We start from the raw sequence: 57,671 nt of genomic DNA on the forward strand, positions 1-57,671 counted from the left end.
ATTTTATGGAATGGGATCCGCTTATACCGAGAAACTCTCGCCACAGGCACATGTACGGCTTGCATTTGGATTATGGAATTCAAATCCTTTTCCGTCCAACCCATCGGAGTAATCAAGTTCCGTTCCCGCTAAATAGAGGAATGATTTGATATCCAAACAGATTTTAACTCCTTTATCTTCGAAAAACTGGTCTCCCTTTTTTTCCTCATTATCGAAATTCAGTTTATAGCTTAAGCCTGAGCAACCACCACTTTCTACAGCAACACGCACAAAGTAATTGTCGTCATATTGCTCATCCTTCATGATTGCCTCGATACGAGTTTTTGCTTTATCAGTAACTGTAATCATAGTTGTATCTTTGTCTACAACAAAGATACATACAATATCGCTATATTTCGTCTGCTCTTAAGTTTTTAGAATGTCATAAATTAACTGATCAATCCAGCCTTATAAAGTTGCCATATGGGCGATTGATCTCTTATTTTTTGTACAGCCTCTTTGATTAATTGTGCGCATTGTAGGATTTCTTCATCTGTGGTCAATATACTTAGACTAAATCTGATTGCAGAAAGTGCATCTTCTTTGGATATACCCATGGCGAGCAGTACATGTGAGGGTTCCCTTGATCCGGTAACACAGGCGGAGCCGGAGGATAGGGCCAAAGTAGGACAGGCGGTCATAATCTCGCTTGCGAGCACATGCTTGAAACTGATATAGCTTGTCGTCGGTAGGCGGAGGGTATTTTGCCCATGTATAATAATTTCAGGAATATCAGCCAGTTCGGCTTCCAATAGATCCCGATATGCCCGAACGATTGTATAGGCTTGTGGGTTTAGCATAGAGATCGCCTTTCCAAAGCCGACGATGGCCGGAACATTGTAGGTGCCCCCCCGAAAACCATTCTCCTGACCACCACCTAAAATTAATGAAGTAAGCTGAATGGGCTTTGATTTGCGTCGGATATAAAGTGCACCAATTCCTTTTGGGCCATGAATTTTATGTGCACTCAGACATAAAAGATCAATAGGAAGCTGCTGGAGGTCGATCGCAACTTTTCCGATTGCTTGTGTGGCGTCGCAAAAAAATAGAATATCTTCTTTATTGCAGATGGAGGCCACCTGTTCGATCTCAGTCAGTACACCAGTCTCATTATTCGCAGCCATCAGACAGATTAATATGGTTTTGGCGGTAATGGCATTTTTAAGATCATCCAAGACTATGTGCCCCTGACTGTCAACGGGAAGATAGGTGATTTGAGCCCCTTGTTTGCTCAGTTGTTCACAGCAGCTTAATACTGCTTTATGCTCTGTAGTGGCTGTAATGATATGATTTCCTTGAGACCGGTATTTATCAAATACACCCTGCAGTACGGTATTGATGCTTTCGGTAGCTCCGGAATTGAAAAAAATTTCCTTTGGCGTACAATGTAAAGCCTCGGCGACTTGCGCTCTGCTCTGTTGAATCGCTGCATTTGCGGCTCTACCCATCTGGTGATAAACACTGGACGCATTTGCATAATTTTGGATGAAATATGGGATCATCTCCTGCCATACTTCATCCAAAATTCGGGTGGTTGCATTGTTGTCCAAATATAGGATATCCTTCATCAGCATAAAGATAAGGATAATGATGTTTATGCAGAAGCTTTCACATCAACTTCCTTCTTTTTGACATTGGGATCATAGCGCAATCCCGGCGTCAGCCAATACATCAAAATGACACGTGAATATCGGTAATTGAAAGGAGACATTAATACAACACTTAATATAGCAACAGTCGCATAAAGAATGAAGGACGAATCATTGCCGGTAAGGATGTAAGTTGCCATACAGGCCGTCACCATCTCTGCGATAGCAAATGCATAGGTGACATACATCGCACCATAGAAATAACCCGGCTCACGCTCATAACGGAGACCACAGTATTCACAATGACTGTTCATCTTTTGTACCTTTAGGCCATAGGCAGGGCCTTTGTAGACATGACCGACTCTACATCTTGGACATTTTGCTTGCCATGCGGCTTTGAATTCCGATAGTTCGTATTTAACTTCTTCCATAGTTATAGTTGTTTTCTGAACTCCTCGGGTGTGAGATCAGTGGATTTTTTAAAAAATTTGGTGAAATAAGAGTTGTCCTTAAACTGCAATTCATTTGCAATTTCAGTGATATTTAAATTTCGATTAATTAACAGTCGCTTTGCTTCCAGGACAATCCGGTTGCGGATGATCTCTCCAGCGGACTGACCGATATAGGATTTACAGATCGCATTCAGGTGATTTGGGGTGATAAATAGTTGATCCGCATATACACTCGGTAATTTGGTAGATTTAAACTGTTGTTCAACCAATTGCTGAAAGCTATTGAATATTTTATGATTATAGGGGTTGCTTCCGTCTTTTTGTTCCTTTTCTGAACAAATGGAGACATATAATAGAAATTGGAGTAGCAGTGTACGGATATAATCTTCGGATAGGCCGCTAGACTTCGCCGATAAGATTTCATCCAGAATATTCGTTGCCTGAGCACGACAAGGTCCTTCCAGTTCAAAAATTAAATGCTCAATTTTGCCCTGTAGGAAACTGAAACGCTCCAGATAATCTGTACGTAATAAAAACGATTGGAAATAGTCGACCGAAAAATTGACGACATAGCCTCCTTCATCGCCGACAAAATTCCAGGTATGCACTTGACCCGGAGCCATGAAGTAGATTTGAAAGGGTTTAATTTTATAATGATTGAAATCGATGATGTGATCACCTGAACCTTTCGTAAATAATACAAAATGAAAAAAATTGTGCTTGTGAGGAAACACCATATTCGCATGTTTGATGACGTATTCACTTAAGTCATCAATATGGATAGTTGTTTTATTGTTGAGATCGAGACTGCAACTATCTATAATAGGAATGGTGTTTTTTCTATTCATACTACAAAGTTAGCTCAAATATTCTTTTTATAGTGGTGTTAATTTGGTCTTTTGTGGTATTTTTCAACGATTTTAATATTTTGAAAGGTAAGTTTGGATGTTGGAACAATCCTTGTTTCAAAAAGCATGGAAATATATTTAATAAACATGGAAAGTAATTTAAATAGTCTAGGGACTAGATTTGGACGATTGACCGATATCGTCATTGATTCAATACCAGGTATTATAGGTGGTATTATTTTATTGATTATTGGCAAATATGTTATCGATCTGGTCAACCGATTATTGCACAAGCGTTTTGAGAAGAGAAATGTTGATCCTTCAATACGTGCATTTATCTCCAGTATCGTAAGGATTGTGATGTGGGTGATGTTGATGTTGACCGTTGCCAGTCAGATTGGCATACAGACGACCTCCTTTATAGCGGCATTGTCTGCCTTTGGTTTGGCTGTCGGTATGGCACTTCAGGGAAGCCTAAGCAACTTTGCCGGTGGGGTGTTGATCCTGATGTTTAGACCTTTCGAAGTAGGAGACTACATCTCAAGTGCGAATGGTACAGCAGGAACTGTCGAGCGGATTGATATTTTATATTCAACATTGATTGGTGACGATGGCGTGCGAATCTTTAGTCCGAATGGTCCATTAGCTAATTCGGTGATCAAGAATTATACAAAAATCGTTCAACGGATGTTTGAATATACTGTAAGCATATCGTACGATAAGAACATAAAGGACGCAAAGGATATTATCCTTCGGGTGCTTCGCTCGAATGAGACCGTTTTGACTACACCCGAACCGACAGTATTTGTGAAAGAACTGGGAACGAGCGCTATTGTGTTGACCGTAAGAGCATGGACAAAGCGCGAGCATTATTGGCCGGCAAGGAATTCAATGCAGGAAAAAATTATGCTTGAACTGGAACGAAATGATATGAGTGTAGCTCCGAATCCAACACAGATCAGCATTATTTCTAATGGGAACGATCAGGGAAAACAAGTCAAAACAGATATTTAATCATCTGCCAGGGCACGAATAAGAATAAAGTACCGGTAGGCTAATATGGCCTGTTGGTACTTTTTTAGTTTCAAGGGATCCTGCTTCCCATATTTGGGAAGGATTGCTTTATTGAGCTTATTCAGGAACTGAAAGAAATGTCGTTTCATGAATATACTTCTGGATTTATAGTTTGTGGCATCTTTTCACCTTTGATCGCTGCCAATAAATTGCTTGCCGCCATTAGGGCCATATTGTCTCTGGTTTCCACAGTTGCAGATCCGATATGCGGTAGAATACATACATTTTCAAGATTCAGTAGTGGGTTGTCTGCTGCCATGGGTTCAGGGTTTGTGACATCGAGTCCCGCTCCCCATAATTCACCTGTGCGTAAAGCATTGGCGAGGTCTTCCTCCTGCACTAATCCGCCACGTGCCGTATTGACCAGAATCGCGGAGTTTTTCATGCGCTTAAATGTATCCCGATTAAATCTATTGGATGTCTCCGCTGTGAGTGCAGCGTGAATGGAAAGCACGTCACTTTGGGTTAACAGATCATCAAAGTTGACATATCTCGCCCCCAAGATCCGTTCAGCCTCCAAGTTACGCCCACGGTTATAATAAATGATTTCCATATTATAAGCAGCCCTTGCTTTACGGGCAAATTCAAGACCGATCCGTCCAAGCCCATAGATACCCAATGTTTTATTATTGAGTTCAATACCCAGATGTGCTGTGGGGTCGAAACCTTTCCATTGGCCTTGCAAAATCTGTTTGTGATTGAAGAAAGCTTTCCTGGAAACGGCCAGCATCAATAGGAAAGCAACATCAGCTGTAGCGCCAGAAAGCACACCTGGTGTATTGCTCACAGGGATACCATATTTCGTTGCTGCAAGGATGTCAACGTTATCGTAACCAACACTCATAAGGGATAACGCTTTAAGATTGGGACAGTTTTGGAAAAATTCTTCGTCAAACTTTTGCATACCACCATTTAGTACATAATCGACCTGTTGTCCTGCCCAGATAAGTTCGGTAGGGGAAAGCGGGGTAGCGGAATCATGTATTGCTACCTCATGTCCAGTTGTCGTTAATAGATCGATACCTTTTTGTGGGATTCGTTTTGTGATAAATATCTTCATGTAAATGTAATGCTATCGTGGAGCCTGTTGTAAAATAAAATTATAAGTGCCCAGTTTATTTGGGCTGTTAATCAAAGTTAATGGTTAACAGTTTGTGTAACAACAAAAAAATAACCCTTTTTATGACAACAAAAAAAGCTATATCGTTGTTTCGATATAGCTCTGATAATAATATTTTGTTTTTTTAAAATGTCTTTTTTCTTGATTCGTATTCGTTTTTTAAGGTATCAATGAGCTGACTACACTTAGTCTATTTGCCTGAAACAACCTGCAGTGAATTTTCATCGCAGTTAATGCAAAAGGCAGGAAGATCTTATTTTGTATGAAGCAGATTGTCTAAAATGCTTTTTCCCTTATCGTCGACAGAGATTGCAGTATTGGACAAGATGACGACGGCACTTTTTTTATCTGGAGACAAGGCGAGGTAGGAGCTGCTTCCTGCTGTACCGCCATTGTGCCAATAAAAAGTAAGATCATCAAGTAGGTTCATGTGCCATGCCAATCCCAAGTCCGTATCAGGAGGGAGAAAGAAAGTAAATAATTTCGTGTTGGCCATCGCATTTTCTAGCGGGCTCTGTGGCATCTTAAACTGTGCATTTACAAATTTAAGCAGATCTTCCACAGTTGATTTTAATCCACCTGCAGCGCTAAAAGTGTCGAAAGACCAAGAGGTTACTTCTTGTCCTTCTTTATTGTATACTTTAAAGGTATCTTTTCTTTTAGGATCTAATACCTGAAAGGTATTATTCATGTCGAGCGGTTTGCAGATGATTTCACGAACAATCTGGTCATATGGCTTTTTATAGATACTACAGATGATATCGCCTAATATTGCATAACCCAAATTGCTGTACTCGTATTCTTCTCCGGGTGTTTTTTTGTTTTTGAAACTGGATAAATAACTATAGAGTGCTTTTTTATCGTATCCTTTGTAGGGATCATTTTGGTTGTATCCTTTTACTTTATCAAAATTGTCGGGAAGTCGTGGGAATCCCGAGGTATGGTTGGCTAACATCTGAAAAGTTATCTTCGCCAGGTCCTCATTCTTTTTTAGTGTATCTGGAAGGAATAATGATATAGGTTGATCCAAGGTAATTGTTCCTTCCTCAACAAGATTTGATAATAGGATAGCTGTAAAGACTTTGCTGAGTGAACCAATTTCATAGGGCGAGGTTTTTGTCGGTAATGTTTGGTTACCTTTTGCGGTCTCGCCGTAAAAATAGGTTTTCGACTGCCCATTTTTAATAATACCTATCGCAAGCGACTGTGTGTTTTGTTGTTTTAGGTAAGAATTTGCAACAGAATCGATGAAAAAATCCTCTTTGTCGACGGCTTTCGTTGCGATCGCAGTCTCAATCGGTTTCTCGGTAATATTTTTGTCTGCTGTAGGTTCATTCAGCTGACTAAAGTGCAGGGTGTTAAACTTGAGTGTCGAATCTGTCGCAAACAATACTTCATAAGTCTGACCGTCAAAATCCAGACGATAGGTTGCTGTACCTTTTTCGAAATTAGTGATATCTGAACTTTTGATCCTTCCCAAAGGGTAGATCTGTCGCAGTATCTGTGTAAACTTTGGAAGACTATATTGTTGTTTATAAGAATTGCTCGCTAGATTATAGGCAGAGTCTGTCATCTGGGAATTGATGAAGAATTCCAATCTATTGTAAACTCCTTTGTTGACCTGTTCTGCTTGATTTGTCTGAGCAAAGGAGTAAGATGTGATGCCCAACAAGATTGCTGTATAAAAATGTTTCATAACCATTGTTAGGCACAAATCTACGGAATGTTTAAATTCCAATCAATTGTTTTAATCGGGCATAGCCTGATTTACTGATATTGAGCTTCTCTCCAGAGATCAGCGCAGCAATATAAGAGTCTTTTTCATAGGGCTCCAATTTAGCCAATTGATCGACTTTGATGATAAACGAACGATGTATACGTACAAACTGGTTTGGATCTAGGGATTTTTCGAAAAACGCCATGGTCTTATTCTTGAGATACATGCCATCTTTGGTATGAATTTTTACGTAGTCATCATAAGACTCTAGGTATTTGACGGTATCAATTGGGATTATTTTGATTTGTGTACCTGTTTTGACAACAATACGGTCGATCTTTGTTTCGTCTTGTGCAGCGAGTACCTCATAGTTAGGTTGGACCTTCTTCTCGGGTGCAGAATAGCTCGACCTAAATTTCTCCAAGGCTTTTTTGAAACGCATCGGGGAGACCGGTTTTAGCAGATAATCCAGTGCATTCTTTTCGAAGGCCTTTAACGCATATTCGTCAAATGCTGTGGTGAAAATAACGGCAGGAGGGTTGTCCACCAATTCGAGCATTTCAAAACCGGTCAATTTAGGCATTTGGACATCCAAAAAAACCAGATCAGGTTCATGTGTCTGGATCGCTTTAACGCCTTCAAAACCATCTCCACATTCAGCCATAATGGTTACATCGGCTTCATTTTTTAAATAGCCCGAAATAATGGAGCGTGCTAAGGGTTCATCATCAATGATAACGACTTTAATCATATTGAGGTATTTTTAGGGTGCTAGTAAATATATTGTCCTGAATCTGTGTCTCCATAAGATCATTTCTTCCATATAAAAGATATAATCTGCGTTGAATACTGGAAAGCCCAAATCCGGTACCTTTTTTAGGACTTGATTGCTCCTCGACATCAAATGGATTGGTAATTTGAATTAGGAGTTGTCCCTCATTCGAGGTGCATTTAATTTGTATTTCGACTTGGTCGGTTATATTGTACAGTCCATGCTTAATGGCATTCTCTACCAAAGGCTGGATGATCATTGCTGGCAATTTATTACTAAATATCTCCTCAGAGGAGGAGATGGAAGTGTTTAGACGATGGCCAAAACGTACTTTTTCAATATCAAGATAAAGTTGTAGATGGTCCAGTTCTTCTTCCAGTGTGATAATCTGATTGTTTTCCTTTCTCATCGTGCCCCGTAAAAAATCAGATAGTTGAAATGTCATATTACGCGCTTCATCCGGATTCGCGCCAATTAGAGCGATGATCGAATTTAAGCTGTTAAATAAAAAGTGTGGCTGCAGCTGCTGCCGTAAATTATAGAGCTCCGCCTCGCGAAGCAGATTTTCGGACTCTTGTTTCCGTTTGATGTTATTGATATTATCTTCCTGGATATTCCAGACGATATTGATAATAGCAACAGAAGTGAGGATAAGGAAGTTAACGATACCACGAAATGGTAGTGTTAAATCCAGTAGCGTGATAAAGTTGGGCTGAATAAAATAGCTCATTATAAAACGGCTCAACCCAGTACTAATGGCGGCCATAATCAGGCCTATAATCAGCACCTTCCATATCTCGCGGGGTTGTGGTGTGTAGAAGTTTAACGCAGAGGACATGCCATAGCAGCAAAACATCATCACAGCACTATTGATCAATGAATCTTTAAATGCCAGCTCGGAATCAAATCCTGAACGTAGCATCAGTAAATATTGTAATGCAAGATATCCGATAAATACGGATATACAAATAATGCCTATTAATCGACTTTTAACACTGAGAGACAGTTTGTTTTTCATCTATTAAGCATTTTTTATCGTTAAATTGCCCAATATACATGTTCCAGTGATATAGATCTTTTTATCGGTGTCAGGATTGTATATCGTCTGAAATCTCCGGTCATCGACAGATCCTAAAATGGAGGCTACATTGCTGAATACCGTCCAATGTGGTGGGATAATAATACGTGCGCTGCCAAATAATTGAAATGTATCGATGACAATTGCCTGTTGGATATCTGCCTTTGTTAGATCCAATTCAATACTTCCGAAGACGTTGGTCAAATTGCCACCTCTAAATTGTTTGGAATAAATGACTTTCTTTTGGCCTGCAAAAATCGTATTCAGATTAAGGCTGTCCTCAAAAGACTGATGAAATGAACTATTATCTTTGTTGCCAAAAGCCTGCGCGTTAGGCGAGGCTTGTTGGCTTGGTCCGTATTGTTCGTTAAAAGGTTTTGCCTCTGCATCGGGGGCTGTGGCGTCCGCCGGAGTATCTGTAGGACTATTGACGCGCTTATCCCAATCGTAAGGATTCTGTGGTGGATTAGGGTAAGCAGGCGGAACCATCGGCGGTTTCCGTTTACTCATGATAAAATAAATCCCAAGCGAAATGATGATAATAGGGACGGTTACTGATCCAAAGTCCGTACGCATCATTCGGGAAATCAGGCTGGCACCACCGATAATCAATAAGATGATTGCCGATTTTTTCTGAAATTGAGAGTTTACGCCAATCACTAAACCAATAATGATCAATATTGTTGGCCAGCTAAATAACCAGTCCGGAAACCAGTCTCCTAAATTCAGGTTATTCAATAATAAGAATATACCTACGATGATGACAATGGCCCCCACGATATTGCGGCTGTTATTGCTGTTTGGTATGATAGGTTCTTTTTCCATAATGTTTTTACTATTTATGACTCAAAGATAGAGGCACAAATAAACTATGCATATTCGCTTTAGGTAATACAACTTATATTTTCGGTAAATGTACTGATTTCGTCGGTAAAAAATCTTGTTGTTTAATTTTTATCGACCGTCGATGGAATGGATATGCCATTTTTACGGTTTATTGTCTTTTTTTTTAATATTATTTGGTGTATTAAAATGAATTATTATATATTTATCAAAGATTAAGATTACTTTAAACTTAAATAACAACCAATGGGAGATTTTGAAAACAAAGAGCGTGAAGAGGTTTTTTCAAAAAAGGTGAGAGCAGGTAAGCGAACTTATTTTTTTGATGTAAAAGCAACTCGATCGAACGATTACTACATTACTATCACAGAAAGCAAGAAGCGCTTTGAGGATGGCCAGTTTATTAAGCATAAGATTTTCTTATACAAAGAAGATTTTGAGAAGTTTGCGGAGGGTTTGACAGATGTTGTAAATTACATTAAGTCTAACCAAGAAGTAATCGAAAAACGTTATGAGCCTAACTTTGACGATGCGTACGCAGAAGAAGCCGATAGTCGTTCAAAAGATGATTTTTCGTTCTAACGTACCCAGGATGAAATCTCAATGAAAAAAGAAATAAAGCCACTCGTGTGGCTTTTTTTATATTCGGACTTTCCTGAGTTTTTGGTTTTATGATCCCCTCATGATAGCTTCGCAATAACGAGGATCTTATATACTGGCTAAAAATTCATTCAATACCCTATTGAACTTTTCGGGTTCTTCAAGATTCGGCAGATGCCCTGATTCTTCAAATTCCATAAATCTAACATCAGGGATATTTTCGATAAGAATGCTCGTCTGCTCTTCGCTCATCAATTTATCGTGTTTGCCTTTAATGACTAGTGTGGGGATAATAATCGTTTTCAGGGAATGTGTCGTGTCTGTCCGGGAAGCCAGGGCGAGTTGTGTTGAACATATACTGGAAAGCTCATTTCTACGGATACAGCTCTTGATGAGTTCAACGGCTTCAGGGTTTTCTCGGATTGTTTTTTCATAGAATACATTTTCCGTAAAACCGATAGCAAACGGTCTTCGGCCATATTTAAGCAATGCCTGTATGGAATCAAATCGTTTTTGTTTGCCTTTATTATCATCAGCAAGGGAGTTGGTGTCACATAAAATTAAACCGGCGAGCTGCTGGCCGATCAACTCATAGGTACGCAAGGCGATATAACCACCCATGGAGATACCGCAGAGCACAACATGATTGAGATCCAATTTCCGGATAAATTCAACAAGATCTTTTGCAAACACATCGACGGAAAAGAAACCATGTCCATTTGTACTGAGGCCATGTCCTCTGACATCTAGGGCAATCCCTGTATATTCCTCGTCAAGATCTAACAATTGTTGTTTCCAGGTATTCTTATTGAAAGGGAACCCATGGATAAATAACACGGTTTTAGGGGCAGGGTATGTTGTGCTAGGACGGATATAATAGGAGATGCTGATATCTCCAATGCGGATTTTGCTGAGTTTTAATTCTCTTTTGCTCATGAATAATAACAATTTGTCAGTGTCTGAAAAAAAAGTTGATATTTTAAATATAATATTATCAACGAGATAAACGAAATGTTGTTTCATAAAGTTAAAAAAAGAGAAAAAATGTTTGTTAAATCGATAAATATATCGATATTTGCATCACCAAAACGGAAAAGGATACGGATTTGTTTTGGTTGCCCAGCGCACCTAGCTCAATTGGATAGAGCATCTGACTACGGATCAGAAGGTTAGGGGTTCGACTCCCTTGGCGCGCACAATATACAGCTTCTGTATTATTAAAAAGAAGCATTCCTAGCTCAATTGGATAGAGCGTCTGACTACGGATCAGAAGGTTAGGGGTTCGACTCCCTTGGAGTGCACAAAAAGCCAATCTTGAAGATTGGCTTTTTTCATAAAAGAAGGTGAAGTAAGCGTAGAATATTTGGGTGTATGGAAACTTCTTTTTGAAAAAAAATTTGTAAAAAAATGAATTCTGACTATATTTGCGTCACCAAAACAAATGGGACAGAGTTCTAAACGTAATGGTTTACTGCGCTCCTAGCTCAATTGGATAGAGCATCTGACTACGGATCAGAAGGTTAGGGGTTCGACTCCCTTGGAGCGCACGACTGAAAAGCCTAGTCATCATCTGTGATTAGGCTTTTATTTTTTAACTCGTTTTAATTTCTTAAATAAAACTATGCTAAACCTTGTAATATTTGGCCCTCCGGGTGCAGGTAAGGGAACTCAATCTGCAAAGCTTATTGAAAAATATCAATTGATTCATATTTCAACTGGTGATATTTTTAGAGCACATATTAAAGGTCAAACGCCACTTGGTCAACAAGTAAGCCAGATTATTGCTGAGGGAAATTTAGTGCCAGATTCGATTACGATAGCAATGCTGGAAGAGGAAGTGAAAAAGAACCCTGAAGCAAAAGGATTTATTTTTGACGGATTCCCACGTACTGTTGTTCAAGCTGAGGCATTGGATGCTTTTTTGGAAGGTGTCAACACGTCAATCTCAGTTGTAATCGCACTGGATGTAAATGAAGACGAACTGAAAGCGCGCATCGCTAAACGTAGAGAGATCTCTGGCCGTTCAGATGACGATGCTGATAAATTGGTAAAACGCATTGATGAATATTTTACAAAAACAATTCATGTGTTGCCTTATTACGAAGCACAAGGTAAATTGTCCAAGGTAGATGGTATTGGCGATATAGATACAATCTTCAAAAACCTAACGGATATTATCGATAATTATTAATTGAAATAAATACTTTTTTAGACTGTAATACATTGTAAATGGCGCAAGGATCGAATTTTGTTGATTATGTGAAAGTGTGTTGTCGTTCGGGACATGGTGGGGCAGGTTCGGCTCATTTGCATCGTGACAAGCACACAGCTACGGGAGGACCTGATGGTGGTGATGGCGGCCGTGGAGGACATATTATCCTAAAAGGAACGACTAATATTTGGACATTACTCCATCTAAAGTACCGCAAACATATCATTGCCTCCAATGGTGAATCTGGTGGTAGTTCGCTACGGACAGGTGCCACTGGTCATGATGAAATATTGGAGGTGCCGTTGGGTACCATTGCCAAGGATGCAGAGACCGGTGAGGTGTTGTTTGATATTACCGAAGATGGTGAGACGAAGATCTTGGTTCCGGGAGGAAAGGGTGGTTTAGGTAACTGGCATTTTAAGTCGCCTACAAAACAGACACCTCGATTTTCGCAACCGGGGATGCCAGGCAAAGAGCAATGGATGATTCTCGAACTTAAGGTGCTAGCAGACGTTGGTCTGGTAGGTTTTCCGAATGCAGGTAAATCAACCTTGTTGTCTGTAGTCTCGGCAGCAAAACCTGAAATTGCTAATTATCCATTTACCACATTGGTGCCTAATCTCGGTATGGTGAGTTATCGTGATAACCGCTCGTTTGTGATGGCCGATATTCCGGGGATCATTGAGGGTGCTTCGGAAGGGAAGGGACTCGGTTATCGTTTCTTAAGACACATTGAACGCAATTCAGTATTGTTATTTATGGTGCCTGCTGATACAGACCGCACGATAGCGGAAGAGTATGGTATTTTACTGAATGAATTGACAGCATATAATCCCGAGCTAGCGGATAAACCCAAGTTATTGGCGATTACAAAATCTGATATGCTTGATGATGAACTTGAGAAGGAAATGGAACAGCAGCTTCCTGAGGGGCTTCCGTATATTTTCATCTCATCTGTCAGCGGTAAAAATATTCTGCCATTGAAAGATATGATCTGGAAAGCAATAAACTCTTAATAGTTGAATAATATAAACAGGAAAGGCGCTTCATGTCATGAAGCGCCTTTCCTGTTTATATTATTTGCGGTTAAAAATGGGATCAAGCAGATGAAATTTTATGTTTAAAAATTACTGTCCCCAAACTTTTGGTATAATTCCCTTTTTGATGATTGCTCCAATTGGCTGATTATAACGAATTAAGATAAACATTAAAACGGATACATCCAACTACCAACTTATTCCTAATCACAATTTTCAATCAATTTTTATTCAGTGCTCATTCACTATTTATTCAGTCTATATTGAGTGATCACTGAACAAGCACTGAACAATCACTGAATAAGTAATGTTGAAAAACCAAATTTGGTCACTCGTTGTTTCTGACTTGCTGCAAAAAAAATAAAGGAAGAAGTTGCGCTTATGTAACAAAAGATCGCAGTTTTGTGGTAATAGATCATTCTCCATTAGCCGCAGGTAACAACGCGTTGGATATTTTGAGGCAGGAGATGAACTAGCGCGCATACTCGTAATTCAAAAAATATATGTTTTTTAAGTTTTTTTATTAATTTCAACCTATTATTTAATCCCTGATGGATACTGGTTTTTAGTTCCATCGCCAAACTAAATCTAAATGAAAACAGAAGATGAAAAATATTGTGTGGAATGTGGTCAGGTAATTAATGTCAAAGCTGAGGCTTGTCCTCTCTGTGGCGCGAAACAGCCTATATTCTACGCGAACCAACCTTTCCAGCAGAATCGCAGTATCCAGGATGATCGCTGGTTGCCCGCTTTGTTATTTTGTTTCTTTCTAGGCCCCTTCGGTGGACATCGTTTCTATTTGGGGCAGATCGGAACGGCGGTTCTCCAATTAGTTACTCTGGGTGGATGTGGGATCTGGTCGCTTATAGATCTGATCATGATCATTGTGGGGAAATACAAGGATAATGATGGTCAATATATCAAAAGCCCGCTAAATAATAACTAATGGTTTATCTGCTGCTGAAATACCTGCAATTACATTGGATTTATAGCATTGTGATAGGGTATTTTGGTGTCGCTATCGCATTATACATGCTGACGGATATTCATATCCTTGTTCCTTGTCTTTGGAAGGCAATCTCAGGATATGAATGCCCGGGTTGCGGAATGACAACTGCTTTTATTGCCTTGTTACAAATGCAATGGGGGGACGCCTGGTCTGCAAATCCAATGATTTTTGGGCTCGTTCCTGTATTCATCTTTTTGATTTTAAGAGACTTTTGGCGATTTATACATAGACAAACTGGTCCGATGTAAAATAATTGAAAAATGTTTTTCACTTTTAACTGATATGTCGTAACTTTGTCTCCCGTGAAAATTAAAGTAGAGTCTTTATTGGTAGGTGCCTTAGGAAACGGTTTGTCAATCGTGGTAATGCATTGTTAATTAATATTTTAGCCCATTTGAGGGCTTTTTTTATATCCAATAGGGAAGGCTTTAGGATTCAGAACAGAAGAGATACACATTTTATAATATTACATCGATAATGACCAACTACAGCAAATTGCCTGCAATTTTAGTTTTAGAAGATGGTACAGTTTATCACGGTAAAGCCGCTGGTAAAATTGGTACGACTACTGGTGAGATCTGTTTTAATACAGGAACAACCGGTTATCAAGAGATTTTTACAGATCCATCTTATTTTGGACAAATCATGGTAACAACCAATGCACATATTGGTAACTATGGTATTGATGAGGATGATACCGAATCAAATCAAATTCAGATTGCGGGCTTGGTTTGTAAAAACTACAACATCAACTATAGCCGTAAAATGGCTGATGAGTCTATTCAAAGCTATTTTGAAGAAGGAAATTTGGTGGGTATTTCCGATGTGGATACACGTTCATTGGTAAGACATATCCGTGATAAAGGAGCTATGAATGCAATCATTTCTTCAGAAACGCTAGACGTTGAAGAATTAAAGAGCCAGTTGGCAAAAGTTCCTTCGATGGATGGTCTTGAGCTATCTTCTAAGGTAACGACTACTGAGCCTTATTTCTTCGGAAATGAAAATGCATCTTTACGTGTTGCAGTATTGGATTTAGGGATCAAGAAAAATATCCTGCGCAATTTTGAGGCACGTGACGTTTATACAAAGGTTTTCCCGGCTAAGACAACATTTGAAGAAATGGAAAAATGGAACCCTGACGGTTACTTTATTTCAAATGGCCCCGGTGATCCAGCACCAATGGATTACGCTATCGAAACTGTAAAATCTATTTTGAACGCAAACAAGCCGATGTTTGGGATCTGTTTAGGTCACCAGATTTTAGCGTTAGCTAATGGTATCCGTACAAGTAAATTGCATAACGGACACCGTGGTATCAATCACCCGGTCAAAAATATTATCGCTAACCGTTGTGAAATTACTTCGCAAAACCATGGTTTTGGTGTTGTAGCTGAAGATATCAAAAATTCCGAAAATGTGGAGATAACGCACGTTAATTTGAACGACCAATCTATCGAAGGGATCCGTATCAAAGGTCAAAAAGCGTTCTCGGTTCAATATCACCCTGAATCATCTCCAGGTCCTCACGATTCACGTTACTTGTTTGATGATTTCGTTGCAATGATCAAAAACTAAGCAAACGTAGTATACCATAAAAACCCTCCCTATTGTGGAGGGTTTTTTATGGTATTTGCTGAACCAATTATTCAGATTGGTCATATTTTATTCACAATAAATGACGGATTAAATACATTTTTTGTTATATTTGGTTGTGAAAAATGTCTGTAGATAAGAGTGTGTCTTATTTACACTAAGTAATGAAAATAAATTATAGTCTAATAAAGAGATGAGTTTAATTATCGATGTTCATGCGCGTCAAATTTTGGATTCGCGCGGTAACCCTACAATTGAGGTAGATGTTACTACACAAAATGGTTTTGTTGGTCGTGCAGCTGTTCCTTCAGGTGCTTCAACAGGTGTTCACGAAGCAGTAGAATTGCGCGATGGCGACAAGTCAAAATACTTGGGTAAAGGTGTTTTGAAAGCTGTTGAAAATGTAAACACCAAAATAGCGAAAGCTTTGGAAGGCGTAGATGTTTTCGAGCAAAATGCCATCGATAAAATCATGATTGATTTAGACGGTAGTGAAAATAAAGGTAATTTAGGTGCAAACGCTATCCTTGGTGTTTCTTTGGCCGTAGCAAAAGCAGCTGCACAAGAGTCACGTCAACCTTTGTACCGTTATATTGGTGGGGTTAACGCGAATACATTGCCTATTCCGATGATGAACATCATCAACGGTGGATCTCACTCTGATGCGCCTATCGCATTCCAAGAGTTTATGATCATGCCAGTAGGTGCTCCTTCTTTTTCCGAGGCATTACGTTGGGGAACCGAGGTATTTCATACATTGAAAAAAATCTTACACGATAGAGGGCTTTCTACTGCAGTAGGTGATGAAGGTGGATTTGCACCGACATTTGACGGAACAGAAGATGCAATCGAGACAGTATTGAAAGCGATTGAAATCGCAGGTTACAAACCAGGTCAAGACATCTGCTTAGCATTGGATTGTGCTTCTTCTGAATTCTACAAAGATGGCAAATATGATTATGCTAAATTTGAAGGAGATAAAGGAGCGGTACGTTCTAGCGAAGAACAAGCAAGCTATTTAGCCGAATTAACAGCGAAATACCCAATTATCTCTATCGAAGATGGTATGGCTGAAGATGACTGGGCTGGTTGGAAAACGTTGACTGACAAAATTGGCGATCACGTTCAATTGGTAGGTGATGATCTTTTCGTAACAAATACAAAACGTCTTCAACAAGGTATCGATACCCATACTGCAAACTCCATTTTGGTCAAAGTAAACCAAATCGGTTCATTGACTGAAACGATCAATGCAGTGACTTTAGCGCAAAATTCTGGTTACACTTCAGTAATGTCTCATCGTTCAGGTGAAACAGAAGATGCGACGATCGCTGACTTGGCAGTTGCGTTGAACTGTGGTCAAATCAAAACAGGTTCAGCTTCTCGTTCTGACCGTATGGCTAAATACAATCAGTTGTTGCGTATCGAAGAAGAATTGGGTGGTAATGCTCGCTTCATCGGCAAAAACTTTAAATATGCAAAAAAATAGGTTTACCCTATCATGCTAAAAAATAAGGCCTAATCTGTAGATTGGGCCTTATTTTTTTAGCATAGTTTTATTCTGGAAAGAGAATAGGAATTACAATTTAATGGATTGTATCCCTTCTACTTCGATCATGACTATGATTGTATTTATATATTTTATTCCATTTCATGAGTACCTCGTTTTTGAACCATAGCTGATACTCTTCATTATATGGATTCTCATAAGTTATCAATTCCATTATCGCGTTATCATCCAGGCGGTCTGCGCCAGCGATTTTATATTGCTTTCCCATGGTGTTGATGACCTCTTCTTTGCTCATGCCTAGCTGTATCTTTTTCATGTTTGAATCGGTTTTCATTATGGCCTGTTGGACACTGCAAGAGAAGAAGACCACTAGGATAAATGAAAATGCTATCAATATTTTTGTCATAGATTTATATTAATTAAAATAAGGTATTGCCTGTTGCTTTATTTGGATATTTAAGATTCAAATGAAATGTTTCATTCATTTTCTTAATAAAGTGAGTTGCCAGCAGGGGGGATTCAATTTCGACATTCTGATGGATGAAAAAATATAGTTTCTGTAATCCATTATCCCGCCAGAGTTTTAATACTTCTATCCAATTATCTAGACGCGCATAATCCGATGCATGGTTGGCACCGACATAACGGATAAAAGCGACAGGCGTAGTCAGGCGCATATGCAACATATCTCTTCTGCCCGCCGTATCCACCAATACATTGGTTACACCGGTCTCCTCCAATAAGGTATAGAGTTCATTCGTTACTTCAGCTTTTGAGAACCATTCCTTATTTCGGACTTCCAATGCTAAGGGAACATCTTTTGGCCAGTCGTGCAGGAATAATTTTAGCCGTGCCATATCTTTTGGACTGTAGTTGTCATGCATTTGCAGGAAGACCATACCTAATTTTTCGTCAAATCGAACCACAGCATCTGTAAACAACTTGACTTTATCCGTTGCGTTAAGCAATCGGCTAAAATGACTGATAGACTGGGGGACTTTTGGGAAGAATTTAAAATCTGCCGGAGTTTTCTTTTTCCAGGTTTCTACCTGCTCCAGGCTCGGTGAATTATAGAACGTGGCATTCAGTTCGATGCTGTTAAATTGATTGGCATAGTAAACAAGCTCGTCTTTTGTTCCTCTGGGATAAAAACCCTTTAAATCCTGTTTGTTCCATTTTGCACAGCCGACGTATACTTCAAAAGGTTCTTTATTTTTGAAATGTTGTAGGAGGGTTAAGGTCTCCTGAGACGTAGAAGGCAGTGTGAAGTCTACCTCTTCGGGATGATCTACTTGGCCAAATTTCATATTAGTTTTTTCTTAGTTTATGATCAAATAATAAGTGTGCGAGCAATGCCAATAAGCTGTATGTTGTTCCAACTGCAATAACCCCCGGCCATTGGAAATGCTGCCATGCTTGTGCCGCAAAAAAGGTGCCTGTTGAACCGCCGATAAAATAACTGACCATATAAACGGTGTTCAAACGATTGTTAGCGCCAAGATTGAGCGCGTAGAAATCACTCTGATTTAAGATGTGCATGGACTGTAATCCAAGGTCAATGAGGATCACACCAATGATCAGACCCCAGTAATAATTACCGAATAGCGCAAAAAGCAGCCAGCTAAATACCATCAATAATATCGCGTAGAGGATAATTTTCGCGGTACCTATGTATACTGTCATCCGGTTGACAAAAGCAGCTGCAAGGGCACCGCAGGCGCCCACAAGACCAAATGCACCAGCGGTAGCTGGTCCGTCAAAAAATGGTGGCCCTTCGATATGGAAAACGAGGGTCGTAAAGAAGGCTGAAAACGCTCCAAATCCCATCGCACCACGAAATGCAGCCAATTGCAGGACAGGTTGTTTCTTGGCGAAGTTCCACACCGAAAGCATCAATTCTTTATAAGTACCCTTAAAATTAGGGCTAACTTCGGGTAATTTGATGACGATGGCCATTGCTGTGATGATCATGATCACTGTAGCGATCCAATACATTTCGCGCCAGCCAAAGTAGGAACCGACAAATCCGCTGACCACGCGTGATAAAAGGATACCGATCAATAATCCTGACATGACCATGCCTATTGCAGCTGCCTGTTTCTCTTTCGGGGCAAGTTCTGCCGCCATAGGTACAAAAACTTGTGGTATCACGGATGTAAAGCCGATCAAAAAACTAAAGATGAGGATGGCTGTGATAGACTGGGAAAGTGCCATTCCGGCCAAAGAGAGAATAATGAATATAAAATCAATTAAGATCATTTTCTTTCTCTTAAACATATCGCCTAGGGGAACAATCAATAAAAGCCCACAGGCATAACCAATTTGTGTTAACATGGCCGAACTGCTCACTGTGGCTTCGCTAACACGCAGGTCTTTGGCAATCAGCCCCAATAATGGCTGATTATAATAATTATTGGCGACAACCAGACCTGTGGCAATGGTCATCAGCCATAAGGTGGCTTGGGATAATTCTGTTTTGGAATCAGTTGTATTCGTCATTGATTAATGTAGTTCGTCCCACAATTCTTGAAACTTCTGTTTTAATTCAGCGACCTCCTGTTCGAGTTGTCCGATACGTTCCAAAAGCGCAGGATCTGCTGCTCCGCTTGCTGCACTGCTGCTGTTTTCAAAAGCTTCCATGTTTACCTCACCCAACAGGTGGATATAACGTACCTCTTTGTGTCCGGCTTGTTTGGGAAGAGATTTCAGATAGCCCTCCTGAGCAAGTTTCTCCAATTGTTCATTAATTTCACCTAAAGAGTCAAATTCGTATAATCTTCCGGCATTTGAATTGATTTCACCGGCTGTCATTGGTCCACGGAGAAGTAATAGGCAAATAATAGTCAATTCAGATGGTATAAGGGGAAACTGTATGGCAAAATTGTGCTTATACTTGGTTACCCTGGATCCACCACCGATAACGGTTGAAATCAACCCTCTCTTTTTTAGGATGTCCAGCGTATTGACGATGTCCTCTTCGGTGTATTGAACAACAGGTTTGCGTGAAGTTTTTTGATTGCATGCAGCCTGCAAGCTGTTGATCGTCATGGGATAATATTCGGGGGTCACCTTTGATTTTTCAATTAGGGAGCCCAGGACACGCTGTTCCATTGCAGACAATTGAGGCAAATTAGTCGTTTCCATGTTATTTTTAATGTATCTATTAATGATCGAATATAAGTTTAATGTCAAACGGCGCCCGACATCAACTTGAGGATTTGTTCTTACCCAAAGATGCCCTTTTTCCGATACAACTCCAAAATATCCGATTGATATTGTTGGATAAAATAGGATTGCTTTAGTTTTTCTTATCTTCGCATGAATAAAATAAGATTTAAAGTGCTCAAGATAGCTTTTCATCCCGAATTTATCCATCCAGTCAAGGAAGGACATCGTTTTCCGATGTTAAAGTACGAGTTGATTCCCCTGCAGTTGAAGCATGAGGGATTGGCCAATGAAGCTAATTTTTTCAGACCTGAACTGGCAAGTTTTGAGACCTGTTGTCTGGTACATGATCCTGCTTATGTGACGAAACTGTTTGATTTGACCTTAGATGCAAAAATGGTTCGTAGGATCGGATTCCCCTTGAGTAAGAGTTTGGTAGACCGCGAACGCTATATTTTGGATGGAACTGTTCAGGCTGCAGGTTATGCCTTGAAATATGGGGTAGCTTTCACAATTGCAGGTGGAACGCACCACGCGGGTTATGATTTTGGTGAAGGCTTCTGCCTGATGAACGACCAAGCAACTGCTACGGGTTATCTATTACAACAGAAGCTTGCAAGTCGAATCCTCATCATTGATCTGGATGTACATCAAGGGAATGGAACAGCGCATATCTTTGAAGGACATCAACAGGTGTTTACCTTCTCGATGCATGGGGAGAAGAACTATCCCTTTATCAAACAGCGCTCTCATTTGGATATCGGTCTCGCTGAAAATATAACAGATAAAGAATATCTGAAAATTCTGAAAGACAATCTGCTGGATTTATTTGAACGTATTCGGCCTGATTTTGTCTTTTATCAGGCAGGTGTAGATATACTTGGGACCGATAAACTGGGGAAATTGAATTTAAGTCCAGCGACCTGTGCGCGAAGAGATGCACTTGTATTGGGGCTCTGTCATCAGCAGCATATTCCTGTTCAGGTAAGTATGGGAGGCGGTTATTCTCCGCAGATCAAAGATATTGTCAATGCACATTGCCAAACATTTAAAATAGCAATAGATTTATATAATTTATAAAATAAAGAATATGTTTTTTCACCAAGACGCAACTTTTGAAGCGTTATCTATACATCGTGTAGGAAGCAAAGCACAGGACGAATTTTATATCCTGTCTGATGCCCCTGTATCCCTTGAAGGCGATGAAGTATTGCCTGGACTTTTGATGCAGTACTTTATGAGCCCCTTTGCAAAAGTGAACGAAGTGTATCGTCTATATCATCCCAATGAAGAACTGGATCTGAACGAGGTGTTTTATTTTGTTCGTCAGTACTTTAAAGAACAGTTACCTTTTCATGATTTTTCCCAGCAGATTTCGAAGCACCTTTATGAGGTGTCCAGCCACCCCAAGATTAAAGCAGGAGAGGTGTATGTGGTAGCGCTAAAAAATGTGCAGATTGAAGGCGAGGAACACGATGCTATTGGTATATTTAAATCGGAAAACAAAGAGACTTACCTAAAAGTATATCCTGAACAAGGGGCTTTCACCTTGGAATATGAGCAGGAGGCAATCAACATCAATAAGTTGGACAAAGGATGCATTATCATCAATGTTGAGGAAGAGGAAGGGTATAAGGTTCTTGTACTGGATCAGACCAATAGACAACAGGAAGCGGTGTATTGGAAAGACGAGTTCCTCAAACTGCGCGTGCGTAATGACAATTTCAATCAGACAGGTAACTACTTGAAAGTCTATAAGAATTTTGTTCAGGAGAAACTCGATGAAACGTTTGAACTGGAGAAGGCCGATAAGATTGATTTGATGAATAAATCAATGAACTACTTTAAGGAAAAGGAAACTTTCGTTCAAGAGGAATTTGAAGAAGAAGTATTGGGAAATCCCCAGGCGATAGCCATGTTCCAGGATTATAAAGCTGGTTTTGAAAATGAATTTGATTCACCCTTCCAGTCAAGTTTTGAAATTGCGGATAAAGCCGTCAAAAAGATGGAATCGTCCTACAAGTCTGTACTAAAATTGGATAAGAACTTTCATATCTATGTGCATGGAAAACGAGAATACCTTGAAAAGGGATTTGATGAAGATAAAGGGATGAACTATTATAAGGTCTATTTCGAAAACGAAAGCTAATAATTTATGACAAAGCGCGATAAAATAGCTGTTTTTATTTTTGGATCATTCATTGGCCTGCTATTCGTTTTATCGTTGATCGAAAGCAATAATTTATGGGTGGAGGAATTTTATGCACAGGGATTTTATCGATTTTATGGACATATCCCGAAGTATATTTTTGGCTATATTCCCCTTAGCATGGGGGATATTTTTTACGCTTTCACGATTATTTTTCTGCTCTATTGGCTAGTTAATCTTATACGCAAGGCATGGGGTAAAAAATGGTTGGATGCTTGTCGAACTCTTTTATTTATCGTAAATCTATTGCTTGGGCTATATATTTTCTTTTATATCTCCTGGGGGTTGAATTATTATCGGAAGCCGATCAGTGTGAATGCAAACCTGCAAGTTGATAACTTGAAGCTTGCAGACTATCTCATGGTACTCGATGAATACCTGGATAGTACAAATGCTTTGCGTGAAAAGGTCAATCCTGCTCAATGGGCGGATCGGAAAGATCATATACGGGCGGATCTGGCAAGTTGGGTAAAAAATGATACCACTTTTTCTTCTTTTTTATCAAGTAGCCAGGTACGCGCTAAGTCGCCTTTAAATAGTGTGGTTGTTTCGTATTTCGGTGTTTCAGGTTATTTCAACCCGTTTACACACGAAGCGCAGGTAAATTATGCTATGCCAGCCTTATCTTTTCCGTTTACTTATGTACATGAGCTCGCCCACCAACAGGGAGTTGGTTTTGAGGATGAAGCTAATTTTATTGCTTTTGTTCGCTTACAGCATCATCCGCAATCCTTTTATCGCTATTCAGCTTATTTGCAAACGACCTTATATATGCTGGGAGAATTACGAGGCATGTATCCAGATCTTTCGAAGAATTATCAAACAAGACTGAGCAAGTTGGTGCTGGCGGATATAGCGGATGAACGCTTATTTTGGAGTGATTATACCGGTTGGATCAACGATCTGATGGGACTGTTTTACAATGAATACCTAACACATAACAATCAGAAGGAGGGAATGGCGAGATACGATCGGATGACAAGGTTGGTGTTAGCCTATGAACTAAAAAAGAGAGGCTGTCATTGAAATTAGTATAAAAACGCGTAGCAATAAAAAAGCATCAATGCTCACATTGATGCTTTTTTAGCGTTATGTTGTTTCGGTCTTCCTATTGGGTAGAAATCAGCTCAAAGGAACCTTCCGTACCTGCACTGCCTGAGTAAATCTGCCCTTGTGGTAAACCTCTAAGACCTGTAGGCGCGGTTTTTATCCGATCATAGATATTTCTCAAGTCTGTGTTTGCATTGACAGCTCTGCCACCTGCTACGACATCGGCATAGATATAATTTGGTGACTTCTTATTTGTTGCCTGTGGTTTTATACTTCCTGTTGCCAGGGTAACTTTCACTTTGCCACCATTTCCATTGGGGAATGTTTTGGTACCATTAAATGCATCATCGCCTTTTGCGATAATATACAGTGAACCCAATTTTTGAAAATTGGCGTTGATATCAAAATTGGCGCCATTATTCTTTCCATCAGTCCCATAGAAAGTTGCTTTGTTTCCGATCTCAGCGTAACCAATGGTGATTTTTACATTTTTCTTTCCGTAAAAGGACAAGGTAGAGTTATCCTTCATGATCAATGTGTCAATATGGATAACTGCTGTGGAGTCTTTACTGTCAATATTTTTCTTGGCTTTTTTTCCAATTTCAAGCTTGGAAAAATGCTGTGTTTCTTGGGCTTTACCAACAAAGGTAAACGCGACACAAAAAAGAAAGCCTAAAATAAGTTTCGATTTCATAAACCTTTAATTATTTGTAACTATTTAATAGTTTGACAATTGAAAGCCCAAAGAGTTTAATTTTTACTAAGATATTTTACAATTAATTTAGCTGTTTTCTCCGAGGCACCCGGTGTACCCAATTTTTCGGCAAGGATATCGTAATTTTCTAACACACTTGCCCGATGCGCTTTGTTGTTGATCAGTTCACCCACTTCATAGGAAATATCATATGCTGTGCAATCTTCTTGAATTAACTCTCTTACGGAGAGAAAGTTGTTTATTAGGTTTACCAGTGAAATAAACTTTACTTTAACCACTAATTTGGCAATCCAAACCGATATTGCGTTTGCTTTATATACGACAACTTGCGGAACTTTCAATATACCTGTTTCCAGAGTGGCGGTACCGCTGGTGACTACTGCAGCTTCAGCATTGTTTAGGATATCATATGTTTGATTGAAAATAACCGGAATATCGATACCCCTCATGAACTGTTTGTAATAAGATTCGTCAAAATTAGGCGCACCGGCGATGACAAACTGATGTACTGGAAAAAAATAGGGGAGTTCGGCCATAATGGGTAGAAGTTTGGAAATCTCCATTTCTCTGCTACCCGGCAATAAGGCAATGAGTGGTTTGTCTGTAAAACCGTTTTCATCCCTGAATTTAGGATTAAAAGAGTAGGCTGAAATAGCATCGAGCAGCGGATTGCCTACATAATCGACCGGCATGCGCCATTTTTTGTAGAAATCAACTTCAAATGGTAGAATACAGAACATATGATCGACAATTTTTTTGATCTTTTTCACACGACCCTGATTCCACGCCCATACCTTTGGAGAAATATAATAACATGTTTTGATACCATGCTTTTTGGCAAATTCGGCGATTTTTAAATTGAAACCGGGAAAGTCTATGAGTATAACAGCATCAGGTTTTTCTTTCAACAGATTACTTTTGACTGCCTTCAAATTTTTAGCTATTTTGCCCAGGTTTTTCAAAACTTCCACAAAACCCATAAAAGCCATCGCTGAAGTGTGTATCAATGCTTTTTCTCCAGTGGCTTCCTGCATTAAATCACCACCAACTATTTTGAATGTAGCCGTGGGATCCTCTATTTTAAGTGCTTTGATGAGATTGGCTCCATGTAGGTCACCTGATGTTTCGCCAGCAATGAGATAGTATTTCATATGTAAATGATTTATTCTTTAATGGCCATATGGAATATCCACATTATTTTTAAGGCTATTTATGCTTTTCAAATACGGATATTTCATCGGAATATTAATGTTGTTTCGAATTGTTAAAGATAAGATTATTCTAAGTATATGATGAATTTGAGTACATTATTCCATATCTTTATTAAAGATGTTTAACTTTGGAAGAAAATATCGGGAGTATAAAAGCTAAATAGTATTTTTGTCCTATGCAACGATTATGGTCTTTAATAAGAAATAAGTATTTATTAGCCACTTTGGCTTTTTTGGTGTGGATGTTGTTTTTTGATCGAAATGATTTTGCGACACAATACAGCTATCAAAAGCAAAAGGCCAACCTGGAGACGGAACGATCCTTTTATCTGAAGGAGAATGCAGCGATTATAAAAACAATAAACGACATTCGATCCAATCCGCAGGAGGTGCAACGTATCGCACGGGAGAAATATAAGATGAAGAAAGATAATGAGGATATCTATGTTGTCTCTAAAGTTGCTCCCAAAGAAACCCCTTAGTGTTTAATGGAAAAGGGCTATCCCGTTATAGAGATAGAATCATTGTTCAAAATAAAGAAAGACCATCAATGAATACGATGGTCTTTTTCAGTATATAGAAAACGGGGTATTTTAGTTTGCGGCCTGAGCTACCAAACCAAGGTATAATGGTTTTTTCTCATCATTGGCCTTGCCGATCAATATCAATGAATAGTAATAATTCTCAACCAATTTGATATCCTTACGGGTTGCGATTGTTTTTCCGGCTTTATCTTTAGCAATAACAGTAAAGGTTCCACTTTTTTGTGCGATGAAACCTTGGTGGGCAGTCGCCGAATTTTGTGTTTCTTTTGCACGGTTGGTCCATTCCGTCGGAGAAGTTTGGCTACCAATTTGAAGGGTTACTTGGTCGGTTCCCTCAGCAAAATTAAAGAAACGTAAACCAGATTCTGTGTTCTTAATGTCTTTATTGATTTTATCCGTTGTGATGACCTGAATGGCTTTGGATTTGTTTCCATAAACAAATGACGTATAAATTGTACTGTCTTTGATTGTAACAGTAGTATCAACCAAAACATTGTTATATTCTGATGATATCGCTATTTTTCTAGCCCCTGTAAATAGGCCAACTTGGCTATAGCTTTTAAAATCCAAGGGATAATATGGACTTTGTAAGGGTCCCCCGTCGGCATAATATACAACCGCATTGGCGTCAGTGTATCCATTAACCATTGTAAATAACGCGCCTGGAATTCTTTGGTCGTCATTATCTTTTAAGCAACTGGATAGTAAGAATGTCGCTACTGCGATGGCAATAAAATTAAATAATCTATAGTTTTTCATAACCGTGTAATATTAAAATCTTTTTTTGTGTAAAACACATTGCGCTTGTGTTGTCTATTATACGGAGATGACCCACACTTTGCTACAGTAAGTTGTAAAAATAATAAAATTGCATTTTATTTTATCATAAACGTGATTTTAGGTTATATTGTCTTATCTCCATGCACAAGCAATTTGAAGATTATATATTTTGAAATATAAATGAATCTCAAATCTTATTTATTATTTTTCAAAACGAAGTCCGAGTCTAGTGCATTATTCGATTCTCCTTCGACCACATTTCGGGACATATTTACCCAATCTTTGCCCTTGAGAGCAGGTAAGTGCATGGTGCAGCCGAGGGCCACACACCACGGTCACAGTAAACACTGGTACGGTGGTGTCTCGAAGTCGGTACGACGCATTGACAATGTCTTATACTCAAATAGAGCAGTGCCTGAGCGGACTTTTATATTATTAATAACTAGATTTTTTGTGGTTTCCCCTCTACTTTAGAGAAGGATTGAAGTGTCTCTATAAATTCACTTTTTGTAGGTTCTGATGATCTTAAGCTTATACGATAAGTGTAATATAATATAAAAATGGTGAATATAATAAAGGGCGGTAGAAATTTTTTTATTACTATAGTTTCGATTTTAGGATGGGGAAATTGTATCATTTTTTTTCTTATAAGTGTATTGTTTCTTTTTGAATCAAATATGTTTTTAATATTGTCTCTTAAGAAATAATATTGAGACTAAATGATCTTTATATTTGAAATTGAAGTGTTGGTGATCGTTTTGAGCTTGTTTATATTAAATATATTTCTTTTTTTTTGTTTAAAAAAAATGTTGTTTTCTTAGTTTTTTTGCAATATATTTCATTTAATTTTGTTTTTGTATTTTTAAGTTATATTTTTTTTTATTATCATTGTTATAGAAATAATATTGTTATTAATGATATTTAATGTTGTTATTTTTGGAAATATCATTAACTTTAGTGATGTTGTTTGGTTTTTTTTGTGTGATTTTTTATATGTTTTAATAATTTAAATAAAATGTTATGAGAAGAACATTAGTTCTATTAATGGTGTTTTCTGTAGGTTTTGTCGCATGCAAGAAGGATAAAACAATTATCAGAAATGAAAATGAAGCGAAGGAAGAGGCTCTTTCTGTCAACGCTGATCAAAAGACAGCGTTTGGACGAATACTGTCCAAGGCTGTATCAAAAAATGAAGCTCTCAGAGGTTTTTTAAAATCGGAAGCTATTAAACAATTAGACAATGATTATGATGTTATTTACGGTTTCTGCAAAGATCACTTTGTTCAAAGTAAAGAGACTTTTCAGGATGTATTGACTGAGTTTGAAGAGTATCCAGGGCAATTAGAAGAAATCGTAATCAATAATCCCACGCTTACTATTTTAGTTCCTCAATTGCCTGGTGATGTTTTTTCTGCAGATACGTGGGATACAAAAAATACAATTCCATTCGTTACTGCCAATGTAGGGAAGGCGATTCCAGTATACTATGATGGTATTGAAGTGTATCGTATTAAAGAAAACGAAGTACCTGCGATTGCTACTTTATTGGTTAAAGATAATGAACGCATTAGACCTAAAACTACGTCTTTAAAAGCCTCTACTGGTTTAAATAAAACTTCCTATGAATTTATTAGCGAGGCTTTTGATGGTTTGTCCAAAACAAAAAGTCGAGCCACGGCTCAAAATGACCCTAATCTGACAACCTTTTTAAATACTTTTGATTTCGAAGTTTCTCCAAAAATTATGCAGGGAGCAACAGAGTTTCCAATTACTAATGGTGGATGGCAAAGGGATTATGTGTATTATAATTTGAAAAATATTCCTAATCCTAAGGGGGTATTGGATAGAAGTTATTACGAATGTATATCTGCTATAAAAATTACAAATAGTGGTTTATCCCTTATGATGGATCAGGACGACCCTACTTATTCTAATACTGACAACTACAATACCCGAGATGAAAAGCGTAGTTATAGGGGGCCTGGAAAATTTTGGAGAGACGGAAAATTTGAAATTCAAATAGATGTATTAATTAATGATATTAGCGGAGCGGGCTCTGTCTTTTCTACTGTAGTGAGTGCTAGAGGTGATGAGCTTTTTGGATCTGAATATTCAGAACGTGTAAGTGTACCTCCGCGTAATTCTCCAGCCGGTACTCCAACGTATGTTTATAGAACGCTAAATAAAATGGTCCCAAGATATTTTTATTGCCATATTCCTATCAAAGAATGGGAGCTAGATAAAATGGGAAGTAGTTGGAAAATTTCCCTAAGAGAGAATGATGATAATACCGTAATAACTCAAAGTGAGACAACTACAACTAAATTTGCAAGTAATTTTGGTGTCGACGCAGGTTGGGGAGAAAAGGTCAAAATCGGTTTAAAGTTTGGTGTTTCTGCTGAAGTAACAAATACGAGTACAACATCAGTACAACGAACTTTGTCAAATGATTTTCTCGGCGACGCTATCGTAAATTTTTCAGATCCAATCCTTAGAAATACAACTAAGGTTCCAGGGGATGATTATGGATTGGTTGTTGATTTGAAATCTTTGAATAGAAGACTATCTGCTGTAAATTATATCAATATGGTAGATTATGATCCTTCATTTAGGAAAGTTTATGGGTATGAAGATGAGCAGGACGCTATAAAAAGTAGTGCTCAAAATAGGCTTAATTTAAGTAGCTTTAATCCAATTGTCAGTAATAATTTTGAAATCATAATGACACCTGTTTACAAGTATTAACAGATTTCCTAAAATGGGGATATTCTGTATTCAAGAGTAAAAAATCTGAATATCCTTATTTAGGCTTGTCTCTTTTATATGCAAACTTATTCATGGTGTTGTTATAATATAAAGTCTGCGCTTTAATATAGCGATTATTTTTGGTCTAATTCTGATTGATGTTTCATTCTTTTTAATAAAAAATATTGATAATTTTGAGTTATGAACAGTAGAATCAAAAAGATTGCAACAGGTATGTTTGAGCGCTTTAGACATCGTAAAATCACGGAAGCGGAGCTGTCACAGGCGGAATCTAAGGCAAAAAATCTAGGAAGCTATGTCGGTGATTTTAAATTGCTGATCGCCATGTGCAAGGATGCAATCACTGGGAAGTTCAAAATGAACAGCTGGAATCTATCCATTATTATCGGGACGATTATTTACGTTGTGTCCCCGGTAGATGCTATTCCGGATTTTATTGCTGTAGGCGGTTGGTTGGATGATGTTGCTATTGTTGCCTATGCTATACGGAAACTTTCGGAAGAAATAGAACGATACAAATCAGAGCGATTGGGCTGGCAGGTAAACAAATAAAAAAAGCTACTTTGTAAAAAGTAGCTTTTTTTATGAGGCGATTGGATCGTTCTTAATGTTTGAAATGTCTCACACCTGTGGTTACCATTGCAATTCCTTTTTCATTAGCCATATCAATGGATAATTGATCTTTGATAGAACCACCTGGTTGCAATACGGCTGCAATACCCGCCCCAGATGCAATTTCTACACAGTCAGGGAAAGGAAAGAAAGCATCTGATGCCATTGAACAACCTTGTAGGTCGAAACCAAATGAAACTGCTTTTTCAATTGCTTGCTTTAAGGCATCGACTCTTGATGTTTGCCCAACACCCGATGCTAACAATGTACCATTTTTAGCAAAGACAATGGTATTGGATTTTGTATGTTTTACAATCTTATTCGCAAAATATAAATCTTCCAATTGTTCAGCTGTAGGTGTTACAGTTGTTACTGTTACCATTTGCTCAGGTCCTTCGATTGTATTGTCCTTATCTTGAAGAATGACACCATTCAATAAGGTTTTGAACTGTTGGCTAGGTAGTTTTACATCTTTACGAACCAAGATAATTCTATTTTTCTTGGCGGTAAGAATAGCAATTGCTTCCTCCGAATAAGAAGGTGCGATTAAGACCTCGAAGAATAAATTATTGATCTCTGTTGCTGTTGTACCATCCACTTCGCCGTTGGTGATTAAAACCCCGCCAAATGCTGAAACCGGATCACAGGCCAAGGCATCTAGCCAAGCTTGTTTAATTGTTGGTCTTGATGCAACCCCACAAGCATTTGTGTGTTTTAGGATAGCAAATGTGGGTTGTTCAAATTCGTCGATTAAAGCGACAGCTGCATCTACATCAACCAGATTGTTGTACGAAAGCTCTTTACCATTTAATTTGTCGAACATGTTATCCAGGTCGCCAAAGAAAATACCTTTTTGGTGCGGGTTTTCACCATATCTCAACACCTGAGCATTTTGCTCGGATTGTTTAAAAACTTCAATTGGATTCTCTTGGTTGAAATAATTGAAAATTGCCGTATCATAATGCGATGACGTATTGAAGGCGCGTTTCGCAAATTCTTTACGTTGCTCCAAAGAAGTATTACCTTCTTGGTTCGCTAGGATTTCTTCAAGCGCTTTATAATCATTTTTAGAAGAAATGATAACAACATCATTAAAGTTTTTCGCTGCTGCACGAATCAATGAGATTCCACCGATATCGATTTTCTCTATAATATCTTGCTCAGAAGCTCCAGAAGCAACAGTTTCCTCAAATGGATACAAATCCACAATAACCAAATCGATCTCTGGTATTTCATACTGAGCAAGTTGATGTTGGTCCGATTCAAGTGGACGGCGTGCTAAAATTCCACCAAACACCTTTGGGTGTAAGGTCTTAACACGGCCTCCCAAAATCGAAGGGTAGCTTGTCAAGTCTTCAACTGGAACGACATCTATACCTAAGTCTTTGATAAATGTTTCTGTCCCACCAGTGGAATAGAATGTAACACCGTATTTGTTTAATAATTCAACTAAAGGAGCTAGGCCGTCTTTATAATAGACTGAAACCAAAGCATTTTTAATCTTTACAGGATGGTTCATTATGATGGATTTGTTTCGTGGCGCAAAGATAAGAATTTAAAGTCTTGATGTCAATAAATCAAGTACTTTTAAATAAAGACGGGCTTAGGTATAAATAAGCCCGTCTTTATCTACTTTATACTAAATTGAGTTTTGTTTTCAGCTCTTCAGAAATCTGATTGGTAATATCCCAGATCGGCTCCGGTTCGTCCGTATTATTGAATATAACCTGATCACAAGAATGCTGAAACGGTAATAAATACTCATTATAAGAGGGGAGGACATGATTCACCCATTTGTACATAACATCATCCTCAAAGTAACCACGTTCAACCAAATCACGGTGTAGCCTTCTTCTAAGTGCAATATCCTGATCAGCGCTCAAGAATATCTTATGATTTATAAGCGCATTTATTTCCGTGTAATAGAAAATAAAAAGTCCTTCGATAATCAATATCGGAGCCGGTTTTATCTCTAATATTTTTGGTGTTAATGAAGGATTATTAAATGTATATTCCTCTTTATAAATAGTCTCTCCATTAAAGAGTGCTTTAATATCTTTATAGAAAGCTTCTCTGTCTATGGATGTTGGGATATCGAAATTATAGAGTCTATTTTCTTCCTGCGTTTTTGTATTGGCTGGAATATAATAATCGTCTTGGGAAATCAATGTAACTTCATCGGTTTTGAAATGTTTCAAAAAGCTATTCAAAAAAAAAGTTTTTCCAGAACCACTACTTCCGGCAATCCCTATGACATACGGTTTGTTATTCATTCTTGTTTTGTGCTGCAAGAGCTATTTTTATTTTAATTAATTTTCTAAAGGTAATCCGTAGGCGATCTCTACCTGAAAACGTTTATCTAATGCTCCAATACTTGCCGCTGCGGACTTTGATAACACCACAATAGCATTTTGGTTTTCAGCATTATCATTAAATTTGCCGACTACTTTCGCGTAAGTAACGCTTTTAGTCATTGGGTTGGTGATTTTTAGGATCGTTCCTACAGGTGCACTTTTATGGAGCGCTAGATTGCTTGTTCCTTGGGAAGACAAACCATCAATCCAGACACCAATTCCCCGCTCAGCTTTTTCCCGTATTCCGTAGCGGTTTGTTGAGATCTGATTTTCTTCTTTGTCGTCATCGTTTGTAGAATCTGGGACAACGACTTCTATACCTTTAGGTTCAACCAATTTTGGTCTTTCAGGTGGTAGCGGTTGATTTGGGATCATTAATTTCATGCCGCCACCAATCGTGTTGTTCTTTAGGTTGTTGGCTTTTTTGATATCTTCGACAGTTATGCCAAATCTTTTAGATATGGCATAGAGTGTTTCTTTTTCACCAACGATATACGCTGTAAAGCCTTGTTGAGGGTCATTTGGATTCTTTTGCGCTGTGCTTACCGGTGTTTTAGTCGCAATAGGTGCAGGTTTTCGACCAGTTGGCACTTTAACAATCTGGCCGATACTTAATGTACCGTTTCCATTTATTTGCGTGAGCTGGCCCACGGTGGTTTTGTACTTTTTGCTGAGTTGGTAATAATTATCGCCTTTTTCTATTTTGAAAAGGACAAATTCTTCACCATTGACTATTTCTGTCCCAACTGAGTCAGGGATCGCGGTTGTACGTATGGAGGTGAGATTTTTAGCTTCAACCTGTTGTAGAGATAGCATAGAAATTGATAAAATGGCTACCTTTTTATATGTATTTAATTCGAATAATAGTTTCATATATTTTGCAATTATACTAAATACGAAACAAACTCCCGTTTATTGTCTGTCAAAAGGAATATTTGTTTGTTAACAAGAAAATAGATGTTGAAAAACTTTAAAGGCAACTGAGTTACTGCCACAACAGATTCAGTTAACCTATCTTTTGTTGATCGAACTATCCGGATTTGATAGTGATTATCTTTGTTTTTTTCATAGAAAGCCCAAATAAAATAGTCATCCAAAGCACTTAACCAAATTTCGTCATCTGTTGTGAAATCTGTCAAAAAATGGGGTATTTGACCATTGTATATTACTGGGTAGACTATTTGGCTATCAAAAGGTTTAAAAGACTCTTCCTTTTTGTCTTCAATGGACATTGTTTTTAGATCTAAAAACAATTGCATTCCTTGTGCGATCATTTTGGGTCTGAGTAGTATACCATCACTGACCATCTCTAGGAAAATGTAGTTAAACCAGGTTTCCTGCTGTTGTGGCTGATAACAGTCTATAATTTGAACACCAGCATCGATGGGTGAAGTGTCCGAGATTTTTTTTAGGATGAGTTTCTGACATTGAATTCCAGCCAACACCCACTCCTTGCTCATGGCTTTGAAGTCCTGAAGGACATAGTCTCCTTCAAAAGAAATCACATTGAAATAGGGAAGTGTGTCTGTTGGATTTCTGGTCTCTACTGCAATCAGTCTATTCTCGGCATCGATCTCGATCCGCCAGATGGGATAAGTAAATAGAACATTGAATGCTTTTGAGACTGTCTGATTTGTCATGTGATTTTCAACCAAGAGGACAAATTTACTAAAAGCTTTTAAATTATGGCTGTTGGGATTGTAATAAATAAGAAACGTCCAGCTTGTCTGGACGTTTTTTCTGAGAAGAATCTCTTAAAATTTAGAGCCTATTGTCAAAACGACATTTGTTCGTTGATTTTTTATATCTGCGACTGGGCTGGCCGTATTCCAAAAATCTTCTTTAATGAGATAAGGGTATTCTTTGTAATTGACGGCATTATAAGCTCCTGTCAAATCAATATACATTCCGCGTCCAAGTTTTGCGCCTATACCCAAAGATGCGGTATAGTTTGTATAGTCCGCATTTTTGTACGGATTACCGCTATAATTGAAACCAGCTCTACCACTAAAAACGTTATCAAATAGAACTTCACCACCTATACGCGCATTTAATGCGCCTTGGTATGTGTTTTTAATGTTTTGGTTCATCTCTTGTTCCAAGGTCTTATTATATGCGCCAGCATCTTTAAAACGCATCGCTCCATAATCCACCCATTCCACATCTGCGGTAATCAACCCGCTGGAAAACACCTGACTAGCGCCTAAGGAGAGTTTGTATGGTGTGTTCATATTATACTCTAAATAGCTATAGCCTGCTTTATCACTGGTACGGTATTCTTTAAAAGCCTTATCCTCATTTGGCTTAAAATAACGAAATTCCGAATTGCTGTAAGACTCATCTCTAATGCTCATAAATGTCGGCGATTTCGCTGTAAAGCCCATGCTGAAAGTAGGTGTGAACTTATAAATTACCCCTAATTTGAAATCTACACCTGTACCATCAGTCACTTGTGCATAGTCATCGTACAGCTCATAATCTTTATCCAGCATTTCACGCTTACTAGCATACTCCGCACCTGGTTTTAAGAAGTCAGACTTTGGATTTGCTTTTGTCATTTGCGCTACATTCATTGTTTGGCCATACTCAGTAAACCAGCTCGAGTTGTCATAACTAAAGGCTGTAAACCCTAAAGCTGCCCCCAAATACAATTTATTGCTGTAGTTTGCGCCGAAAGACAAGACAGATTCTGATTTACTTCCTTTCTCAAGGATGGAATTTACTTGATTAAAACCATCTTTTCCATTATAGTTACCAAAACTTGTAATAGGCAAATAGGATCCTTGTTTGTTAGGATCTACATCAAATAACAAAGAGTTACCGTAGACTTCCTGGCCCCAACCACTCAATCCTCCTGGCGCAGATAAACGGTCCGAATAAGCATCTGTTATCGAACTGGTATTATTAACACCTTTATATTCCAATAGGTTGTTGTAGACATAATTGCGGTTGTAAGCAATACCAACATTGAAGTTCAACCAGCCTTTTTCGAGGCTTCCCCCATTCCGATAGGTAGGCAAATGAAAAACAATTCCGGCATTATCCAGATTGAAATTGTTTTTGCTGCTATTTGTATTCTGTCCGAAATAATCTGTTTTATTTTTATTATTAAGGTATCTACCTGTTACCGAAATGTCTGATTGGTTAAAATACCCCAAACCAGCCGGGTTGCCGGTAATTGAACTAATATCGCCACCCAAAGCGGTTGAAGCATTTCCCATGGCTTTGAAGCGAGCAGTACCACCATTGTCCCCTTGGGAAAATAAAAGTACATCTTTCGTGTATTGCGCCTGGGCAGTCCCTGCTGCACCGATTAAAAATGCAGTTCCAAAAAGTAATTTTTTGATTGTCATATGCTAAAATATCGTCTATAATAAGCAGTAGCACACAGGGTAATGTATGCTACTGTAAGCTATTTTTATGATTAGCGTGTACGTCCGCCGCTGGATCTGGTGCTACCACCGCCGCCGCCGCCAGAGAATCCACCACTGGATCTGGTGCTACCGCCACCGGAATAACCTCCACTTGAGCGTGTAGATCCACTATCATAACTTCTTGTTGGAGGCGTATATGATGGTCTTGATGTCGAACCTGGATTGCTTGAACGAGTTTCCATGGAACGGCTCATTGGACGAGAAACATCACCGGAACTTGAACGGGTTCTTGAATTTCCATTGGAGCTCCGCATGCTTGGGTAGGTTCCATTGGATCTATCCGATGTCCGTGTTCTGCTACCATCTGTATATCCGCCTCTTGTTGAGATACCGTCCGAAGACCTTGTTCTACCATTTGATCTGTCATAGGAAGAAGAACTACGTGATATAGAACCATCAGATGATCTAGTTCGGCCACCAGCACTTGATCGCGTGCTAGCGACTGAAGTAATACGTCCTCTGGAGTCACGGGCTACACCTGTACGGTCATAATTCCCCGAACTTCTGGTGCGGGAAGAGGAGGTCCGTACATTATAGTTGTCTCTATAAGTTGATCGAGATGAAGCATAACGAGGTCTTAAATTACCCCAATAGCCACCGCCCCAATAACCGTTACCATGCCAGCCAGATCCCCAGTAGCCACCGCCATACCAGCCACCCCAAGGGTTATAGCCACCATACCAAGGGGATCCCCACCCCCAACTAGAGCCCCAGCCAAAACCAAGAGACCATGAAGAACCCCAGCCTGAATTCCAACCCCAGCCTAAACCGAAGGAAGGACCATATCCGTACATACCACCAAATCCATAGCCATACCATGGATCAAAGAATGGATCAAAATAGGTCATTCCGGGGGACGCATAGTAGAACCTGTTTATACGATTCGCGTATTCTAGATCTTCGTAGGAATCATTGTTATAATCCTGGTCTGAATATTCGTCATCATAGTAACCGCCTTGAGCCTGACCTCCTTGTTGAACTTGATCCGCATCTGTGTAATAGTAATCTGGACTTTGATAGACTTTCTGTCTAGCCTGTCCATTATTGCCATAGACATCGTCGCCATAGATTTGCCTGCTAGTACCGCAGGAACCTAACATAAATGCTCCTGTCATGGCAAGTGCTCCGATAAATAATCTATTTTTTTTCATAATATCCTAAATCGTTATTTTCGATTATACAGCCTTATTTACTATCTTAGACGCAAATTTCTCGAGGGGGTTTAATCGAAGTAATCAAAAATACAAATATTTTTTATTGAACGCTTTTTGTATTGGAGATACAGACGAGATTTAACGTAATAATGTTACAATAATTTATCAATTTCATATGAGTAAAGGAATAACAAGTCGTGCAGAAGATTATTCACAATGGTACAATGAACTTGTGATCAAAGCTGATCTGGCTGAAAATTCAGCTGTACGGGGCTGTATGGTGATCAAACCATACGGATATGCTATCTGGGAAAGAATGCAAGCAATCTTAGACAAAAGATTTAAAGAAACAGGCCATAGCAATGCTTACTTCCCTTTATTCATTCCCAAGTCGTTTTTTTCTAAAGAAGCTGCCCATGTGGAAGGTTTCGCTACTGAGTGTGCTGTGGTCACACATTATAGATTAAAAAACGATGGCACCGGAAAGATTGTGGTGGATGAAGATGCAAAGTTGGAGGAAGAGTTGATTGTACGTCCGACTTCTGAAACGATTATATGGAATACGTACCGTGGTTGGGTCGAATCTTACCGTGACCTGCCAATTTTGGTTAACCAATGGGCAAATGTGGTCCGTTGGGAAATGCGTACGCGTCTTTTCTTACGTACAGCAGAGTTTTTGTGGCAGGAAGGACACACTGCACACGCAACTAGGGAAGAAGCTATTGAAGAGACAGAACGTATGCTTGATGTCTATGCTGAATTTGCTGAAAATATTTTAGCTGTACCTGTTGTACGCGGACGGAAAACTGAAAACGAACGCTTTGCAGGTGCATTGGATACCTATTGTATCGAGGCTTTAATGCAAGATGGTAAGGCTTTACAAGCGGGAACGTCGCATTTTCTTGGGCAGAATTTTGCAAAGGCTTTTGATGTAAAATTCACATCCAAAGAGGGGAAACTTGAACATGTTTGGGCAACATCATGGGGTGTTTCTACCCGTTTGATAGGAGCCTTGATCATGGCTCACTCTGATGATCAAGGATTGGTATTGCCTCCGAAATTGGCGCCAATTCAGGTTGTTATTGTTCCAATTTTTAAAACTGAAGAAGAAAAAGCGCAGATTGATGCATTCGTAGATCAGTTAGTAAACGAACTGAAAGTAAAGGATATCTCGGTGAAATACGATGATCGCGATACACAACGTCCGGGCTTTAAATTTGCTGAATGGGAATTGAAAGGTGTACCGGTGCGTGTAGCTGTGGGAGCAAGAGATATGCAAAATGGAACGGTGGAGTTAGCACGTCGCGATACACAAACAAAAGAAACTGTCGCCCAGGAAGGATTGGCTGGAAATATTGAACAGTTGTTGCATGTAATACAGGAAAATATTTACCAAAAAGCCTTAAACTTTAGAACATCTCATTTTACTGAGGTGAACTCTTACGATGAATTTAAAGAGGTCCTGGAAGGTAAGGGAGGATTTATTTCTTGCCATTGGGATGGAACAATAGAAACTGAGAAGCGTGTGAAAGAGGAAACAAAAGCTACAATCCGTTGTATTCCTTTGGATGCCAAAGAGGAGGAAGGTGTTTGTATATTTACGGGTAAACCTTCTAGCCGACGCGTTTTATTTGCAAAAGCTTATTAATATTTTGACCTTATGCGGATACTCATTTTAGGATGTGGATGGCTGGCAGAATCGTTTGCTATGGATATGAAACATCAGGGACATGAGGTCTGGGCAAGTACAACACAATATGAAAAATACCATCGGCTTAAAACTGATGGTATTTTTTCGTTTATTGCTGACTTTGATAAAAGTAGTGTGGTGCCTGATGTGCTTATCCCGGGCCAGTTCGACTTTGTATTAAATAGTATTCCTGCCAGCCAAAAAAATAGTCTTTCTGTTTTAGAAACTCGTTTTTCGAATATTAAGGAATTTCTTGAAAACATCCAATGGACCAAACAGTTGTTTTTAAGTTCGGTTGGAATTTACCCAGATAAAGATGCAGTCTATAGTGAGTTGGAATCAGCTGGAATTGAATTTTCCGAAAAACTTTTTTTGGCTGAGCAGCTAATGTTGCAATTGCCCAATACTTATGTATATCGACTTGGCGGCTTATTTGGTAAAAATCGCATTTTCGCCAAATACTTTGCCAATCGTATCTGCACAACGGGTGAACAACCGGCTAATTTTGTCCATATCGATGATGTTGTGCAGTTGATTATGTTGGCTTCTGTTAAGGACCTAAGTCATCGTGTTTACAATGTTGTGGCACCCATGCACCCTAAGAAAAAGGATGTGATCCTGGCCTCTGCACAAAAGTATGATTTCGATCTGCCATCGCAATTTGAACATGGGGATCATTTTCAAAAAGTAGTCTCTGGAAATCTGCTTCGAATGGAGCTGGATTACCATTATATTTGGCCCAATCCTTTGGAATTTTGAATTTATTGAAATCCAAAAACTTTATCTTTTTAGAATAAAGTATAATTTGCTTTATATAGAGTGTAAATAATTAAATAATTTCATTATTTTAACGTCAGTTCTGCTAGGAGAATTTGTATAGAATATCTAAAGCTAAAATCTAGCATTGGTTTTAGTTGATATTTTATATTTTCTAATGTATCTGTATGGATAAACAACTGGTGGATTTAATATTTTAGCGCATATAAAAGAACCATGACAAACGTAGAGCGACATCAATATATTTTAAAACAATTAAAAGAGGTAGGTATAGTCCAAGTGATTGACCTATGTGAGGAACTGGGTGTATCTTCTGTTACCATCCGAAAGGATCTTACACTTTTGGAAGAGAGTGGTCTGCTTTTTCGGACCCATGGAGGAGCTACACAATACAATCCGTATACGACGGATCGCACAGTATTTGAAAAAGAGAAACTTCGTTCGGACGATAAAAGTAGAATCGGGAAGAAGGCTGCTGAGATGATTGAAGAAAATGATTCCATTATTATTGCTTCCGGAACAACAATGCAATCGCTGGCTAGACAGATTGTACCTAAGGGAAATATTACCGTGGTAACTTCAGCGCTGAATGTTGCCATGGAGCTAATTAAATACCCATCAGTTGAAATTATGCAGATGGGAGGTACATTACGAAAAACTTCTACTTCAGTCACTGGAAAATACGCTGAAAATTTACTGCATGATTTTTATTGTAGTAAATTGTTTTTAGGGGTGGATGGAATAGACCTGGAGTATGGTGTGTCAACATCCAGTGCGCAAGAAGCTCAATTGAATCGTATCATGATAGATACAGCCCAAAAGGTCGTTGTACTCGCTGATTCGTCCAAATTTGGAAGACGTAGTTTTGGAAGAATTTGTGGCTTCGAAAAAATTGATATATTGATTACAGATGATAAAGTGAGTGCCGGATTTGTGGAATCATTGGAGAAGTCCGGTGTGCATGTCGTGGTTGTCTAGGTTCCTATTTGTCGCTCCTACGATAAGTTAATGTGGAGCATTTGTCGCGAATAAGTAGCAAACTTTGCTATAGATAGATTTAATTTGATAGTGCTTGTAAGCAGGCACTATAAACAGACAGGCTTCTTAATATATTAAGAAGCCTGTCTGTTTATAGTGTAATTTACCTTTAGCTTAGCGCGGGCTCTTGCTGACTCAAGCAATGAAAACTACCCAGTCCCCAGATAATGTCTACGGAGTTAATTCCGATAACTTTTCGTGTCGGAAAACATCCCTGAATAATATCCAATGCTCTTTGGTCATTAGCGTCGTTGAAAACTGGAACAACGACAACATCATTTGCGATATAAAAATTTGCATATGACGCCGGAAGTCTGGTGTCCTCATAGATCACCGGCGCTGGCATCGGTAGCTCGACGATATTAAGCGTTTCTCCGTTTAATAATCTGAAGGAACGAAGTGTTTCAAGATTTTCCTGGAGGATGGCATAATTTTCATCTTCCGGATTTTCTTCGACAACAGTTAAAACGGTGTTTTCATTCACAAACCGTGTAATGTCGTCAATATGACCATCTGTGTCGTCTCCAATGATTCCGTCACCTAGCCATAATACCTGATCTTGTCCATAGAATTCTTTGAGGTAAGTCTCAATCTGTTCTTTCGTATAATCAGGGTTTCGGTTTTCATTGAGCAGACATGCTGTTGTCGTCATTACTGTTCCGGCTCCGTTGAATTCGACAGAACCACCCTCCATGACGATATTCGGTGTGAATAAAGAAAGGTTGAACTCTTTAGCTATCCGTGTAGGAACGACATCATCCAGATCAAAGGGTGGATACTTGCCACCCCAGGCATTATAGCCCCAATCAACAACCGCTTTTGCGCCTGAATTTTGATTGATCAGGAAAGCGGGGCCATGATCTCTACACCAAGCGTCATTGGTTGGATTGAAATAAAATTCAATATTGCTTAAATCAGCGGTTACTTTTTTCAATTCTGCGATGGCAAATGCCTTCATATCTTCGTCAGCAATATTAATTCTGACTTTCTGTCCAACAGCAACAGCTTTAATGAACTCGCAATAGGGCTGGTATATGGTGTCAATTTTTCCAGGCCAAGATTCCTCCTTATGAGGCCAGCTCAACCACAAAGCTTCTTGTCTTGCCCATTCTGCGGGAAACGAAAAACCTTGTTTTTTGGGAGAGTTGTCAAAATATGCCTGTGTGAAAGTGCTTTCTTGTTCCATGCTTTAAAATGTAAAAAGCCATTTTAATCTGTTCTTCTTTTGATGAATTACAAAATTAAAATGGCCAATATGATTTGATATTAGTCTTCGTCAATAAAACGTTTGGTGATTGGAGAATATGTTTCAATTCTGCGATCCCTTAGGAATGGCCAGTGTTTTCTGAAATAATCAGATTCAGCTAGATCTAGTTCAACTACTTCAATTTCTTCTTTATCGTGAGAAGCGAGGTATAACAGTTTACCTTGTCCATTTGCAACAAAGCTACCGCCCCAGAATTTCATGGCGCCATCCTGCTCAAATCCGACACGGTTGACAGATACCACTGGTACGCCATTTGCTACAGCATGAGAACGCTGAATGGTTTGCCAAGCATTGTATTGATCTTTGTTGGTTTCTTCGTCCTGATCTGTAGCCCAGCCAATCGCAGTTGGGTAAAATAAAATTTCGGCACCCATTAATGCAGTGATCCTTGATGCTTCCGGATACCATTGGTCCCAACAGATTAATATACCTATTCTACCAAATTTTGTTTTGAAAACTTTATAACCTAGATCACCCGGTGTGAAATAGAATTTCTCATAAAATGCTGGATCATCTGGGATGTGCATTTTACGGTATTTGCCTAAATAGGAACCATCAGCATCTAATATGGCGGTCGTATTATGATAAAGACCTTCAGCTCTTTTTTCAAATAATGAAGCGATAATAACGACTCCTGCTTCTTTCGCAACAGCAGATAGGGCATCTGTAGATGGACCAGGGATAGATTCAGCCAGTGCGAAATTGTCATAATCTTCTACATCGCAGAAATATAAAGAGGTAAAGAGTTCTTGCAGACACACAATTTGCGCACCTTTTGCAGCGGCTTCTTTTACTTTAGCGATTGCTTTTTCGAGATTCTCTTGTTTGCTTGCGGTACAGCTCATCTGTACAACTCCAACTTTTACTTTGCTCATTCCTTAATGCTTATTTAATTCGAGCACAAAGATACTATTCTTAATTTAGATTTGATTGTCACCCGAAAAACAAAAAGAGCTCTTAGAGCTCTTTTCGTAATCTTGCAACCGGTATGTTTAATGCTTCCCGGTATTTAGCTACCGTTCTGCGAGCAATATTGTAACCTTTTTCTTTGAGAATCTCGGTCAATTTCTCATCGGCAAGTGGTTTGCGCTTGTTTTCTTTTGCAATGCACTCTTCAAGTATTTTCTTGACCTCTTTATTCGAAACTTCCTCCCCGGAGTCTGTTTGTATTGCCTCAGAGAAAAATGATTTTAATAGAAATGTCCCAAATTCTGTTTGCACATATTTAGAATTTGCCACACGGGAAACGGTTGAGATATCCATGTCGATCTTATCCGCGATATCCTTTAAGATCATGGGTTTCAATTTACGGTCATCTCCAGTAAGAAAATAATCGTATTGGTATTCCATGATGGCATTCATTGTCTTGAGCAGTGTCTGTTGACGTTGTTTGATTGCGTCAATAAACCATTTTGCAGAATCGAGTTTTTGTTTGACAAACTGTACCGCTTCCTTCATTTTCTTGTCCTTTTGATCGGATTTTTCGTAATGTTCAAACATGTGCTGATAATCCCTGCTTATGCGGAGTTCTGGTGCATTACGTCCATTCAGAGTTAAATGCAGGATGCTATCATTGTTGCTGATATGAAAGTCTGGGATGATATGGAGTTGTTTTCCGGCTACTGCACCAGAGTCACCTGGTTTGGGGTTGAGCTTTAAGATTTCATTGACGACATTTTTCAAGTCCTCAGAAGATACGCCTAACGATTTCTCTAGTTTGTCATAGTGCTTTTTAGTGAACTCGTCCAAATAATTGGAGACGACTTTAATAGCAAGTTTAATGGTTGGATTGTTCGTGTCTTTTTTTTGTAACTGTATCAAAAGACATTCTTGTAAATCTCTGGCACCAATTCCTGCAGGCTCAAAATCTTGAATCACTTTTAGCATTTCTAACACTTCATGTTCTTCGGTCATTACATTTTGACCAAAGGCCAGGTCATCTACCAGATTGATGATCGGACGTCTTAAGTACCCGTCGTCATCCAGACTGCCGATAATCTGTTGGCCCACTAAAAAGTGCTTATCATCTAAAGCGAGGAGGTCTAATTGTTGTTGTAATTGTTCATAGAATGAATGTTGAATGGCAACGGGCATTTCTTTTCTTTCATCGTCGTCATCACCGTAATCATATCCATTTCCGTAATCTTTGTAGTCGTCTTCTTGTATATAGTCTTCCAAACTGAAATCATCTGAATCGAATCCTTCTTCGTTATCAAAGTTGTCATCCGGATCTTTATCTGGATATTCTTCTATTGGATCGGTCATATTAGTCAAGCTACCATCTTCTAAAGCGGGGTTTTCTTCTAATTCTTCTTTTATTCTGGCATCTAATGAAACTGTTGGTACCTGCAACAATTTAATAAATTGAATTTGTTGTGGAGACAGTTTTTGTAATAGCTTTTGTTGTAATGTCTGTTTTAACATGCTAATAGTTGACTAGTTTACATCTAAATTTAAACAAATATCATTATTATTTTAAAATAAAATAGATAATAAATCAAAAGTAGGTATAATATTTGCGGAACCTAGCGACTAACTTATTGATCTAAACAACGTCCTTCTTCATTTTTTTGTTGTTTTAATTCCATAAATTGGAAATAGCAAGTCATGTACGGGGTGTTTTTTGTCAATTGTCTCCGCTCAAATACATGCTGGTTTTTTATTGTTAAAAAATGTAAATAGTTGGTTAGGGACATTTATTTAGTTGTATATTTAGCCCCTGAAACAGATATAAACGCATATTGGGTGGGGGATAAAACCTTTTGATGATTCAATATGTTGAATATAAGATAAATTTCCATTTATGTTTAGACGTATTAAGAATCGGATTCTTCGTTATCTCGTTATTGCAATATATTTCGTTATAGTTTTGGTTTGTGCTATACAACTTAATTTTTTGTGGCTTTTTGGCTACTCGCCTACAAAAAAAGATATCATTATGCCAAGTGTCAATATTTCGACAGAGCTGTATACTGCTGATAGTGTATTGATAGGACGATATTTTGACGAGGATAGAAATCCAATCCCTTTTGACAGTATTCCTAAAACTGTTATCAATGCATTGATAGCAACCGAGGATGTGCGTTTCTATCAGCACAATGGTGTTGACTTTTTGGGGCTTGGTTCAGGCATTGTTTCAACATTAAAGGGAGATAAACGTGGAGCGAGTACGATAACGCAGCAGCTTGCTAAGAATCTTTACCGCACCCGTTATAATAAGGCGGGGGGACTATTGACACGTTTGCCTGTTGCAGGCTTGGTCATTACCAAATTTAAAGAGTGGATGACCGCTTATAAGCTTGAGCAAAGGTATACGAAGAACCAAATTTTAGAAATGTACCTTAATACAGTTTCTTTTAGCAATAATGCATATGGTATAGAAACCGCTGCAAAACGTTATTTTTCAAAAGGAGCAAATCAATTGAATCAAAATGAAGCGGCTGTATTGATTGGTATGTTAAAGGGAACGACCTTATATAACCCGATCAGAAATCCGGAAAAGGCATTTGACCGCAAAAATACGGTATTGAGCCAAATGCATAAGGGTGGCTTTCTGAAAAAAGAAGAGTATGATGCGCTGGTTAAAGAAAAGATAATTTTGAATACCAATAATCAAGATGTGAATGCCGGAGGGGATTCATACCTACGTACGGCTGTAGCTAAATGGTTGGAAAAATGGGCTGAAGAGAATAATTACGATATCTATACCGATGGGTTGAAGATTTATACAACCATCAACTCTAAGCTTCAGAAGCACGCTGAAGAGGCTGTAGCAAAACAGATGACGGAATTACAGCAACGTTTAAACAATACTTGGGATGGCCAGGAGCCATGGCGTGATCTTTCCGGAAAAGTGATCCCAAACTTTTTGGAGAACCTAGCTAAGAAAACACCTTACTATGAGTTTCTGAGTAAAAAATATGCCAATACTCCAGATAGTATCAATTTCTTCTTGAATAAGAAGAAAAAAATGGAAGTCTACAATTGGAAGGATAATGGTAAGATTGAAAAGGAAATGTCTACGATGGACTCCCTGAAATATTATGCGATGATGTTGAATGCGGGAATGATGTCGATGGATCCTTATTCGGGCGAAATTAAAGCTTGGGTAGGGGGGATAGATCATCAATATTTTAAATATGATCACGTGATGCAGGCGAAACGACAAGCGGGTTCGACATTTAAACCTTTCGTTTATTTGGCAGCTTTAGAGTCTGGAATGTCACCTTGCGATAAGATTACGGATAAACCTGTTACAATAAAGATTGATAAAGGGGATTCTGTTGAAGTATGGGAACCTAAAAATGCAGATTGGAATTTTTCCTATCGGGAGATGTCTTTGCGCCATGCTATGGCTAGATCCATCAATTCGGTTACTGTTCAGTTGACGGACATGGTGACACCTGCAAAGGTAGTGGATGCTGCTCAGCGCTGTGGTATTACAAGTAAGCTAAATCCAGTAGCGTCTGTTGGATTGGGACCTAATGATGTGTCGGTATTTGAGATGGTTAACGGTTATTCTACGATGATGAACCATGGTGAGCGGGTAACACCGATACTGGTTTCTAAAATTGAAGACCATGATGGAAATGTGATTGCCACTTTTCAGGCGGAACGCAAACAGGTGGTCGATAAGCAGGATGCTTGGTTGATGACCTATATGTTGAGAGGTGGGATGGAAGAGCCAAGAGGTACATCGCAAGGCTTGTGGGAATGGGATCTTTTTGATAAAGAAAATGAAATTGGTGGGAAAACTGGAACTTCCTCAGAATATGTTGATGGTTGGTATATGGGGGTGACTAAGGATTTAGTCACTGGAATCTGGGTTGGGTGTGATGAAAGAAGTATACACTTTAAGAATTCGCATACTGGCGAAGGTTCACGTACAGCCTTGCCTATATTTGGTGTATTTTTAGAATCTGTTTATAAGGACAAGCAACTGGGCTATACACAGGGTAAATTCCCTGAATCTACGGTCGAAATCACGAAATCCTATAAATGTGAGACACCGCGTTATAGCGATCCGGAGCCAGAACAAAGTGATTCAACAAATGTTGAAGAGCAGACGGACGAGGGGTTTATTGGGCCTGAAGAAGAGTCTACAGAGGGTGGAGCTTCTGAACGCAATAATAATGAAGGTGGTGCCGGTGAAAACACAGGAGCGTTAGAGAATACCTCATCAACCTAAATTAATAAAGCGTTTATCCTCTTTTGGATCTATAACAAAATAACAAATAGCAAGCTGCCTAATGAGAATTGGGTGGCTTTTTTTGTCCTATTATGTATAGCTAGGCCGCGTAATTGGTGTTTCTCTTTGGGTAGGCTTGGTGCTGTTGCGGGTAGAGGTTATTCCAGTTAGGATTATTCTTGCGAATAACTCGTTCTATCTGCATGCGTGTGAAATTTTGCAATTCGTTCATTCTTCTTTTTGCGCATGCTAATTTTGAAAAAGCTTCAGAATAGATGATTCTATTTAAATGGGGACCCTGTTGAAGAATAAAGCTATTGGCTTGTTGAAGCTCCATTACTGTGCTAAACATATTGGATGTGAAGTCGATTTCAAAGTATCTTCTGTTGTTGTCTGTTAATATATATACAATAAAATTGCTCATAATGCTAAATTATTTGGATGTTTAAATTTTATTTACTAATTTTATTGGCACAATATTACTAATAAATTTAGTTTTTGCAAAATATTTTTTTTGAGAAAATAATATGTCAAATATTTCGTCCAACTTGAAATTCCTTCGAAAAGGAAAGAAAATTACGCAGCAGCAATTTGCTGATATCATGGAGATTAAACGCGCTTCTGTAGGTGCTTATGAGGAAGATAGAGCGGAACCTAAATATGAATTACTAAAAAAAATTGCCGAGTTTTATGGATTAACCATGGATGAATTGGCGAATGATGTGATTGATGAAAAGTGGAAGCCTGTACCTAAAAGCAATGCGTCAAATCTCAGGGTATTAAGTGTGACTGTTGATGGCAATGATCGTGAAAACATCGAGTTAGTGCCGGTTAAAGCAAGTGCGGGTTACTTAAATGGTTATGGTGATCCGGAGTATGTGGCTGAGCTTCCTAAGTTTTCACTACCCATGTTTGGACAGGGGACTTTTCGAGCTTTTGAGATTAAGGGCGATTCGATGTTACCTTTACCCTCAGGGTCCATTATTGTGGCGGAGTATGTCGAAAATTGGCACGATATAAAGCCGGGACATACCTATGTTGTTGTATCCCGGGAGGAGGGAGTTGTCTATAAGCGTATTGCATTTAAATTTAAAGAGGATAAAGGTTTAAAGCTTGTTTCTGATAATAAAACCTACGAACCATACTGGGTTGAGACCCCCGATATTTTAGAGGTTTGGCGGGCAAAAGCTTTTATTAGTACTCAGCTGCCAGAGCCGACTCCTGAGCCAACAATGGAAACATTAACCAGTATGATGGCACAGATGCAAAAAACAATTAATGCAGTTGTTGATAATTCAAAATAATAGAAAAAATACTCCCGTTGCTGTTGGGGTATTTGTTTTTTATTTTATAAAATACTATATTTGCATATCTGAAAGGAAGGGGGCTCGTATTGCCCCCTTTTTTTAATACAATTAATTTAGCATTCTAGGCAGTAGAACAATGCAAGATGTAGAAAAAAGAGTCATTGAACTCATAGAGGAAAAAATAGCAGATCGCGAGGATTTGTTTATTGTTAGTGTAAAGATGCGTCCAAATAAGATTTTGGAGATCCTCTTAGACGGGGATAACGGTGTTAATATTGATGATTGTGCACAAGTGAGCCGCCATGTCGGTTTTCATTTGGAGGAGGAAAATGTCGTTGATAATGCTTATCGTTTGGAGGTTTCGTCTCCAGGTATCGATTCAAATTTTGTTAATAATCGGCAATATCAAAAAAATATAGGCCGTACTGTACAGGTCAAGTTGGATGATAATACAAAAATCGAAGGGACCTTATTGACGGTGGATGAGACAAAGATTAGCATTCTTCAAAAAGTAAAAGAAAAAGGTAAAAAAGCGCAAGAGGTGGAAAAAGAACTTCCTTTTGATCAAATAAAAGCAACAAAAGTGGTAATTTCATTTTAAAAATAATGAGTAACAGCAACATCAATCTGATAGACTCTTTTCAGGAGTTTAAGGAGTTTAAGAATATCGATAGACCTACGGTCATTACAGTATTGGAAGAGGTTTTTCGTAGTATGATCCGTCGTCGTTTCGGTACGGATGAAAATGTGGATGTTATCGTGAATCCAGATAACGGGGATTTGGAGATTTGGAGAACGCGTGTCGTTGTTGAAGATGAATTTTCTGAGGATGATGATCTTGAAATCGAGTTGGCGGAAGCACGAAAACATGATGAGGACCTTGAAGTAGGTGATGATTTTATCGAACAGATCACTTTGGAAAGCTTTGGACGTCGTGCTATTTTAGCTGCTCGTCAAACGCTTGTTTCTAAGGTATTAGAACTTGAGAAAGACGAAGTCTTTAAGAAATATAAAGATAGAGAAGGAGAGCTGGTTATTGGTGAGGTTTATCAGATCTGGAAGAAAGAGATCTTGGTATTGGATGAAGATGGTAATGAATTGATTTTGCCTAAATCGGAACAAATCCCTGCTGATTATTTCAAAAAAGGTGATGGTATTCGCGCGGTGGTTCATAAAGTAGATATGATGAACAACAATCCGAAAATCATTATCTCACGTACTGCACCGGCGTTTTTACAACGTTTGTTTGAACTTGAGGTCCCTGAGATCTTTGATGGTTTGATTACGATCAAGAAAATTGTCCGTGAACCAGGAGAGCGTGCTAAAGTGGCAGTGGAGTCTTATGATGACCGTATCGATCCAGTTGGAGCGTGTGTGGGTATGAAAGGATCACGTATTCACGGTATCGTTCGTGAATTGCGTAATGAGAATATTGATGTTATCAATTTCACTACAAACCATTCCTTATATATTGCCCGTGCTTTGAGCCCTGCTCGAATCAGTTCAATTAAGATTGATGAGGAAAATAAAACCGCTGCTGTATACTTAAAATCGGATCAGGTTTCGTTAGCAATTGGCCGTGGTGGACATAATATTAAATTGGCTGGTAAATTGACTGGTTATGAGATTGATGTTTATCGTGAGAATGATGAATTTGATGAGGATGTGGATATCGAAGAATTCAGCGATGAAATTGAAAGCTGGGTTATTGATGAATTGAAGCGTGTAGGTTTGGATTCTGCAAAATCTGTTTTATCACTCAGTGAGGAAGAGCTCGTTAGGCGTACCGATTTGGAAGAAGATACCATTCGTGATATCCTACGTATATTGCAGGCTGAATTTGAATAAAATTCAGCTTGTTAATTTTTTTCTATCTAACATTCGGAATAAATTGTTTATGGATGGAAAAAAACATATTTTTGTAATTATATTAAAATAGTTTATATTATAGATGACTGAAGGAAAAGGAACAAACTTGCTTAAAGCAGCAAAGGAACTCAACATCGGGATACATACTGCCGTGGAATGTTTAGTGAAAAAAGGATATGATGTAGAAGCAAAGCCTAACACTAAATTGAGCGGAGAGATGTATGGTGTGCTGTTAAAAGAGTTTCAGGGAGACAAATCACTGAAAGATGAAGCTAAACAAATTGTTATTGGCAAAATTCGTCGTGAGGAGTCGCCGTCCACTTCTCCTAAAGAATCGTCTAGAAATGAGGATTTTGAAGAACATGAGGAACCAAAAGAAATCTTGGTTAAGAATACTGTAGAAATCCCATCTGTCAAAGAAGTCACTCCTGCCAAGCCTGAGGAACCTGTTCATCAAGGTGGTATGAAAGTGGTTGGCAAAATTGATCTTGATGCCCTGAATAGAGGTGGTAACAAGCCTAAAAAAGAGGAGTCTTCCAAGGAGGAACCTAAAATTACGCATGACACACCTGTAGAGACTAAGGTCGTAGAGAAAGTAGTAGAGCAGAAAGAAGCCGAAGTTAAAGCTCCGGTCATCGAAGCGAAAAAAGAAGAACCAAAGGTTATAGCGCAAAAAACCGAAGTCGTGGCACCTCGGGTAGAAGCTCCCAAACCTGAAGTAGATAAAACTGAAGTAAAAGCAACTCCGGTTGTAGAGACAAAAACCGAACCTGTGAAGGTAGAAGAAAAGAAAAAAGACGAAACAGCACCTAAAGCTGCTGTACCAGTAACTCCAAAAGTGGAGCCTGTGAAAAAAGAAGGAGATGATATTATTTCTGCTCGTGCAGAAAGATTGACTGGTCCTAAAGTAATTGGTAAGATTGAATTGCCTTCTGCTAGACCTTCGCACAAACCTGTGGCATCATCTTCAAATGCTGGAAATAATAATGAGAAACGTAAACGTAAGCGCACGAATCCAATTGGTCCAGTAAATCCGAATGCGGGACAAGGTCAGGGTCATAACAACCAGAACCGTGGTCCTCGTGATGGAAATAATAACCACAACCGTGACCAACAAGGGAACAGAGGTGGCAATCAAGGAAACAACAACACTCCGAACAACCGTCCCGGACAAAACAACCAGCATCCAGGCAGACCAGGGCAAGGTGGAAACAACCAGCATCAAGGTAGACCAGGACAAGGTGGAGCAAGACCGCAACATGGTCGTTTTGACAATAGAGGAAAAGGAAGACCTGTTGAGAATAAAGAAGAACCTTCTGAAAAGGAAATCCAAGATCAAATCAAAGCAACACTTGCTCGTTTAAGTGGAGCGGGTAAATCCGGTAAGTTTGCACAACGTGCGAAGTTGAGACGTCAGAAACGTGATGATGTCGCTCAACATGCGGAAGAAGCTGCAATGGAGCAAGAATTGATGGCGAAGGTATTGCGTGTCACAGAATTTGTTACAGCAAATGAGCTAGCAAATTTGATGGACGTTCAAGTAACACAGATTATCGCGACTTGTATGAGTTTAGGTATGTTTGTGTCTATCAACCAACGTCTAGATGCGGAAACTTTGACTATCGTAGCAGATGAGTTTGGCTATCAAGTTGAATTTATTAAACCTGAAGATGAGGAAACTGCGGAACTAGAGGAAGCAGATACTGAAGCGAATTTGGTGCCTAGAGCTCCAATCGTAACAGTAATGGGACACGTTGACCACGGTAAAACATCTTTGTTAGATTATATCCGTAAAGCAAACGTTACTTCTGGTGAGGCGGGTGGTATCACACAGCATATTGGTGCATACGCGGTGAAATTGGATGATGATCGTAAAATTACATTTTTGGATACACCGGGTCACGAAGCCTTTACGGCGATGCGTGCACGTGGTGCCAAAGTAACAGATATCGTTATTATCGTTGTTGCGGCGGATGACGCAGTCATGCCACAAACGAAAGAGGCCATCAATCACGCACAAGCAGCAGGTGTACCAATCGTATTTGCATTTACGAAGGTGGATAAACCTGGTGCAAATCCTGATCGTATCCGTGAGCAGCTTTCTGCAATGAATATCTTAGTTGAGGATTGGGGCGGTAAGTTCCAAGCGCAAGAGATTTCTGCGAAAACTGGGGAAAATGTTGATCTTCTTTTAGAAAAAGTTCTTCTGGAAGCTGAAATGTTGGATTTGAAAGCTGATCCGAAAAAACGTGCTGTTGGTTCGGTGATCGAGGCAGCGTTGGACAAAGGCCGTGGTATTGTAACTACAGTATTGATTCAAGGAGGTACGCTTCGTGTCGGAGATCCAATTTTGGCAGGTTCGCATTCTGGTAAGGTGAAAGCGCTAACCAATGAAAGAGGCGAACGTGTTAAAGAAGCGGGACCTTCTGTACCTGTACAGATTTTAGGTATGGCTGGAGCACCTACAGCTGGGGATAAGCTTTATGTTCTTGAAAGCGAATCTGAGGCTAGAACTGTAGCAAACAAACGCCTTCAGTTACAACGTGAACAAGGTATGCGTGCAACGAAACATATTACCTTGGATGAGATCGGTCGTCGTTTGGCTATCGGTAACTTTAAGGAACTTAATATTATCGTAAAAGGTGATGTGGATGGTTCTATTGAAGCATTATCAGATTCATTGTTGAAATTGTCAACAGATGAGATCCAAGTAAATATTATCCATAAATCAGTAGGTGCGATCTCTGAATCAGATGTATTATTGGCATCTGCTTCTGACGCGATCATCATTGGTTTCCAAGTACGTCCAACACAAAATGCACGTAAATTGGCTGAGAATGAGCAAATCGACGTTCGTCTATACTCTATCATCTATGATGCTATCGAAGAGATTAAATCTGCGATGGAAGGTATGTTGGCTCCGAAATTTGAAGAGAAAATTGTCGCTGAGGTTGAAATTAGGGAAACATTTAAAATCTCTAAAGTGGGTACCATTGCGGGATGTATGGTTAGAGAAGGTAAAATCAATAGAAATAATGATATCCGCATAATCAGAGAAGGTGTGGTTATCCATACAGGTAGATTGGCTTCCCTGAAACGTTTTAAAGACGACGTCAAAGAGGTTGCACAAGGTTACGAGTGTGGTTTGAACATTGACCGTTTCAACGACATCCAGGTAGGTGATATCGTAGAGGCTTACGAACAAGTAGAAGTAAAACGTAAACTGTAATATTCCGATTTACGACATAATAAAAAAGCGTTGATGAAAATCAACGCTTTTTTTGTTTTAACGTTCGTAAAGTTCTATCGGAAGCTGATCGGGGTCGGCAAAGAAAGTGAATCTTTTTTGTGTTAGTTCGTCGATCCTTATCCCTTCATGTGCGATACCCGCCTGTTCTAATTTATGTATTTCCGTATCCAGATTATCGACTTCAAAAGCTAAATGTCTTAAACCAGCAGCTTCAGGAAAACTAGGTCTATTAGGGGGGGAGGGAAAGGAAAATAGTTCAATGATGTAGGTTTCGTTGAGTTTTAAATCCAATTTGTATGAATCCCGCTCTTGCCGATAATGTTCCTGCCAGATTTCAAGGCCGAGGATTTCGGTATAGAATTTTTTCGACTGCTGATAATTGCTACATATGATCGCAATATGATGTATTTTGTTTAAGCTTAATTTCATTTTGCTCTTTCGTATTGTTTTGGCCAGGGGATGTCTACGGATAATTCTTTTGCAAAGTGTAATGGGAGATGTGGATCATTTAAAAAACTCCGAGCGATCATAATTAAATCCGCCTGATCTTTCTCAATAATATCGGCGGCCTGAGTTGCTGTTTTAATAATTCCGACAGTAGCCGTTTTACTTCCAGTTTTTTCTTTGATCGCGAGGGCGAATGGAAGTTGATAGGCAGGGCCGACATCAATTTTTTGATGGGAAACTGCTCCACCGCTCGATACATCAATGATATCAATTCCCTGCTCGGTCAAGAGCTGTGATAAGGCTATGGATTGATCCAGATCCCAGCCATCTGGGGCCCAATCTGTCGCAGAAATACGTACCCATAGACTTTGCGTTGATATTTCCTGTTTTACCCGTTTGATGATCTCCAGCAGGAAGCGTATTCTATTTTCAAATGTACCACCAAACCGGTCTGTTCGTAGGTTGCACAAAGGGGAGAGAAACTGGTGGATGAGGTAACCATGTGCTGCGTGGAGTTCGATGATTTCGTAACCAGCTTGGATGGCTCTTTTGGCAGCTTGTCCAAACTTTTCGATGATTTCTTCAATCTCATTTATTTTAAGCTCTTTGGGGACGTAATCTCCCGAATGGAAAGCCAGTGCAGATGGCGCGACAGTCTGCCATCCTAGGGCTTCTGAAGGTGCAAATTGACCACGACCAAGCCAGGGCTTGTTGCTACTGGCTTTGCGGCCGGCATGCGCGAGCTGAATACCGGGGACGGCATCATTTGCTTTGATAAAAGCTGTTATCTCTTTTAGTTTGTCAATATGCTGGTCATCCCATATTCCAAGGTCTCCATAGCTGATTCTACCTTCGGGTGCGATGGCTGTTGCTTCCTGTATGACTGCTGCTGCGCCTCCAATGGCAAATTGACCAAGGTGGACAAGATGCCAGTTGTTTGCAAAACCATCTTCAGCAGAATATTGGCACATAGGGGAAACAACTAAGCGATTTTTCAGGTTTAAGGAACCGATGTTTATCGATGAAAATAGTTTACTCATAATTTCTTGTTTATATTAGACGGATGTAGTGAGCTCCTGTCTAAGGACGGTGGTGATAGATCACAAATAATTCTATTGCGAGCCTTTAACAACGCTGAAGGCTCGCAATAGTGGTTTTTATGGATTTGTAGACCATAAAGAGGCTGATTTTAACATCGCTCTTCTAGGCAATTTTAAATTCGCGATAATTAGTTCCGCGAAATCTTCTGGTTGTAATACTTTTTCGGGGTCACCGTCTGTCAGACCGAGATCTTTGGACATATCCGATGCAATGGTACTTGGCATTAGGGTACAGACCCGAATGTTATTTTTACGTACTTCACGCATCAATGAATCTGCAAATCCAATAACACCAAATTTTGAAGCACTATATGCTGAAGTCGTAGCTGCCCCATTCAATCCAGCTGTAGAAGAGACCATGACAATATCACCCTGATTTTTTTCAATTAGTTGTGGCAGGACTGCTTTTGTAACAAAATAAGTTCCCAATAGATTAACATTGATAATCGCAGTCCAGTCTTGCACCTCCATATCCATTACAGTGGAGAAGGAAGATATGCCCGCATTGTTGATAAGAATATCAAAGTTGCCAAAGGTTTCATTGAGATTATTAATTCCCTGCTGTACAGCCACGTTATCTGACACATCAAATACAGCATAGGTAACTTGTGTGCCTAACGTTTTAAGCTCATCAGCAGTCTGCTTCAATGCTGTTTCGTTTCTTCCTGTGATCGCAACGTGTACGCCTTCTTTAGCCAATGCAACAGCAACGGCTTTCCCAAGCCCTTTTGCTCCACCTGTCACTAAGGCCCTTTTTCCTGTTATATTTTCCATAGTATAAAAGTAAGAATGATCTCATGGATTACTGTCAAATGAACCTCAAAAGACGGCCTATTTCACTTTTTTAATGATATTTTCTATAATCGGATAGGTATTGGCCCGGACTTCATCAAATTGATCTACAGGGCGCCATTCTGCCTTTGTAATGTCTTCAGCTGTTTGTGGTATTAATTTCGGAACTTTATTAACGCCCATTTCATACCAATTGGTTGCCTTTAATACAAATTCTCCATTACGTAGATAGTATGTATGATAGGATGTGATGATCTTTTTACCTAAATAGTTGATTTTAATACCACATTCTTCTTCTACTTCACGTACAGCGGCTTCTTTCATCTTTTCATTGTCTTCAACTTTGCCCTTCGGGAGGTCCCATTTACCCAAGCGGTAGATAAAAAGGTAATCACCATCACCGTTTTTAACCAGTCCACCAGCAGCTTTAATGATTTTTAACTTGCTTTTTAGGTTTTGAAATACGGTTTCGAAATCCCTATTGACGTAGAGATATGTCTTTGGAACTTTATCAATTTCAGATTGTTTGAAAAGTTTTTGAAGTTCAATGTCTTGAATACTAATTGTTTGCGTGTTTTCGGTTTTCGAAGGAACAAAATCGGCTAAAATTAGCACGGTTTCGTTCATATAAATTTTATAAATTTGCGCCATGAATAATTTAAATGAGGTTGAACAAAAAGTTGCTGAATCCTTATTGCAAATTAAAGCAATAAAATTGCAACCTAAAAGTCCTTTTACTTGGGCGTCGGGTTGGAAGTCTCCAATTTACTGTGATAACCGTATCACTTTATCTCATCCAGCGATACGCACGTATATTCGTCAGAAGCTTTCTAAGCTTATTCAAGAAGAGTTTGGATCTGTAGATATGATTTCTGGAGTTGCTACGGCAGGTATTCCACAAGGCGTGTTGGTAGCACAGGATTTGGGCTTACCATTTTCTTATGTTAGAAGCTCAGCTAAAGATCATGGACGTCAAAATATGATTGAAGGTGAAGTCGTTAGTGGGCAGCGTGTAGTTGTAGTTGAAGATCTAATTTCGACAGGAAAAAGCAGCTTGATCGCGGTCAAAGCATTGCGTGAAGCGGGTTGTAATGTTGTTGGATTGGTTTCCATATTTACGTACGGATTACAACAAGCGACTGATAATTTTGCTGATGCAAAATGTCCTTATTTCAGCTTGTGTAACTACGATGCTCTGATTCAAGTCGCCGCTGAAAATGGTTACGTATTGGAGGAAGATGTTGAAATTTTGAAAAAATGGCGATTGAACCCTGCAGGATGGGGTGAAAATTTTCAATAAAGATGAATAATTTACCGTTATGACTACTATTCAGAACACAACAGAAATCAACAGAAATGTCGGTGAGGTATTTGCTTTTTTAACCGATCTCAATAATCATGAGCAGTTAATGCCTGAAAATATCTATAATTGGTCTTCAACATCGGACGAAGCGC

Annotated in this window: 56 protein-coding genes and 3 tRNA genes (1 of these 59 running past the window's edge); 27 read left to right on the forward strand and 32 right to left on the reverse strand. The window is 39.0% G+C overall.

What is annotated here, in order from left to right; translation table 11 throughout:
- Window positions 1-21: 21 nt before the first annotated feature.
- The 4 genes from AC07UV_RS19115 to AC07UV_RS19130 all read right to left on the reverse strand — a co-directional run bounded on the left by AC07UV_RS19115 (window position 22) and on the right by AC07UV_RS19130 (window position 2,928).
- Window positions 22-348 (reverse strand): HesB/IscA family protein, encoded by a 327-nt coding sequence (locus tag AC07UV_RS19115; RefSeq protein WP_282255543.1) that lies wholly within the window; start codon window positions 346-348, stop codon window positions 22-24.
- 80 nt (window positions 349-428) lie between these two features.
- On the reverse strand, window positions 429-1,607 hold the full coding sequence (locus AC07UV_RS19120; protein WP_282255542.1) for a cysteine desulfurase family protein: 1,179 nt from the start codon (window positions 1,605-1,607) through the stop codon (window positions 429-431).
- A gap of 26 nt (window positions 1,608-1,633) precedes the next feature.
- Window positions 1,634-2,059 (reverse strand): DUF983 domain-containing protein, encoded by a 426-nt coding sequence (locus AC07UV_RS19125; RefSeq protein ID WP_120258463.1) that lies wholly within the window; start codon window positions 2,057-2,059, stop codon window positions 1,634-1,636.
- 2 nt (window positions 2,060-2,061) lie between these two features.
- Complete coding sequence (locus tag AC07UV_RS19130) at window positions 2,062-2,928, reverse strand: helix-turn-helix domain-containing protein (protein WP_104382702.1); 867 nt, start codon at window positions 2,926-2,928, stop codon at window positions 2,062-2,064.
- A 147-nt stretch (window positions 2,929-3,075) separates the two neighbouring features.
- Between AC07UV_RS19130 and AC07UV_RS19135 the strand changes: the two genes are divergently transcribed.
- Window positions 3,076-3,942 carry a mechanosensitive ion channel family protein gene (locus AC07UV_RS19135; RefSeq protein WP_104382701.1) on the forward strand — a complete coding sequence of 289 codons (867 nt, stop codon included), beginning with the start codon at window positions 3,076-3,078 and terminating at the stop codon, window positions 3,940-3,942.
- Here the strand turns inward: AC07UV_RS19135 and AC07UV_RS19140 are convergent.
- From AC07UV_RS19140 to AC07UV_RS19165, 6 genes are all read right to left on the reverse strand, one after another.
- A complete protein-coding gene (locus AC07UV_RS19140) occupies window positions 3,939-4,091 on the reverse strand; it encodes a hypothetical protein (RefSeq protein ID WP_199768590.1) in 153 nt (50 codons plus the stop codon). The two genes, AC07UV_RS19135 and AC07UV_RS19140, sit on opposite strands and share 4 nt — an antisense overlap.
- Window positions 4,088-5,062 (reverse strand): 2-hydroxyacid dehydrogenase, encoded by a 975-nt coding sequence (locus AC07UV_RS19145; protein WP_495184915.1) that lies wholly within the window; start codon window positions 5,060-5,062, stop codon window positions 4,088-4,090. The genes AC07UV_RS19140 and AC07UV_RS19145 overlap by 4 nt, the downstream gene beginning before the upstream one ends.
- A gap of 313 nt (window positions 5,063-5,375) precedes the next feature.
- A complete protein-coding gene (locus AC07UV_RS19150) occupies window positions 5,376-6,818 on the reverse strand; it encodes a serine hydrolase domain-containing protein (protein WP_495184916.1) in 1,443 nt (480 codons plus the stop codon).
- A gap of 31 nt (window positions 6,819-6,849) precedes the next feature.
- Window positions 6,850-7,590 carry a LytR/AlgR family response regulator transcription factor gene (locus AC07UV_RS19155; protein ID WP_495184917.1) on the reverse strand — a complete coding sequence of 247 codons (741 nt, stop codon included), beginning with the start codon at window positions 7,588-7,590 and terminating at the stop codon, window positions 6,850-6,852.
- A complete protein-coding gene (locus tag AC07UV_RS19160; RefSeq protein WP_495184918.1) occupies window positions 7,583-8,629 on the reverse strand; it encodes a sensor histidine kinase in 1,047 nt (348 codons plus the stop codon). Before AC07UV_RS19160 ends, AC07UV_RS19155 begins: the two co-directional genes overlap by 8 nt.
- A 3-nt stretch (window positions 8,630-8,632) precedes the next feature.
- Window positions 8,633-9,514 carry a LiaF transmembrane domain-containing protein gene (locus AC07UV_RS19165; RefSeq protein ID WP_495184919.1) on the reverse strand — a complete coding sequence of 294 codons (882 nt, stop codon included), beginning with the start codon at window positions 9,512-9,514 and terminating at the stop codon, window positions 8,633-8,635.
- 264 nt (window positions 9,515-9,778) lie between these two features.
- On the opposite strand from AC07UV_RS19165, the gene AC07UV_RS19170 reads away from it, so the two are divergent.
- Window positions 9,779-10,114 carry a DUF3276 family protein gene (locus tag AC07UV_RS19170; protein WP_104382695.1) on the forward strand — a complete coding sequence of 112 codons (336 nt, stop codon included), beginning with the start codon at window positions 9,779-9,781 and terminating at the stop codon, window positions 10,112-10,114.
- A 126-nt stretch (window positions 10,115-10,240) separates the two neighbouring features.
- On the opposite strand, the gene AC07UV_RS19175 is transcribed toward AC07UV_RS19170, so the two are convergent.
- Entirely contained in the window at window positions 10,241-11,068 is an 828-nt protein-coding gene (locus tag AC07UV_RS19175) for an alpha/beta fold hydrolase (protein ID WP_495184920.1), read from the reverse strand.
- Between the two features lie 186 nt (window positions 11,069-11,254).
- Between AC07UV_RS19175 and AC07UV_RS19180 the strand changes: the two genes are divergently transcribed.
- The 9 genes from AC07UV_RS19180 to eno all read left to right on the forward strand — a co-directional run bounded on the left by AC07UV_RS19180 (window position 11,255) and on the right by eno (window position 17,475).
- Window positions 11,255-11,328 (forward strand) — tRNA-Arg (locus tag AC07UV_RS19180).
- 31 nt (window positions 11,329-11,359) lie between these two features.
- A tRNA-Arg gene (locus AC07UV_RS19185) sits at window positions 11,360-11,433 on the forward strand.
- A 172-nt stretch (window positions 11,434-11,605) separates the two neighbouring features.
- A tRNA-Arg gene (locus tag AC07UV_RS19190) sits at window positions 11,606-11,679 on the forward strand.
- Window positions 11,680-11,753: 74 nt separating this feature from the next.
- The gene (locus AC07UV_RS19195) at window positions 11,754-12,323 is read left to right on the forward strand and encodes an adenylate kinase (RefSeq protein WP_495184921.1); all 570 of its coding nucleotides are present in this window, start codon (window positions 11,754-11,756) and stop codon (window positions 12,321-12,323) included.
- 38 nt (window positions 12,324-12,361) lie between these two features.
- Window positions 12,362-13,360 carry a GTPase ObgE gene (obgE, locus tag AC07UV_RS19200; protein WP_282255530.1) on the forward strand — a complete coding sequence of 333 codons (999 nt, stop codon included), beginning with the start codon at window positions 12,362-12,364 and terminating at the stop codon, window positions 13,358-13,360.
- Between the two features lie 613 nt (window positions 13,361-13,973).
- Window positions 13,974-14,327 (forward strand): TM2 domain-containing protein, encoded by a 354-nt coding sequence (locus AC07UV_RS19205; RefSeq protein ID WP_282255529.1) that lies wholly within the window; start codon window positions 13,974-13,976, stop codon window positions 14,325-14,327.
- A complete protein-coding gene (locus AC07UV_RS19210) occupies window positions 14,327-14,638 on the forward strand; it encodes a DUF2752 domain-containing protein (protein WP_495184922.1) in 312 nt (103 codons plus the stop codon). The genes AC07UV_RS19205 and AC07UV_RS19210 overlap by 1 nt, the downstream gene beginning before the upstream one ends.
- 229 nt (window positions 14,639-14,867) lie before the next feature.
- Window positions 14,868-15,968, forward strand: coding sequence for a glutamine-hydrolyzing carbamoyl-phosphate synthase small subunit (gene carA / locus AC07UV_RS19215; RefSeq protein WP_282255527.1), 1,101 nt, complete (start codon window positions 14,868-14,870; stop codon window positions 15,966-15,968).
- A 211-nt stretch (window positions 15,969-16,179) separates the two neighbouring features.
- Complete coding sequence (eno, locus tag AC07UV_RS19220) at window positions 16,180-17,475, forward strand: phosphopyruvate hydratase (RefSeq protein ID WP_223578611.1); 1,296 nt, start codon at window positions 16,180-16,182, stop codon at window positions 17,473-17,475.
- A 97-nt stretch (window positions 17,476-17,572) separates the two neighbouring features.
- On the opposite strand, the gene AC07UV_RS19225 is transcribed toward eno, so the two are convergent.
- The 4 genes from AC07UV_RS19225 to AC07UV_RS19240 form a co-directional block, all read right to left on the reverse strand.
- Entirely contained in the window at window positions 17,573-17,812 is a 240-nt protein-coding gene (locus AC07UV_RS19225) for a hypothetical protein (protein ID WP_495184923.1), read from the reverse strand.
- A gap of 103 nt (window positions 17,813-17,915) precedes the next feature.
- Window positions 17,916-18,803: a DUF72 domain-containing protein gene (locus tag AC07UV_RS19230; RefSeq protein WP_282255525.1), complete on the reverse strand. Its 888-nt coding sequence runs from the start codon at window positions 18,801-18,803 to the stop codon at window positions 17,916-17,918.
- Window position 18,804: 1 nt separating this feature from the next.
- Window positions 18,805-19,995 (reverse strand): MFS transporter, encoded by a 1,191-nt coding sequence (locus AC07UV_RS19235; RefSeq protein WP_495184924.1) that lies wholly within the window; start codon window positions 19,993-19,995, stop codon window positions 18,805-18,807.
- Window positions 19,996-19,998: 3 nt separating this feature from the next.
- Window positions 19,999-20,640: a YceH family protein gene (locus AC07UV_RS19240; RefSeq protein WP_495184925.1), complete on the reverse strand. Its 642-nt coding sequence runs from the start codon at window positions 20,638-20,640 to the stop codon at window positions 19,999-20,001.
- 174 nt (window positions 20,641-20,814) lie between these two features.
- On the opposite strand from AC07UV_RS19240, the gene AC07UV_RS19245 reads away from it, so the two are divergent.
- Genes AC07UV_RS19245 through AC07UV_RS19255 form a run of 3 tightly spaced genes read left to right on the forward strand, consistent with a single transcriptional unit; the run spans window position 20,815 to window position 23,896 of the window.
- Window positions 20,815-21,741 carry a histone deacetylase family protein gene (locus tag AC07UV_RS19245; RefSeq protein ID WP_495184926.1) on the forward strand — a complete coding sequence of 309 codons (927 nt, stop codon included), beginning with the start codon at window positions 20,815-20,817 and terminating at the stop codon, window positions 21,739-21,741.
- A gap of 10 nt (window positions 21,742-21,751) precedes the next feature.
- The gene (locus AC07UV_RS19250) at window positions 21,752-22,810 is read left to right on the forward strand and encodes a nucleoid-associated protein (RefSeq protein ID WP_495184927.1); all 1,059 of its coding nucleotides are present in this window, start codon (window positions 21,752-21,754) and stop codon (window positions 22,808-22,810) included.
- Window positions 22,811-22,816: 6 nt separating this feature from the next.
- Window positions 22,817-23,896, forward strand: a complete 1,080-nt coding sequence (locus AC07UV_RS19255; RefSeq protein WP_495184928.1) for a DUF3810 domain-containing protein — start codon at window positions 22,817-22,819, stop codon at window positions 23,894-23,896.
- Between the two features lie 82 nt (window positions 23,897-23,978).
- Here the strand turns inward: AC07UV_RS19255 and AC07UV_RS19260 are convergent, their stop codons facing one another.
- Window positions 23,979-24,614 (reverse strand): hypothetical protein, encoded by a 636-nt coding sequence (locus AC07UV_RS19260; RefSeq protein ID WP_495184929.1) that lies wholly within the window; start codon window positions 24,612-24,614, stop codon window positions 23,979-23,981.
- Between the two features lie 56 nt (window positions 24,615-24,670).
- A complete protein-coding gene (gene lpxB, locus AC07UV_RS19265) occupies window positions 24,671-25,786 on the reverse strand; it encodes a lipid-A-disaccharide synthase (RefSeq protein WP_495184930.1) in 1,116 nt (371 codons plus the stop codon).
- A 236-nt stretch (window positions 25,787-26,022) separates the two neighbouring features.
- Between lpxB and AC07UV_RS19270 the strand changes: the two genes are divergently transcribed.
- On the forward strand, window positions 26,023-26,328 hold the full coding sequence (locus tag AC07UV_RS19270; protein ID WP_077435500.1) for an FtsB family cell division protein: 306 nt from the start codon (window positions 26,023-26,025) through the stop codon (window positions 26,326-26,328).
- 111 nt (window positions 26,329-26,439) lie between these two features.
- Here the strand turns inward: AC07UV_RS19270 and AC07UV_RS19275 are convergent, their stop codons facing one another.
- Window positions 26,440-27,150, reverse strand: a complete 711-nt coding sequence (locus tag AC07UV_RS19275) for a DUF4397 domain-containing protein (RefSeq protein WP_495184931.1) — start codon at window positions 27,148-27,150, stop codon at window positions 26,440-26,442.
- A 1,041-nt stretch (window positions 27,151-28,191) separates the two neighbouring features.
- Between AC07UV_RS19275 and AC07UV_RS19280 the strand changes: the two genes are divergently transcribed.
- Window positions 28,192-29,916, forward strand: a complete 1,725-nt coding sequence (locus AC07UV_RS19280) for a hypothetical protein (protein WP_495184932.1) — start codon at window positions 28,192-28,194, stop codon at window positions 29,914-29,916.
- 201 nt (window positions 29,917-30,117) lie between these two features.
- Window positions 30,118-30,489 (forward strand): YkvA family protein, encoded by a 372-nt coding sequence (locus tag AC07UV_RS19285; protein WP_120258438.1) that lies wholly within the window; start codon window positions 30,118-30,120, stop codon window positions 30,487-30,489.
- Between the two features lie 52 nt (window positions 30,490-30,541).
- Here AC07UV_RS19285 and purH read toward each other — a convergent pair whose 3' ends face one another.
- The 6 genes from purH to AC07UV_RS19315 form a co-directional block, all read right to left on the reverse strand.
- Complete coding sequence (purH, locus tag AC07UV_RS19290; RefSeq protein WP_495184933.1) at window positions 30,542-32,068, reverse strand: bifunctional phosphoribosylaminoimidazolecarboxamide formyltransferase/IMP cyclohydrolase; 1,527 nt, start codon at window positions 32,066-32,068, stop codon at window positions 30,542-30,544.
- A 115-nt stretch (window positions 32,069-32,183) separates the two neighbouring features.
- Window positions 32,184-32,822 carry a uridine kinase family protein gene (locus AC07UV_RS19295; protein ID WP_495184934.1) on the reverse strand — a complete coding sequence of 213 codons (639 nt, stop codon included), beginning with the start codon at window positions 32,820-32,822 and terminating at the stop codon, window positions 32,184-32,186.
- A gap of 36 nt (window positions 32,823-32,858) precedes the next feature.
- Window positions 32,859-33,776 (reverse strand): LysM peptidoglycan-binding domain-containing protein, encoded by a 918-nt coding sequence (locus AC07UV_RS19300; protein WP_495184935.1) that lies wholly within the window; start codon window positions 33,774-33,776, stop codon window positions 32,859-32,861.
- Between the two features lie 11 nt (window positions 33,777-33,787).
- Window positions 33,788-34,543, reverse strand: a complete 756-nt coding sequence (locus AC07UV_RS19305; protein ID WP_495184936.1) for a hypothetical protein — start codon at window positions 34,541-34,543, stop codon at window positions 33,788-33,790.
- A 114-nt stretch (window positions 34,544-34,657) separates the two neighbouring features.
- A complete protein-coding gene (locus tag AC07UV_RS19310; protein WP_495184937.1) occupies window positions 34,658-36,256 on the reverse strand; it encodes an OmpP1/FadL family transporter in 1,599 nt (532 codons plus the stop codon).
- Between the two features lie 71 nt (window positions 36,257-36,327).
- A complete protein-coding gene (locus AC07UV_RS19315) occupies window positions 36,328-37,488 on the reverse strand; it encodes a hypothetical protein (RefSeq protein WP_495184938.1) in 1,161 nt (386 codons plus the stop codon).
- Window positions 37,489-37,666: 178 nt separating this feature from the next.
- On the opposite strand from AC07UV_RS19315, the gene proS reads away from it, so the two are divergent.
- From proS to agaR, 3 genes are all read left to right on the forward strand, one after another.
- Window positions 37,667-39,139, forward strand: coding sequence for a proline--tRNA ligase (proS, locus tag AC07UV_RS19320; protein WP_495184939.1), 1,473 nt, complete (start codon window positions 37,667-37,669; stop codon window positions 39,137-39,139).
- Window positions 39,140-39,151: 12 nt separating this feature from the next.
- Window positions 39,152-39,940, forward strand: coding sequence for a Rossmann-fold NAD(P)-binding domain-containing protein (locus tag AC07UV_RS19325; protein WP_495184940.1), 789 nt, complete (start codon window positions 39,152-39,154; stop codon window positions 39,938-39,940).
- Between the two features lie 234 nt (window positions 39,941-40,174).
- The gene (agaR, locus tag AC07UV_RS19330) at window positions 40,175-40,936 is read left to right on the forward strand and encodes a transcriptional repressor AgaR (RefSeq protein ID WP_120258429.1); all 762 of its coding nucleotides are present in this window, start codon (window positions 40,175-40,177) and stop codon (window positions 40,934-40,936) included.
- Between the two features lie 169 nt (window positions 40,937-41,105).
- On the opposite strand, the gene AC07UV_RS19335 is transcribed toward agaR, so the two are convergent.
- The 3 genes from AC07UV_RS19335 to rpoN all read right to left on the reverse strand — a co-directional run bounded on the left by AC07UV_RS19335 (window position 41,106) and on the right by rpoN (window position 44,687).
- Window positions 41,106-42,182, reverse strand: a complete 1,077-nt coding sequence (locus AC07UV_RS19335) for an agmatine deiminase family protein (RefSeq protein WP_495184941.1) — start codon at window positions 42,180-42,182, stop codon at window positions 41,106-41,108.
- An 80-nt stretch (window positions 42,183-42,262) separates the two neighbouring features.
- Window positions 42,263-43,138, reverse strand: a complete 876-nt coding sequence (locus AC07UV_RS19340; protein WP_259182795.1) for a carbon-nitrogen hydrolase — start codon at window positions 43,136-43,138, stop codon at window positions 42,263-42,265.
- 82 nt (window positions 43,139-43,220) lie between these two features.
- Window positions 43,221-44,687, reverse strand: coding sequence for an RNA polymerase factor sigma-54 (gene rpoN / locus AC07UV_RS19345; protein ID WP_282255492.1), 1,467 nt, complete (start codon window positions 44,685-44,687; stop codon window positions 43,221-43,223).
- Between the two features lie 514 nt (window positions 44,688-45,201).
- Here rpoN and AC07UV_RS19350 point away from each other — a divergent pair.
- On the forward strand, window positions 45,202-47,451 hold the full coding sequence (locus tag AC07UV_RS19350; RefSeq protein WP_495184942.1) for a penicillin-binding protein 1A: 2,250 nt from the start codon (window positions 45,202-45,204) through the stop codon (window positions 47,449-47,451).
- Between the two features lie 100 nt (window positions 47,452-47,551).
- Here AC07UV_RS19350 and AC07UV_RS19355 read toward each other — a convergent pair whose 3' ends face one another.
- On the reverse strand, window positions 47,552-47,875 hold the full coding sequence (locus AC07UV_RS19355; RefSeq protein WP_495184943.1) for a GIY-YIG nuclease family protein: 324 nt from the start codon (window positions 47,873-47,875) through the stop codon (window positions 47,552-47,554).
- A gap of 103 nt (window positions 47,876-47,978) precedes the next feature.
- Between AC07UV_RS19355 and AC07UV_RS19360 the strand changes: the two genes are divergently transcribed.
- The 4 genes from AC07UV_RS19360 to infB all read left to right on the forward strand — a co-directional run bounded on the left by AC07UV_RS19360 (window position 47,979) and on the right by infB (window position 53,856).
- Complete coding sequence (locus AC07UV_RS19360) at window positions 47,979-48,755, forward strand: XRE family transcriptional regulator (RefSeq protein ID WP_120258423.1); 777 nt, start codon at window positions 47,979-47,981, stop codon at window positions 48,753-48,755.
- 139 nt (window positions 48,756-48,894) lie between these two features.
- Window positions 48,895-49,359 (forward strand): ribosome assembly cofactor RimP, encoded by a 465-nt coding sequence (gene rimP, locus AC07UV_RS19365; RefSeq protein WP_495184944.1) that lies wholly within the window; start codon window positions 48,895-48,897, stop codon window positions 49,357-49,359.
- A 5-nt stretch (window positions 49,360-49,364) separates the two neighbouring features.
- Window positions 49,365-50,606 (forward strand): transcription termination factor NusA, encoded by a 1,242-nt coding sequence (nusA, locus tag AC07UV_RS19370; RefSeq protein ID WP_120258421.1) that lies wholly within the window; start codon window positions 49,365-49,367, stop codon window positions 50,604-50,606.
- A gap of 103 nt (window positions 50,607-50,709) precedes the next feature.
- The gene (gene infB / locus AC07UV_RS19375) at window positions 50,710-53,856 is read left to right on the forward strand and encodes a translation initiation factor IF-2 (protein WP_495184945.1); all 3,147 of its coding nucleotides are present in this window, start codon (window positions 50,710-50,712) and stop codon (window positions 53,854-53,856) included.
- Between the two features lie 57 nt (window positions 53,857-53,913).
- On the opposite strand, the gene gloA2 is transcribed toward infB, so the two are convergent.
- The 4 genes from gloA2 to AC07UV_RS19395 form a co-directional block, all read right to left on the reverse strand.
- On the reverse strand, window positions 53,914-54,306 hold the full coding sequence (gene gloA2 / locus AC07UV_RS19380) for an SMU1112c/YaeR family gloxylase I-like metalloprotein (protein WP_282255484.1): 393 nt from the start codon (window positions 54,304-54,306) through the stop codon (window positions 53,914-53,916).
- Window positions 54,303-55,364: an NADH:flavin oxidoreductase/NADH oxidase gene (locus tag AC07UV_RS19385; RefSeq protein ID WP_282255483.1), complete on the reverse strand. Its 1,062-nt coding sequence runs from the start codon at window positions 55,362-55,364 to the stop codon at window positions 54,303-54,305. Before AC07UV_RS19385 ends, gloA2 begins: the two co-directional genes overlap by 4 nt.
- 117 nt (window positions 55,365-55,481) lie before the next feature.
- Window positions 55,482-56,198 carry a 3-ketoacyl-ACP reductase gene (locus tag AC07UV_RS19390; RefSeq protein ID WP_495184946.1) on the reverse strand — a complete coding sequence of 239 codons (717 nt, stop codon included), beginning with the start codon at window positions 56,196-56,198 and terminating at the stop codon, window positions 55,482-55,484.
- A 57-nt stretch (window positions 56,199-56,255) separates the two neighbouring features.
- Entirely contained in the window at window positions 56,256-56,843 is a 588-nt protein-coding gene (locus AC07UV_RS19395; protein ID WP_282255481.1) for an NUDIX domain-containing protein, read from the reverse strand.
- 22 nt (window positions 56,844-56,865) lie between these two features.
- Between AC07UV_RS19395 and pyrE the strand changes: the two genes are divergently transcribed.
- The gene (gene pyrE, locus AC07UV_RS19400) at window positions 56,866-57,516 is read left to right on the forward strand and encodes an orotate phosphoribosyltransferase (protein WP_495184947.1); all 651 of its coding nucleotides are present in this window, start codon (window positions 56,866-56,868) and stop codon (window positions 57,514-57,516) included.
- Between the two features lie 19 nt (window positions 57,517-57,535).
- On the forward strand, window positions 57,536-57,671 hold the beginning of the coding sequence (locus AC07UV_RS19405) for an SRPBCC family protein (RefSeq protein WP_282255478.1). It continues 263 nt past the right edge of the window; only the first 136 of its 399 coding nucleotides appear in the window; it begins with the start codon at window positions 57,536-57,538; its stop codon lies beyond the right edge, outside the window.

The sequence above is a fragment of the Sphingobacterium sp. GW821-FHT03E03 genome, from assembly GCF_059420745.1.

Excerpts from the sequence above, each read along its gene's own strand:
- AC07UV_RS19350 (WP_495184942.1), top strand. The coding sequence starts at position 45,202 with ATGCCAAGTGTCAATATTTCGACAGAGCTGTATACTGCTGATAGTGTA.
- rimP (WP_495184944.1), top strand. The coding sequence starts at position 48,895 with ATGCAAGATGTAGAAAAAAGAGTCATTGAACTCATAGAGGAAAAAATA.
- AC07UV_RS19115 (WP_282255543.1), bottom strand. The coding sequence starts at position 348 with ATGATTACAGTTACTGATAAAGCAAAAACTCGTATCGAGGCAATCATG.
- AC07UV_RS19305 (WP_495184936.1), bottom strand. The coding sequence starts at position 34,543 with ATGACAAATCAGACAGTCTCAAAAGCATTCAATGTTCTATTTACTTAT.
- AC07UV_RS19310 (WP_495184937.1), bottom strand. The coding sequence starts at position 36,256 with ATGACAATCAAAAAATTACTTTTTGGAACTGCATTTTTAATCGGTGCA.
- AC07UV_RS19355 (WP_495184943.1), bottom strand. The coding sequence starts at position 47,875 with ATGAGCAATTTTATTGTATATATATTAACAGACAACAACAGAAGATAC.
- lpxB (WP_495184930.1), bottom strand. The coding sequence starts at position 25,786 with ATGAAATACTATCTCATTGCTGGCGAAACATCAGGTGACCTACATGGA.
- AC07UV_RS19120 (WP_282255542.1), bottom strand. The coding sequence starts at position 1,607 with ATGAAGGATATCCTATATTTGGACAACAATGCAACCACCCGAATTTTG.
- AC07UV_RS19270 (WP_077435500.1), top strand. The coding sequence starts at position 26,023 with ATGCAACGATTATGGTCTTTAATAAGAAATAAGTATTTATTAGCCACT.
- AC07UV_RS19280 (WP_495184932.1), top strand. The coding sequence starts at position 28,192 with ATGAGAAGAACATTAGTTCTATTAATGGTGTTTTCTGTAGGTTTTGTC.
- AC07UV_RS19240 (WP_495184925.1), bottom strand. The coding sequence starts at position 20,640 with ATGGAAACGACTAATTTGCCTCAATTGTCTGCAATGGAACAGCGTGTC.
- AC07UV_RS19340 (WP_259182795.1), bottom strand. The coding sequence starts at position 43,138 with ATGAGCAAAGTAAAAGTTGGAGTTGTACAGATGAGCTGTACCGCAAGC.
- AC07UV_RS19300 (WP_495184935.1), bottom strand. The coding sequence starts at position 33,776 with ATGAAACTATTATTCGAATTAAATACATATAAAAAGGTAGCCATTTTA.
- AC07UV_RS19285 (WP_120258438.1), top strand. The coding sequence starts at position 30,118 with ATGAACAGTAGAATCAAAAAGATTGCAACAGGTATGTTTGAGCGCTTT.
- AC07UV_RS19170 (WP_104382695.1), top strand. The coding sequence starts at position 9,779 with ATGGGAGATTTTGAAAACAAAGAGCGTGAAGAGGTTTTTTCAAAAAAG.
- infB (WP_495184945.1), top strand. The coding sequence starts at position 50,710 with ATGACTGAAGGAAAAGGAACAAACTTGCTTAAAGCAGCAAAGGAACTC.
- AC07UV_RS19225 (WP_495184923.1), bottom strand. The coding sequence starts at position 17,812 with ATGAAAAAGATACAGCTAGGCATGAGCAAAGAAGAGGTCATCAACACC.
- AC07UV_RS19235 (WP_495184924.1), bottom strand. The coding sequence starts at position 19,995 with ATGACGAATACAACTGATTCCAAAACAGAATTATCCCAAGCCACCTTA.
- AC07UV_RS19210 (WP_495184922.1), top strand. The coding sequence starts at position 14,327 with ATGGTTTATCTGCTGCTGAAATACCTGCAATTACATTGGATTTATAGC.
- pyrE (WP_495184947.1), top strand. The coding sequence starts at position 56,866 with ATGAATAATTTAAATGAGGTTGAACAAAAAGTTGCTGAATCCTTATTG.
- nusA (WP_120258421.1), top strand. The coding sequence starts at position 49,365 with ATGAGTAACAGCAACATCAATCTGATAGACTCTTTTCAGGAGTTTAAG.
- AC07UV_RS19230 (WP_282255525.1), bottom strand. The coding sequence starts at position 18,803 with ATGAAATTTGGCCAAGTAGATCATCCCGAAGAGGTAGACTTCACACTG.
- AC07UV_RS19360 (WP_120258423.1), top strand. The coding sequence starts at position 47,979 with ATGTCAAATATTTCGTCCAACTTGAAATTCCTTCGAAAAGGAAAGAAA.
- AC07UV_RS19250 (WP_495184927.1), top strand. The coding sequence starts at position 21,752 with ATGTTTTTTCACCAAGACGCAACTTTTGAAGCGTTATCTATACATCGT.
- rpoN (WP_282255492.1), bottom strand. The coding sequence starts at position 44,687 with ATGTTAAAACAGACATTACAACAAAAGCTATTACAAAAACTGTCTCCA.
- gloA2 (WP_282255484.1), bottom strand. The coding sequence starts at position 54,306 with ATGAAATTAAGCTTAAACAAAATACATCATATTGCGATCATATGTAGC.
- AC07UV_RS19275 (WP_495184931.1), bottom strand. The coding sequence starts at position 27,150 with ATGAAAAACTATAGATTATTTAATTTTATTGCCATCGCAGTAGCGACA.
- AC07UV_RS19325 (WP_495184940.1), top strand. The coding sequence starts at position 39,152 with ATGCGGATACTCATTTTAGGATGTGGATGGCTGGCAGAATCGTTTGCT.
- carA (WP_282255527.1), top strand. The coding sequence starts at position 14,868 with ATGACCAACTACAGCAAATTGCCTGCAATTTTAGTTTTAGAAGATGGT.
- AC07UV_RS19295 (WP_495184934.1), bottom strand. The coding sequence starts at position 32,822 with ATGAATAACAAACCGTATGTCATAGGGATTGCCGGAAGTAGTGGTTCT.
- AC07UV_RS19315 (WP_495184938.1), bottom strand. The coding sequence starts at position 37,488 with ATGAAAAAAAATAGATTATTTATCGGAGCACTTGCCATGACAGGAGCA.
- AC07UV_RS19385 (WP_282255483.1), bottom strand. The coding sequence starts at position 55,364 with ATGAGTAAACTATTTTCATCGATAAACATCGGTTCCTTAAACCTGAAA.
- purH (WP_495184933.1), bottom strand. The coding sequence starts at position 32,068 with ATGAACCATCCTGTAAAGATTAAAAATGCTTTGGTTTCAGTCTATTAT.
- AC07UV_RS19155 (WP_495184917.1), bottom strand. The coding sequence starts at position 7,590 with ATGATTAAAGTCGTTATCATTGATGATGAACCCTTAGCACGCTCCATT.
- AC07UV_RS19245 (WP_495184926.1), top strand. The coding sequence starts at position 20,815 with ATGAATAAAATAAGATTTAAAGTGCTCAAGATAGCTTTTCATCCCGAA.
- AC07UV_RS19335 (WP_495184941.1), bottom strand. The coding sequence starts at position 42,182 with ATGGAACAAGAAAGCACTTTCACACAGGCATATTTTGACAACTCTCCC.
- AC07UV_RS19140 (WP_199768590.1), bottom strand. The coding sequence starts at position 4,091 with ATGAAACGACATTTCTTTCAGTTCCTGAATAAGCTCAATAAAGCAATC.
- AC07UV_RS19205 (WP_282255529.1), top strand. The coding sequence starts at position 13,974 with ATGAAAACAGAAGATGAAAAATATTGTGTGGAATGTGGTCAGGTAATT.
- agaR (WP_120258429.1), top strand. The coding sequence starts at position 40,175 with ATGACAAACGTAGAGCGACATCAATATATTTTAAAACAATTAAAAGAG.
- AC07UV_RS19130 (WP_104382702.1), bottom strand. The coding sequence starts at position 2,928 with ATGAATAGAAAAAACACCATTCCTATTATAGATAGTTGCAGTCTCGAT.
- AC07UV_RS19195 (WP_495184921.1), top strand. The coding sequence starts at position 11,754 with ATGCTAAACCTTGTAATATTTGGCCCTCCGGGTGCAGGTAAGGGAACT.
- AC07UV_RS19395 (WP_282255481.1), bottom strand. The coding sequence starts at position 56,843 with ATGAACGAAACCGTGCTAATTTTAGCCGATTTTGTTCCTTCGAAAACC.
- AC07UV_RS19145 (WP_495184915.1), bottom strand. The coding sequence starts at position 5,062 with ATGAAGATATTTATCACAAAACGAATCCCACAAAAAGGTATCGATCTA.
- AC07UV_RS19160 (WP_495184918.1), bottom strand. The coding sequence starts at position 8,629 with ATGAAAAACAAACTGTCTCTCAGTGTTAAAAGTCGATTAATAGGCATT.
- AC07UV_RS19135 (WP_104382701.1), top strand. The coding sequence starts at position 3,076 with ATGGAAAGTAATTTAAATAGTCTAGGGACTAGATTTGGACGATTGACC.
- AC07UV_RS19175 (WP_495184920.1), bottom strand. The coding sequence starts at position 11,068 with ATGAGCAAAAGAGAATTAAAACTCAGCAAAATCCGCATTGGAGATATC.
- AC07UV_RS19260 (WP_495184929.1), bottom strand. The coding sequence starts at position 24,614 with ATGAAATCGAAACTTATTTTAGGCTTTCTTTTTTGTGTCGCGTTTACC.
- AC07UV_RS19165 (WP_495184919.1), bottom strand. The coding sequence starts at position 9,514 with ATGGAAAAAGAACCTATCATACCAAACAGCAATAACAGCCGCAATATC.
- obgE (WP_282255530.1), top strand. The coding sequence starts at position 12,362 with ATGGCGCAAGGATCGAATTTTGTTGATTATGTGAAAGTGTGTTGTCGT.
- AC07UV_RS19150 (WP_495184916.1), bottom strand. The coding sequence starts at position 6,818 with ATGAAACATTTTTATACAGCAATCTTGTTGGGCATCACATCTTACTCC.
- AC07UV_RS19125 (WP_120258463.1), bottom strand. The coding sequence starts at position 2,059 with ATGGAAGAAGTTAAATACGAACTATCGGAATTCAAAGCCGCATGGCAA.
- AC07UV_RS19255 (WP_495184928.1), top strand. The coding sequence starts at position 22,817 with ATGACAAAGCGCGATAAAATAGCTGTTTTTATTTTTGGATCATTCATT.
- eno (WP_223578611.1), top strand. The coding sequence starts at position 16,180 with ATGAGTTTAATTATCGATGTTCATGCGCGTCAAATTTTGGATTCGCGC.
- proS (WP_495184939.1), top strand. The coding sequence starts at position 37,667 with ATGAGTAAAGGAATAACAAGTCGTGCAGAAGATTATTCACAATGGTAC.
- AC07UV_RS19390 (WP_495184946.1), bottom strand. The coding sequence starts at position 56,198 with ATGGAAAATATAACAGGAAAAAGGGCCTTAGTGACAGGTGGAGCAAAA.